Below are 56471 nucleotides of genomic sequence, written 5' to 3' on the forward strand. Positions count from 1 at the left end.
CCCGCCCCCCCCCCCCCCCCCCCCCCCCGCCCCCCGCCCCCCCCCCCCCCCCCCCCCCCCCCCCCCCCCCCCCCCCCCCCCCCCCCCCCCGCGGCTCAGCGGACGAACACCCCCGCGTTCCCGGCCAGATCCAGGAAGTACTGCGGCGCCACGCCCAGCACCAGGGTCGCGGCCAGGCCGACGGCGATGGCCGTGACCGTGAACGCGCTCGGCACGGTCACCGCCGGGCCCTCGGGCCGCGGCTCGCTGAAGAACATCAGCACGATGACCCGGACGTAGAAGAACGCGGCGATGGCCGAGGCGATGACGCCGACGACGACCAGCGGCGTCGCGCCGCCCTCCGCCGCCGCCTTGAACACCGCGAACTTCCCGGCGAAGCCGCTGGTCAGCGGGATGCCCGCCATCGCCAGCAGGAACACCGCGAAAACCGCCGCGACCAGGGGCGAACGCCGGCCGAGCCCCGCCCACTTGGACAGGTGCGTCGCCTCGCCGCCCGCGTCCCGTACCAGCGTGATGACGGCGAACGCGCCGAGCGTCACGAAGGCGTACGCGGCCAGGTAGAACAGCACCGAGGAGATGCCCTCCTCGTTGGCCGCGGTGACACCCGCGAGGATGAACCCCGCGTGCGCGATGGAGGAGTACGCCAGCAGCCGCTTCACGTCGGTCTGGGTGATCGCGAGGATCGCGCCGATGACCATCGTGAGGATCGCGACGCCCCACATCACCGGCCGCCAGTCCCACTTCATGCCCGGCAGCACGACGTACAGCAGCCGCAGCAGCGCGCCGAACGCGGCGACCTTGGTGGCGGCGGCCATGAAGCCGGTGACGGGGGTGGGAGCGCCCTGGTAGACGTCCGGGGTCCACATGTGGAACGGCACCGCGCCGACCTTGAAGAGCAGGCCGAGCAGCACCATCGCGCCGCCGATGAGCAGCAGCGCGTCGTTGCCCATGGTGTCGGCGAGCGCCGGGGTCATCTTCTGCGGGTTGCCCGCGACGACGTCGGCGATCTCGGCGTAGCGCACGCTGCCCGCGTAGCCGTACAGCAGCGCGATGCCGAAGAGCAGGAACGCCGACGAGAAGGCGCCCAGCAGGAAGTACTTCACCGCCGCCTCCTGCGACATCAGCCGCTTGCGGCGGGCGACGGCGCAGAGCAGGTACAGCGGCAGGGAGAAGACCTCCAGCGCGATGAAGAGCGTCAGCAGGTCGTTCGCGGCGGGGAAGATGAGCATGCCGCCGGTCGCGAAGAGCAGCAGCGGGAACACCTCGGTGGTGGTGAACCCCGCCTTGACCGCGGCCTGCTCCGCCTTGCCTCCGGGTACGGCGGCGGCCTCGGCGGCGAAGGAGTCGACCTTGTTGCCGTGCGCGACCGGGTCCAGCCGGCGCTCGGCGAAGGTGAACACCCCGAGCACGCCGACCAGCAGGATGACGCCCTGCAGGAAGAGCGCCGGGCCGTCGACGGCCAGCGCGCCCATCGCGGCGGTCTGTGCCTCGTCGGTTCCCTTGCCGGTGGCGGCCAGGGCGATGACGGCGCCGAACGCACCGGCCATCGCGAGCGCGGCGAGCCCGACCTGCACGGCGTACCGGTGCCGCCGGGGAAGGAACGCCTCGATGGCGATGCCCACCACGGCCGCGCCGATGACGATCAGCGTCGGAGCCAGCAGGTCGTACTCGATGTGCGGTGCCTTGATCTTGTCGACACCGTCCTGCGCCATCCACAGGCTGTGGACACCCCTACTCATGCGTGGCCTCCACAGGGTTCACATCGGGCTCCGGGTCGGACTTCTGCACGTCGGACATGGTGTGCTCGACGGCCGGGTTGACGATCTCGGTGAGCGGCTTCGGGTACACCCCGAGGCCGATGAGCAGCGCGATCAGCGGCGCGACCACCAGCACCTCGCGCACCCGCAGATCGGGCAGCTTCGCGACCTTCTCGGTGACCGGCCCCGTCATCGTCCGCTGGTACAGCACGAGGACGTAGATCGCGGCCAGCACGATGCCCACGGTGGCGATGATGCCGACGGCCGGGTAGCGGCTGAACGTGCCCACCAGCACCAGGAACTCGCTGACGAACGGCGCGAGCCCCGGCAGCGACAGCGTGGCCATACCGCCGATCAGGAACGTGCCGGCCAGCACCGGCGCCACCTTCTGCACGCCGCCGTAGTCGGCGATGAGCCGCGAGCCGCGCCGGGTGATGAGGAACCCGGCCACCAGCATCAGGACGGCGGTGGAGATGCCGTGGTTGACCATGTACAGCGTCGCGCCGGTCTGGCCCTGGCTGGTCATCACGAAGATGCCCAGCACGATGAAGCCGAAGTGGGAGATCGAGGCGTACGCGATCAGCCGCTTGATGTCCCGCTGCCCGATCGCGAGCAGCGCGCCGTACAGGATGCTCACCAGCGCGAGCACCAGCACCACCGGCGTCGCCCAGTCGCTCGCCTCGGGGAAGAGCCCGAGGCAGAAGCGGAGCATGGCGAAGGTGCCGACCTTGTCGACCACCGCGGTGATGAGCACGGCGACCGGCGGGGTGGACTCGCCCATGGCGTTGGGCAGCCAGGTGTGCAGCGGCCACAGCGGCGCCTTCACCGCGAAGGCGAAGAAGAAGCCGAGGAAGAGCAGCCGCTCGGTGTTCGTCGACATCTCCAGGTCGCCGTCGGCGCGCGCCTGGAGGATCTCCTGCAGCGAGAACGTGCCCGCGCCGAGCTGGTCGTTGGTGACGACGAAGAGGCCGATGACCGCGGCCAGCATGATCAGGCCGCCGGCCAGGTTGTACAGCAGGAACTTCACGGCCGCGTACGAGCGCTGCCGCGCCGCCTCTTCCTCGCCGTGTTCGTGCGCCTTGTCCCCGAAGCCGCCGATGAGGAAGTACATCGGGATGAGCATGGCTTCGAAGAAGATGTAGAAGAGGAAGACGTCCGTGGCCAGGAAGCTGACGATCACCATCGCTTCGACGGCCAGGATCAGCGCGAAGAAGCCCTGGGTGGGGCGCCAGCGCGACGACTTCCCCGCGGCGGAGCCGCTGTCGGATGCAGTGACCGGGTCCGCGTCGTGCCAGCCCGCGAGGATGACGAACGGGATCAGCAGCGCCGTCAGCGCCACCAGCACGACGGCGATGCCGTCGACCCCCAGCTCGTATCTCACCCCGAAGTCGGCGATCCACGCCCGCGACTCGGTGAGCTGGAAGCGGTCGCCGTTCGGGTCGAACCGGACCGCGATCACCGCGGCCAGCACCAGCGTGGCCAGCGATACGCCCAGCGCGAGCCACTTGGCCAGCTCACGCTTGGCCGCGGGCACCGCGGCGGTGGCGATCGCGCCCACGGCCGGGACCGCCGCGGTGATCGTCAGCAGCGGGAACGTAGAAGAAGCAGCATCAGCCATGGATATTCAGACCGCCCTCATCAGCAGGGTGGCGGCGATGAGGACCACCGCGCCCCCGAACATCGAGACCGCGTAACTGCGGGCGTAGCCGTTCTGGATCCGCCGCATCCGGGCGGAGAGCCCGCCGAACGCCGCCGCGGTTCCGTTGACGATGCCGTCGACCAGCTTGTGGTCCAGGTAGACCAGGCCGCGGGTCAGGTACTCGCCGGGCTTGACCAGCGCCACGTGGTTGAAGTCGTCCTGCAGCAGGTCGCGCCGGGCGGCGCGGGTGAGCAGGGAGCCGCGCGGTGCGGCGGCGGGGACCGGACGGCGGCCGTACTGCAGCCAGGCCACCGCGACGCCGAGCACCATGCAGCCGACGGTGGCGCCGGTGACCATGGGGACGCTCAGGCCGTCCGGCAGGTGCCCGTGCTCGAAGCCGGTGACCGGCTCCAGCCAGTGCACGAACCGCTCGCCGATGTCGAAGAACGCGCCCGCGCCGACCGAGCCGATCGCCAGCACGATCATCGGGATCGTCATCGTCTTCGGCGACTCGTGCGGGTGCGGCATGTTGCCGTCCGCGTCCGCCTCCCAGCGCTTCTCGCCGAAGAACGTCATGAGCATCACGCGCGTCATGTAGTACGCGGTGATCGCCGCGCCCAGCAGCGCCACGCCGCCCAGGATCCAGCCCTGCGTACCGCCCTTGGCGAACGCGGCCTCGATGATGAGGTCCTTGGAGAAGAAGCCGGAGAGCCCCGGGAAGCCGATGATCGCCAGATAGCCGAGGCCGAAGGTGACGAACGTGACCGGCATGTACTTCCTGAGGCCGCCGTACTTGCGCATGTCGACTTCGTCGTTCATGCCGTGCATCACGGAGCCGGCGCCGAGGAAGAGCCCGGCCTTGAAGAAGCCGTGGGTCACCAGGTGCATGATCGCGAAGGCGTAGCCGATCGGGCCGAGCCCGGCGGCCAGGACCATGTAGCCGATCTGGGACATGGTCGAGCCGGCCAGCGCCTTCTTGATGTCGTCCTTCGCACAACCGACGATCGCACCGAAGAGCAGCGTGACCGCACCGACGATGGTGACGACGAGTTGCGCGTCCGGCGCCGCGTCGAAGATCGCGCCGGAGCGGACGATCAGGTAGACGCCCGCGGTCACCATCGTGGCGGCGTGGATCAGCGCGGAGACCGGGGTCGGGCCCTCCATCGCGTCGCCCAGCCAGGACTGCAGCGGCACCTGCGCCGACTTGCCGCACGCCGCGAGCAGCAGCATCAGCCCGATCGCCGTCAGCTTGCCCTCGCTGGTCTCGCCGACCGAGTTCATCACCGGCTCGAAGGCGAAGGTGCCGAAGGTGACGAACATCAGCATGATCGCGATGGACAGGCCGACGTCGCCGACGCGGTTGACGATGAACGCCTTCTTCGCCGCGGTCGCCGCGCTCGGCTTGTGCTGCCAGAAGCCGATCAGCAGGTACGAGGCGAGGCCGACGCCCTCCCAGCCGACGTACAGCAGCAGGAAGTTGTCCGCGAGGACCAGCAGCAGCATCGCCGCGAGGAAGAGGTTCAGATAGCCGAAGAACCGGCGGCGGCGCTCGTCGTGCTCCATGTAGCCCACGGAGTACAGGTGGATGAGCGAGCCGACGCCGGTGATCAGCAGCACGAACGTCATCGAGAGCTGGTCGAGCTGGAACGCCGCTTCCGCCTGGAACCCCTCGACCGGAATCCAGGTGAAGAGGTGGCTGTGCAGCGCCCGCTCCTCGCCGTCCTTGCCGAGCATGTCGGCGAAGAGGACCAGGCCGAGGACGAAGGAGGTGAAGGCGAGGCCCGTACCGAGCCAGTGGCCCGTACGATCCAGCCTCCGCCCGCCGCAGAGCAGCACCGCCGCGCCGAGCAGCGGCGCAGCGACGAGCAATCCGATGAGTGACTCCACTGGTGCGTCCCCTTACAGCTTCATCAAAGCGGCGTCGTCGACCGAGGCCGAGTGGCGGGAGCGGTAGAACGACACGATGATCGCCAGGCCGACCACGACTTCCGCGGCGGCGACGACCATGGTGAAGAAGGCGACGATCTGGCCGTCGAGGTTCCCGTGCATCCGGGAGAACGTGACCAGCGCCAGGTTGCAGGCGTTCAGCATCAGCTCGATGCACATGAACACCACGATGGCGTTCCGCCTGATGAGCACCCCGGCCGCGCCGATGGTGAACAGCAGCGCGGAGAGATACAGATAGTTGACCGGGTTCACTCGCCCTCTCCCTTTCCGGCCTTACCGCCGGCGTTCGCGCTGACGGAGCCGTCCCCGCCGTCGTCGTCGCCGGTGTCCGGTTCCAGGGCCTTGCCCTGGTAGTCGGCGGTGCGCTGCTCTATGGCCGCGAGATCCGCCAGCGCCTGCGCGGAGACGTCCCGGATCTGGCCGCGGTCGCGCAGCGTGCGGTTGACGGTCAGCTCGGACGGCGTGCCGTCGGGCAGCAGGGCCGGGATGTCCACCGCGTTGTGGCGGGCGTAGACACCGGGCGCGGGCATCGGCGGCACCTGGACGTTGTCGCGTACGCGCTGCGCGGCCCGCTCGCGCTGGGTCGGGGTCCGCTCGGTCTTCTCGCGGTGGGTGAGGACCATGCCCGCCACCGCGGCGGTGATCAGCAGCGCGCCGGTCAGCTCGAAGGCGAAGACGAAGTCGCGGAAGATCAGCGCGGCCAGACCGTGGACGTTGCCGCCGGAGTTGGCGTCCTCCAGGCCCTCGAAGGTGTCGAGGCTCGCGTTGCCGATGCCGGCCATCAGCAGGATGCCGAAGCCGATGCCGCAGAGCATCGCCAGCCAGCGCTGGCCCTTGATGGTCTCCTTCAGCGAGTCCGCCGCGCTGATGCCGACGAGCATCAGCACGAAGAGGAAGAGCATCATGACCGCGCCGGTGTAGACGACGATCTGGACGACGCCGAGGAAGTAGGCGCCGTTGGCGAGGTAGAAGACCGCCAGGATCACCATCGTCCCGGCGAGGCAGAGCGCCGAGTGCACCGCCTTCTTCATCATCACGGTGCCCAGCGCACCGGCGACGGCGAAGACGGCCAGCACCCAGAACTGGGTCGCCTCCCCGGTGGACGTGGTGTAGCCGGCCTGGGCGAGGGCGTTCATGCCTGGACTCCTTCGGAGTGCGGCTCCGGCTCCGGCGCCGACTCGCCCTTGCTGACGGCGACCTGGCGCTCCGTGCCCGGGGCCGCCTCGGTGACGAGGCCGCTGTAGTAGTCCTTCTCCGTCATCCCCGGGTGGATGGCGTGCGGCGAGTCGACCATGCCCTCCTGCAGACCGGCGAGCAGCTCGTCCTTGGTGAAGATGAGCGACTCGCGGGTACGGTCGGCCAGTTCGTACTCGTTGGTCATGGTCAGCGCCCGGGTGGGGCACGCCTCGACGCACAGCCCGCACAGGATGCAGCGCAGGTAGTTGATCTGGTAGACGCGGCCGTAGCGCTCGCCCGGCGAGTAGCGCTCCTCCTCGGTGTTGTCCGCGCCCTCGACGTAGATCGCGTCCGCCGGACAGGCCCACGCGCACAGCTCGCAGCCGATGCACTTCTCCAGCCCGTCCGGGTGCCGGTTGAGCTGGTGGCGGCCGTGGAAGCGGGGCGCCGTCGGCTTCTTGTACTCGGGGTACTGCTCGGTCAGCCGCTTCTTGAACATGGCCTTGAAGGTCACGCCGAAGCCGGCCACCGGGTTGACGAACCCCTGCTTGTCCTTCTTCTCGTCAGCCATTGTCGGCCTCCTCAGTGTCGCCTCCGGGACCGTTCGTGCCCACCAGCTCGCGCTCGCGGCGCGAGGGGCGGCGGGGCACGGGCGGGAGGGTCTGACCGGGCAGCGGCGGTACGGGATAGCCGCCCGCCGTCGGGTCGAACTCCGGTGTGGGCTTGGCCGCCTCGCGGGCCGCCTCCTCCTTGTCCTTGCGGTCGCGGAAGATGTCCACGACGAAGGACAGCAGCAGGATCACCAGCAGCCCGCCGGCGATGTAGAGCACGATCTCGGTGAAGTCGACGTCCTCGTTGCGCAGCGCCCGGACGGTGGCGACCAGCATCAGCCAGACCATGGAGACCGGGATAAGGACCTTCCAGCCCAGCTTCATGAACTGGTCGTAGCGCACCCGTGGGAGCGAGCCGCGCAGCCAGACGAAGAGGAACAGGCAGACGATGACCTTGCCGGTGAACCAGAGCATCGGCCACCAGCCGGTGTTCGCGCCCTCCCAGACGGTGCTGATCGGCGCGGGCGCGCGCCAGCCGCCGAGGAAGAGCGTGACGGCCACGGCCGACAGGGTCACCATGTGCACGTACTCGGAGAGCATGAACATCGCGAACTTGATCGACGAGTACTCGGTGGAGTACCCGGAGACCAGGTCGCCCTCGGACTCCGGCATGTCGAACGGCAGCCGGTGCGCCTCGCCGACCATCGCGATGAGGTAGACGAGGAACGAGACCGGCAGCAGCACCGCGAACCAGCGGTCGTCCTGCGCCGCGACGATCTCCGAGGTCGACAGCGACCCGGAGTAGAGGAACACGGCGGCGAACGACAGGCCCATCGCGACCTCGTACGAGATCACCTGGGCCGTCGCGCGGACGCCGCCGAGCAGCGGGTACGTCGAGTTGGACGCCCAGCCGGCGAGGACGACGCCGTAGGCGGCGATGGAGGCGGTGGCCAGCACGTACAGCATGGCGACCGGGAGGTCGGTGAGCTGCAGCGCGGTGCGTTCGCCGAAGATCGACACCTGGTTGTCGGCCGGGCCGAAGGGGATGACCGCGATGGCCATGAAGGCGGGGATGGCGGCGAGGAGCGGCGCCAGGATGTAGACGAACTTGTCGGCACCCTTGACGATGATGTCCTCTTTGAGCATCAGCTTCACGCCGTCGGCGAGCGACTGCAGCAGGCCCCAGGGGCCGTGCCGGTTCGGGCCGATGCGCAGTTGCATCCAGCCCAGGACCTTGCGCTCGAAGACGATCGCGACGAGGACCGTCACCATCAGGAACGCGAAGCAGAAGACCGCCTTGAGGAGGATCAGCCACCAGGGGTCTCCCCCGAAGAAGCTGAGATCCTCGGCGGCGAGGACGCTCGCGCCGTGCGCCGCGGGTGCGCTTGCGATCACCGTCGTGCCTCCGTCGTGTACGCAGCTACGCAGGCCACCGGACCGCGACCCGGGTGCGCGCAGCGCTTCCGCCTCGCACTCACGCTTCGACCTCCTTGGATACGGCGGAGACCTGGACCAGGTCGCCGGGGTTCGCGCCCGTGGCCGCCGTCACTCCCGGGGACGTCGACTGCATCGGCAGCCACACGACCTGGTCGGGCAGTTCCGCGGTGACCCGCAGCGGGAGCGTCACCGTGCCGGCGGGCCCGGTGACCGCGAGCGGGTCGCCGTCGGCGACGCCGGTGGCCTCCGCGGTGGCGGGCGAGAGCCGGGCCGCCGCCTCGTGGCGGGTGCCGGTCAGGGCCTCGTCGCCCTCCTGCAGCCGGCCCTCGTCGAGCAGCAGCCGGTGGCCGGCGAGCACCGCCTCGCCGGCGCCGGGCTGCGGCAGCGGCGCGGCGCGCTCGTCCGGCGGCGTGGGGCGGGGGCCTTCGGTGCGGATGCCGAGGCGGGCCAGCTCGGCCCGTGCCGTACGGGCGTCGGGCAGGCCCAGGTGGACGTCGAGGGCGTCGGCGAGCATGTGCAGCACCCGCTGGTCCGCCGGCGCGAGCCGGCGGGTCATCTGGTCCGGCTTGAGCGCGGCCTCGAACGGCCGGGCGCGGCCTTCCCAGTTGAGATACGTGCCCTGCTTCTCGGCGACCGCGGCCACCGGGAAGACCACGTCGGCCCGCTCGGTGACCTCGCTGGGCCGCTGCTCCAGGCTGACCACGAACGCGGCCCGGTCCAGCGCCTCGCGGGCCTTCTCCGGGTCCGGCAGGTCGGTGACCTCGACGCCGCCGACGAGCAGCGCGCCGATGTCCCCGGCCGCCGCGGCGTCGAGGATCTCGCCGGTGTCGCGGCCCGCCCCGTGGGGCAGTTCGGCCAGACCCCACACGGCGGCGGTCTCGCTCCGGGCCTCGGTGTCGGTGCCGGGCCGGCCGCCGGGGAGCATCCCGGGCAGCGCGCCGGCCTCGATCGCACCGCGTTCGCCGGCGCGGCGCGGGATCCAGGCGAGGGTGGCACCGGTGGCCTCCGCGGTCCGTACCACGGCGGACAGCGCGCCCCGTACCCCCGCCAGCCGCTCGCCGACGAGGATCACCGCGCCCTCCTGGCGCAGCGCGTCGGAGGCGGCCTTGCCGTCCTCGCCGAGTCCGGCGCCGGAGCCGAGGGCGTCGAGCCAGCTCGGCTCGGTGCCGGGGGCGGCCGGCAGCAGCGTGCCGCCGGCCTTGGTCAGGCCGCGGGTGGCGAAGGGGGCGATCGAGTAGACCTTCAGGCCCGTCTTCCGCCACCCCTTGCGCAGCCGGAGGAAGACGCCGGGCGCCTCCTCCTCGGCCTCCAGGCCGGCGAGCAGCACCGCGGGCGCCTTCTCCAGCGCGCCGTAGGTGACGCCGCGGCCGCTGCCCGCGACCTGCGCGGCCAGGAAGCCGGTCTCCTCGGCGCTGTGCACCCGGGCGCGGAAGTCGATGTCGTTGGTGCCGAGCGCGGCGCGCGCGAACTTCGCGTACGCGTAGGAGTCCTCCAGCGTCAGCCGCCCGCCGGTGAGCACCCCCGCCCGTCCGCGGGCCGCCGCCAGGCCGGTGGCCGCGGCGCGCAGCGCCTCGGGCCAGCTCGCCGGCTGCAGCTCACCGTTGTCGTCGCGGACCAGCGGGTGGGTGAGCCGGTCGGGGAGCTGTGCGTAGCGGAAGCCGAAGCGGCCCTTGTCGCACATCCACTCCTCGTTGACCTCGGGGTCGTCGGCGGCGAGCCGCCGCATGACCTTGCCGCGGCGGTGGTCGGTACGGGTGGCGCAGCCGCCCGCACAGTGCTCGCAGACGGACGGCGAGGAGATCAGGTCGAAGGGGCGCGAGCGGAAGCGGTACATCTTCGAGGTGAGCGCGCCGACCGGGCAGATCTGGATGGTGTTGCCCGAGAAGTACGACTCGAAGGGGACACCCTCGCCCGTACCGACCTGCTGCAGCGCGCCGCGCTCCAGCAGCTCGATCATCGGGTCGCCCGCGATCTGGTTGGAGAACCGGGTGCAGCGCGCGCACAGCACGCAGCGCTCGCGGTCGAGCAGCACCTGCGTCGAGATCGGCACCGGCTTTTCGAAGGTGCGCTTCTGGCCGTCGAAGCGGGACTCGGCCTGCCCGGCGGACATCGCCTGGTTCTGCAGCGGGCACTCGCCGCCCTTGTCGCAGACCGGGCAGTCCAGCGGGTGGTTGATGAGCAGCAGTTCCATCACGCCGCGCTGCGACTTCTCGGCGACGGCGGAGGTGAGCTGGGTCCTGACCACCATCCCGTCGGTGCAGGTGATGGTGCAGGACGCCGACGGCTTGCGCTGGCCCTCGATCTCGACGATGCACTGGCGGCAGGCGCCGACCGGGTCGAGCAGCGGGTGGTCGCAGAACCGCGGGACCTCGATGCCGAGTTGCTCGGCGGCCCGGATGACCAGGGTGCCCTTGGGCACGCTGACCTCGGCGCCGTCGATGGTCAGCGTGACCATGTTCTCCGGCGCGGCAGGCTTCTCCGGTGCCTTCTCCGGCTCCGTGACGGTCACGCGGTCACCTCCTGGTGGGTCGTGGAGCCGGGGGTGTCGGCCCAGGCGGTGGATCTGGCCGGATCGAACGGGCAGCCGCCGCCGGTGATGTGCTGCTCGTACTCCTCGCGGAAGTACTGCAGCGAGGAGAAGATCGGTGCGGCGGCGCCGTCGCCGAGGGCGCAGAAGGACTTGCCGTTGATGTTGTCGGCGATGTCGTTGAGCTTGTCGAGGTCGGTGAGGGAGCCCTTGCCGGCCTCGATGTCGCGGAGCAACTGGACGAGCCAGTACGTGCCCTCGCGGCAGGGCGTGCACTTGCCGCAGGACTCGTGCTCGTAGAACTCGGTCCAGCGGGTGACGGCCCGCACCACGCAGGTCGTCTCGTCGAAGCACTGCAGCGCCTTGGTGCCGAGCATGGAGCCGGCGCCGCCTACGCCCTCGTAGTCGAGGGGGACGTCCAGGTGTTCGTCGGTGAGCATCGGGGTGGACGAGCCGCCGGGGGTCCAGAACTTCAGCCGGTGGCCGGGGCGCATGCCGCCGCCCATGTCGAGCAGTTGGCGCAGGGTGATGCCGAGCGGCGCCTCGTACTGGCCGGGGCGGGCGACGTGGCCGGAGAGCGAGTACAGCGTGAAGCCCGGGGACTTCTCGCTGCCCATCGTGCGGAACCACTCCTTGCCCTTGTTCATGATCGCGGGAACAGAGGCGATGGACTCGACGTTGTTCACCACAGTGGGGCAGGCGTACAGGCCCTCGACGGCAGGGAAGGGGGGGCGCAGCCGGGGCTGTCCGCGGCGGCCCTCCAGCGAGTCGAGCAGCGCGGTCTCCTCACCGCAGATGTACGCGCCGGCGCCGGCGTGCACCGTGACGTCCAGGTCGAGCCCGGAGCCGAGGACGTTCTCGCCGAGGAAGCCCGCGGCGTACGCCTCGCGGACCGCTTCGTGCAGCCTGCGCAGCACCGGCACGACCTCGCCGCGCAGGTAGATGAACGCGTGGTTGGAGCGGAACGCGTAACAGGCGATGACGATGCCCTCGATGAGGGAGTGCGGGTTGGCGAAGAGCAGCGGGATGTCCTTGCAGGTGCCCGGCTCCGACTCGTCGGCGTTGACGACGAGGTAGTGCGGCTTGCCGTCACCCTGCGGGATGAACTGCCACTTCATGCCGGTCGGGAAGCCGGCGCCGCCGCGGCCGCGCAGGCCGGAGTCCTTGACGTACGCGATGACGTCGTCGGGCGACATCGCCAGGGCCTTGCGCAGGCCCTGGTAGCCCTCGTTGCGCCGGTACGTGTCCAGGGTCCAGGACTCGGGGTGGTCCCAGAAGGCGGAGAGCACCGGGGTCAGCAGCTTCTCCGGCGAGTCGACGGTCATCACGCGCCCTCCTCCTCGGTGGGCTCATCCGCGGACGCGGTGGGCGGGTGCGCCGGGTCGGACGCGGAGGTCTGCTGCGGCGCGTCGTGCGAACTGGGGTGGCCGGCGGGCGGCTGGTCCTCCAGCGCGTCCGCCGGCGGGTTCTCCGGGTGCGGCTGGGCGCGCTGGCTGACCACGCGCGCGGCGGGCTCCTCGCCCTTGGCCATGCGCAGCCCGATCAGCGAGGCGGGACCCGCGCCGCCGGACTCGGCGACGGCGCCCGGGCGCTCGTCGGGGAAGCCGGCCAGTATGCGGGCGGTCTCCTTGAACGTGCACAGCTTCGCGCCGCGGGTGGGCTGCACCTCGGCGCCGGCGCGCAGGTCGTCCACGAGCCGCTTGGCGGACTCGGGCGTCTGGTTGTCGAAGAACTCCCAGTTGACCATCACCACGGGGGCGAAGTCGCAGGCGGCGTTGCACTCGATGTGCTCCAGGGTGACCTTGCCGTCCTCGGTGGTCTCCTGGTTGCCGACGCCCAGGTGCTCCTTCAGCTCGTCGAAGATGGCGTCGCCGCCCATGACCGCGCAGAGCGTGTTGGTGCAGACCCCGACCTGGTAGTCGCCGGAGGGCTTGCGCCGGTACATGGTGTAGAAGGTGGCGACCGCGGTCACCTCGGCGGCGGTCAGGTCCAGCGTCTCCGCGCAGAACTGCATGCCGGTGCGGGTGACGTGCCCCTCCTCCGACTGCACCAGGTGCAGCATCGGCAGCAGCGCCGACCGGCTGTCCGGATAGCGGGCGATGATCTCCCTGGCGTCCGCGGCGAGCCGCTCGCGCACCTCGGCCGGGTAGTGGGGGGCCGGCAGCTGGGGCATGCCCAGCGAGACGGCCGCCTGGCTGCTCAGGTCAGGTTCCGCTGTCGTCATCGGTCGACGCCTCCCAGCACGGGGTCGAGGGACGCGATCGCCACGATCACGTCGGCCACCTGGCCGCCCTCGGTCATGGCCGCGATGGCCCCCAGGTTCACGAATGACGGCTCCCGGAAGTGCACCCGGAACGGGCGGGTGGCGCCGTCGCTGACGGCGTGCACGCCCAGTTCGCCCTTGGGCGACTCCAATGCCACGTACGCCTGCCCCGGCGGCACCCGGAAGCCCTCGGTGACCAGCTTGAAGTGGTGGATCAGGGCCTCCATCGAGGTGCCCATGATGTTCTTGATGTGGTCCAGCGAGTTGCCGAGGCCGTCGGGCCCCAGCGCGAGCTGCGCGGGCCAGGCGATCTTCTTGTCGGCGACCATCACCGGGCCCGGCTCCAGCCGGTCCACGCACTGCTCGACGATCCGCAGCGACTGGCGCATCTCCTCCAGCCGGATGAGGAAACGGCCGTAGGCGTCGGCGGTGTCGGCGGTGGGGACGTCGAAGTCGTACGTCTCGTAGCCGCAGTACGGGTCCGTCTTGCGCAGGTCGTGCGGCAGCCCGGTGGCGCGCAGCACCGGTCCCGTGACGCCCAGGGACATGCAGCCGGCCAGGTCCAGATGCGCGATGTCCTGCATCCGGGCCTTGAACGCCGGGTTGTTGGTGGCGAGCTTGTCGTACTCCGGGAAGTTCTTGCGGAGGGTCTTGATCGTCTCGCGGATGGAGTCGACCGCGCCGGGGGGCAGGTCCTGGGCGAGGCCGCCGGGGCGGATGAACGCGTGGTTCATGCGCAGGCCGGTGATCAGCTCGAACAGGTCGAGGACCATCTCGCGGTCGCGGAAGCCGTAGATCATGACCGTGGTGGCGCCCAGCTCCATGCCGCCGGTGGCGATGGCCACCAGGTGGGAGGAGATCCGGTTCAGCTCCATCAGCAGCACCCGGATGACCGTGGCCCGGTCGGGCACCTCGTCGGTGATGCCGAGCAGCTTCTCCACCGCCATGCAGTACCCGGCCTCGTTGAAGAACGAGGTCAGGTAGTCCATGCGGGTCACGAAGGTGGAGCCCTGGGTCCAGGTGCGGTATTCGAGGTTCTTCTCGATGCCGGTGTGCAGGTAGCCGATCCCGCAGCGGCACTCCGTCACCGTCTCGCCGTCGATCTCCAGGATGAGCCGCAGCACGCCGTGGGTGGAGGGGTGCTGGGGGCCCATGTTGACGACGATCCGCTCGTCGTCGGCCCGGTGGACCGACTCGACGACCTCGTCCCAGTCGCCGCCGGTGACGGTGTAGACGGTGCCCTCGGTGGTCTCCCGGGCCGCCCCGGTCGCGTGGGTGGTGCTCATCGGTACGACCTCCGCTGGTCGGGAGCCGGGATCTGGGCGCCCTTGTACTCGACGGGGATGCCGCCGAGGGGGTAGTCCTTGCGCTGCGGATGGCCCTGCCAGTCGTCCGGCATGAAGATCCGGGTCAGCGCCGGGTGGCCGTCGAAGACGATGCCGAAGAAGTCGTACGCCTCGCGCTCGTGCCAGTCGTTGGTCGGGTAGACCTCCACGACGGACGGGATGTGCGGGTCGTCGTCGGGCGCGCTGACCTCGACCCGGAGCAGCCGGTTGTGGGTGAGGGAGCGCAGGTGGTACACGGCGTGCAGCTCGCGGCCCTTGTCGCCGGGGTAGTGCACGCCGGAGACGCCGGTACACAGCTCGAAGCGCAGCGCCGGGTCGTCGCGCAGGGTCCGCATCACGCGCAGCAGGTGCTTGCGGTCGATGTGGAAGGTCAGCTCGCCGCGGTCGACGACCGTCTTCTCGATCGCGTTCTCGGGGACGAGCCCCTGCTCTTCGAGGGCGCCCTCCAGCTCGTCGGCGGCCTCGTCGAACCAGCCGCCGTACGGGCGCACGGACTCGCCGGGCAGCCGGACGCCGCGCACCAGCCCGCCGTAGCCGGAGGTGTCGCCGCCGCCCTCGGAGCCGAACATGCCGCGCTGGACGCGGATGGTCTCGCCGTGATCGCCACGCCGGCCCGGCAGGTTCTCGGCGTTCACGTCCTGGTCGGGGTTCACCCCGTCCGTGTTCTCCTGGCTCACCGGAGAAGACCCTTCATCTCGATCGTCGGCAGCGCCTTCATCGCGGCCTCCTCGGCCTCCCGGGCCGCCTCCTCGCGGTTCACGCCGAGCTTCTCCTCGCGGATCTTCTCGTGCAGCTTGAGGATCGCGTCCATGAGCATCTCGGGGCGCGGCGGGCAGCCGGGCAGGTAGATGTCGACCGGCACGACGTGGTCGACGCCCTGCACGATCGCGTAGTTGTTGAACATGCCGCCGGACGAGGCGCAGACGCCCATGGAGATGACCCACTTGGGGTTCGGCATCTGGTCGTAGACCTGGCGCAGCACCGGCGCCATCTTCTGGCTCACCCGGCCGGCGACGATCATCAGGTCGGCCTGGCGGGGTGAGCCGCGGAAGACCTCCATGCCGAAGCGTGCCAGGTCGTAGCGGCCGGCGCCGGCGGTCATCATCTCGAACGCGCAGCAGGCCAGCCCGAACGTCGCCGGGAAGACCGACGACTTGCGGGCGAGTCCGGCGGCCTGCTCGACCGTGCTCAGGATGAACCCGCTCGGGAGCTTTTCCTCAAGTCCCATTCGTGGTGCCCCCTAGTCCCATTCCAGTCCGCCGCGCCGCCACACGTAGGCGTACGCGACGAAGACGGTGAGCACGAAGAGCAGCATCTCCACGAGCCCGAAGATCCCCAGGGCGTCGAAGGAGACGGCCCAGGGGTAGAGGAAGACGATCTCGATGTCGAAGATGATGAACAACATCGCCGTCAGGTAGTACTTGACCGGGAAGCGACCCCCGCCGGGCGGCATCGGCGTCGGCTCGATGCCGCACTCGTACGCCTCGAGCTTGGCCCGGTTGTAGCGCTTCGGACCCACGAGCGCCGCCGCGACCACGGAGAACACCGCGAAGGCCGCCGCAATGGCTCCGAGCACGAGGATCGGCGTGTATACGTTCACCGCTGCCCCGCTCCTCTCCAGTCGACGATGACTGCCTGCCAGTCCACACCGGACTCGCGTTCTTGCCCCACCAAGATCGCTCACATGTGAGGCAGTTCACAAGCCCTACTGATGGGCATCTTATGCCCACCGCTCTGTGATCTGTGACACGGGGGTCCCCTACGGCTTTGTGATCTTAACCACCCGGCGATCGAGCGGACGAGCGAATGCCCGCCGGGCAGGTCACGCGGTGCGAAGGAACGATCACCGGATCTCCGCCACCGGCGGGCAGCCGCAGGTCAGCGAGGTGGGGGCGGCCGGGTTCCGGACGCGGGCGATTTCACGGCGGGGCGGCCGCGGGCGAATTCGAGCGCCTGCGCGCTCAATTGATATTCGGGCGTCCGGGCGCTTGCGCGCACGCTCTCAAGCGCCTCTGCGGACGGCGGGGGCGCGGAAACGGATCCGCGTGATGTGGGCCACAGTACGACTTCCGGAGCAACCGCCCTTGCTTGGTTTGCGGCGGGAGAAGTGATAACCGTCCGGCAACGTTCGACGGGCGGCTCAAATGCCGTGCGTATCAGGCGGGTAACGACGCACGGGCGGCCGGACACCGGAGCGCACCTGGGGAACAGACCGCCTAAATCTCCCATTTCGCAGACCCGGCCGCCAAGTGTGGCGCATCCCACGACTGTTGAAACGCGGCCCTTCCCCCTGATAGCGCTGGTGTCCATGTCCCGTAAACCGCACATACCCAGCCACCGGAAACCCCGGCGCCGGCAGACCCCCGCGTGGGTCGTCCGCACCGGAGTCGCCGGTGGCGCCCTCGGCACCATGGTCGCGACGGCGGCGGCCGCTCCCGCCCTCGCAGACACCAGCAAGACGACCGGCTCGACGGCCACGGAGTCGACCGCCGCACTCCCCACCGTGGACGTGAGCACGGCCCTCACCACCGGCGTCGAGCAGAGCGCCGATGCCACCCAGACCGCCGCCCTGCGCCTCGAACTGCGTACGCAGGCGCAGGAGGCCGCCGAGGACGCCCGTAAGGCGGCCGCGAAGGCCAAGAAGAAGGCGGAGGCCCGCGAGGCCGCCGAGGAGCGCGCCCGGGAGCGGGCAGCGGCCCGCGCGGCCGAGCGCGAGGAGCTGGCCACGGCCTCGGCCTCCTCGTCCGGGTCCGCCGACTCCGCTCCCGCCGCCGAGACCCCCGCGGCGGCCCCGGCCGCGTCGGGCAGCGTCGGCACGGTGCTGGACTTCCTCAACGCCCAGGTCGGCAAGGCGTACGTCCTGGGCGCCACGGGCCCGTCGTCGTACGACTGCTCGGGCCTGACCCAGGCCGCGTTCCGCACCGTCGGCGTGGAGCTCCCCCGCACCGCCGCGGAGCAGTCCACGGTCGGCACCCCGGTCGCGGTCTCCGACGTCCAGCCCGGCGACCTGGTCTTCTGGGGCGGCACCGGCTCGGCGTACCACGTGGCCGTCTACATCGGCGACGGCAAGTACCTGGACGCGGCCAACCCGTCGAAGGGCGTGGTCATCCAGGAGATGTCGTACTACATGCCGACTTCGGCCGTCAGGGTCCTCTGAGGCACCGCACACCCGCCACGCGAGAGCCCCCCGCCGGTCCGGCGGGGGGCTCTCGCGTGGGTGCCTCAGGCGCGTGTGCGCGAATTCTCAAGCACCTGAAGTGGCCTCGTCGGGAGCGGCTCGCAGCGCAGCACGACGATCCGCCTCGATCGCGGTTGCCGCGGCTCTTCCGTTCCCCACCACTGGTGGATCAAGCCCGTCACGGGCCCCGAGGTGCGCGCAGGGCGCGCTAACCCCTCGTCGACCGTTCGGCCGGCATCGGCGAGATGCTACGCACGGGGGGCGACCTTGGTCAGGCCGTTGATGATGCGGTCCATGGCGTCGCCGCCCTGGGGGTCCGTGAGGTTCGCCAGCAGCTTGAGCGTGAAGCGCATCAGGACCGGGTGGGTGAGGCCGCGTTCGGTGGCGAGCTTCATGACCTTCGGGTTGCCGATGAGGCGCACGAACGCGCGGCCGAGCTGGTAGTAGCCGCCGTAGGTGTCCTTGAGGACCTTCGGGTAGCGGTGCAGGGCCAGCTCGCGCTGGGCGTACGTCGCACGGCCATGGGCCTGGACGACGACGTCCGCGACGATCTGGCCGGACTCCATCGCGTACGCGATGCCCTCGCCGTTGAACGGGTTGACCATGCCGCCGGCGTCGCCGACGAGGAGCAGGCCGCGGTCGTAGTGCGGCTGGCGGTTGAAGGCCATCGGCAGGGCGGCGCCGCGGATGGGACCCGTCATGTTGTCCGGGGTGTAGCCCCACTCCTCCGGCATCGAGGCACACCACGCCTTGAGCACGTCCCGCCAGTCCAGCTCCTTGAAGGCGGACGAGGAGTTGAGGATGCCGAGGCCGACGTTGGACGTGCCGTCGCCCATGCCGAACACCCAGCCGTACCCGGGCAGCAGCCGGTCCTCGGGGCCGCGCTTGTCCCACAGCTCCAGCCAGGACTCCAGATAGTCGTCCTCGTGCCGCGGGGAGGTGAAGTACGTCCGCACGGCCACACCCATCGGGCGCTTCTCGTTGCGGTGCAGGCCCATGGCCAGGGAGAGCCGCGAGGAGTTGCCGTCGGCGGCGATGACCAGCGGGGCGTGGAAGGTGACGGGGGTCTTCTCCTCGCCGAGCCTGGCGTGCACGCCGGTGATCCGGCCCGAGCGCTCGTCGATGACCGGCCGGCCGACGTTGCACCGCTCGTACAGCCGCGCGCCCGCCTTCTGCGCCTGCTGCGCGAGCTGCTGGTCGAAGTCGTCGCGCTTGCGCACCAGCCCGTAGTCCGGGTAGGCGGCCAGCTCCGGCCAGTCGAGCTGGAGCCTGTTGCCCCCGGCGATGATGCGCAGGCCCTTGTTCCGCAGCCAGCCGGCCTCTTCCGAGACGTCGATGCCCATGGCGATGAGCTGCTTCGTCGCCCGCGGGGTGAGCCCGTCGCCGCAGACCTTCTCGCGGGGGAACGCCGTCTTCTCCAGAAGCAGGACGTCGAGCCCGGCCTTCGCGAGGTAGTAGGCGGTCGTCGAGCCGGCCGGTCCGGCCCCGACGACGATCACATCGGCAGTGCGGGTGGACTCAGAGGCGTCGGTCACGGCGGCTCCCAGGAACGCAGGTCGTTCCCCGCATTCTAGGTGCCGCCCCCGACGCCCTCACGTCCGCCCCGGGCCCGGCGGGGCTCAGCTCGGGGCGTACGCGCGGTGGAGGGCGACGACGCCGCCGCTGAGGTTGCGCCAGGCGGGGCGGGTCCAGCCGGCGGCGCCGAGTTCGGCGGCCAGCGCGGGCTGGTCCGGCCAGGCGCGGATGGACTCCGCGAGGTAGACGTACGCGTCCGGGCTGCTGCTCACGCGCTCCGCGATCGGCGGCAGCGCGCGCATCAGGTACTCCGTGTAGACCGTCCGGAACGGCGCCCACGTCGGGTGCGAGAACTCGCAGATCACCAGCCGGCCGCCCGGCCGCGTCACCCGCCGCATCTCGCGCAGCGCCGCGGCGGTCTCCTGGACGTTGCGCAGCCCGAAGGAGATCGTCACCGCGTCGAACACCCCGTCCGCGAACGGCAGCCGTGTCGCGTCCCCGGCGGTCAGCGGCAGCCGCGGGTGGCGCCGCTTGCCCTCGCGCAGCATGCCCAGCGAGAAGTCGCAGGGCACCACGTACGCGCCCGCCGCCGTGAACGGCAGCGACGACGTGCCCGTACCCGCCGCCAGGTCCAGCACCCGCTGCCCCGGCCGGGCGTCGACCGCGCGGGCGACCGCCTTGCGCCACAGCCGCGCCTGGCCGAGGGAGAGGACGTCGTTGGTGAGGTCGTAGTTCGCGGCGACGTCGTCGAACATCGCCGCCACCTCGTGCGGCTGCTTCTCCAGGGTCGCGCGCGTCACCGGTCGGCCTCCACCAGCGTCAGTTCCGGGTGCGCCGTACCACCGTCGAGGGCGGTGGACGACAGGTGCGAGACGACACGGTCGTCCACGGGGTCGTCCGCCGGGTCGTCGTGCACCACGAGATGCTCGTATGTTGTCGCACGCTGCGCGGGCACCCGGTCGGCGCCGCGGATCATCTCGATGATCTCGCGCAGGTTCGAGCGGTGCCGCGCCCCGGCGGAGGACACCACGTTCTCCTCCAGCATCACCGAGCCGAGGTCGTCCGCGCCGTAGTGCAGCGTCAACTGGCCGGCGTCCTTGCCGGTGGTCAGCCAGGAGCCCTGGATGTGCGCCACGTTGTCGAGGAAGATCCGCGCGATGGCGATCATCCGCAGATACTCCAGCGTGGTCGCCTGCGTGCGGCCCTTCAGCTTGTTGTTCTCCGGCTGGTAGGTGTACGGGATGAACGCCCGGAACCCGCCGGTGCGGTCCTGTACGTCCCGGATCATCCGCAGGTGCTCGATCCGCTCCGCGTTCGTCTCGCCCGTGCCCATCAGCATCGTGGACGTCGACTCCACACCCAGCCCGTGCGCCGTCTCCATGATCTCCAGCCACCGCTCGCCGCTCTCCTTCAGCGGCGCGATGGCCTGCCGCGGCCGGGCCGGCAGCAGTTCGGCGCCGGCGCCGGCGAAGGAGTCCAGGCCGGCGGCGTGGATCCGGCGGATGGCGTCCTCGGCGGTGGTGCCGGAGATGCGCGCCATGTGCTCGACCTCGGAGGCGCCGAGGGAGTGGATGACGAGCTGCGGGTACGCCTTCTTGATCGCAGAGAAGTGCTCTTCGTAGTACTCCACGCCGAAGTCGGGGTGGTGGCCGCCCTGGAACATGATCTGCGTGCCGCCGAGCTGCACGGTCTCCTCGCAGCGGCGCAGGATGTCGTCCAGGCCGCGGATCCAGCCCTTGTCCTTGGCGGTGGGCGGCGCGTAGAAGGCGCAGAACTTGCAGGCCGTGACGCAGACGTTGGTGTAGTTGATGTTCCGCTCGATGATGTACGTCGCGATGTGCTCGGTCCCGGCGTAGCGCCGGCGGCGCACGGCGTCGGCGGCGGCGCCCAGCGCGTGCAGCGGTGCGAAGCGGTACAGGTCGAGGGCCTCGCCGGGGGTGACGCGGCCGCCCGCGGCGGCGCGGTCCAGGACTGCCTGCAGATCGGTGGTCACGGTGACCGGCCCCTTCCGCGAGTGGTGCGTACGAGCGGACCCCAGCCTACGCGGAGCAGGTCGCCGGCTCGGGCCGGGCCTCTCCCTCAGCCCGAGCCCTTCGACAGCGTCGAGCGCGGGTTGCCCGAGGCTTCCGCGTCGGAGCGGTACTCGACCGTCTCGCCGCCCTTGTGGGTGAGCGTCACCGTCGCCTCGCCGGGAGCGCAGAGGCCCTCGGTGTTCTCCCTGGCCGGGTCGTCCTCCTCGTGGAGGGTGAGGGTCGTGTCGGTGGCGGCGGTGAGCTTGGCACGGCTGTAGCAGTGCGCGACGTCGTAGACGGAGTAGTCGAAGTACGCGACGTACTCGCCCTTCCCGCCCTCCTTGATCTCCACGCTGACGCTGCCGTTCGGCACCCCGTCCTCCTGGACGATCTCGCCCTTCCAGCCGCCGGCGAACTTCTCCGGTACGCCGTCGACCGCCGCCGCCGTCGGCTCCCTGGAAGGGCTCTCCGTCCCCGTGTCGGAGCCGCCGGTACCGCCGGTGGTCTCCTCGTTGCCGTTGCCGTTGCCGCCGCTGTCGGCAGCGCCTCCGGTGGGGGTGTCCCCGGCCTGCGAGTTCTCCCCGCCGCCGTCCAGCAGTCCCGGTATGAAGAACAGGCCGAGCATCAGCGCCGCCAGGGCGCCGGCGACGGAGAGCACCAGGGTGCAGCTGAACCGGCGCGAGCGCAGGCCGACTTCCGCACGCCGCTCGGGCGGCGTCGCGGCGACGGCGCCGAGGGCCGCGCCCGCGGCCCCCGCACCGGGCCCGCCCGGCGGCGTCGCCCCCGCCGCGGCCACCCCGGCGTCCGGGGCGCCCGGCGCCCCGGACCCCGCCGCCGCCGTGGCGTCCAGCACCGGCGGCGGCCCGAACGCCCCCGGCCCGTACTCCGCCTGCTGCAGCGGCACAGGACCCGACGGCAGCCCGTCGTCCCGCCGCTCCGACGCCGCCGGCGGCTGCGCCTCCATCGCCAGCAGCTCCACCGCACGCCGGCTGATCTGCTCCGTGACCGGCGGCGGCAGCCAGCCGGGCCGTACGAGATGCGCCGCCTCGCCGCCCGCCGTCAGCCGGCCCACCAGCTCCGCCGGCTCCGGCCGCGCCGCCGGGTCCTTCGACAGGCACGCGAGGGCCAGCTCCGCCAGCTCGCCGGTCAGACCGTGCAGTTGCGGCACCTCGTGCACCACCAGGTACAGCAGCGTCGGCGCGCTGTCGCCCGGGAACGGCGACCGCCCGGTGGCCGCGAAGACCAGCACGGCGCCGAGGCTGAACACGTCGCCGGCACCGGTGACGGGCCGGCCGAGGATCTGCTCGGGCGACATGTAGCCGGGCGAGCCGACCGAGGCGCCGGAGGCGGTCAGCGAGGCGGTGCCGTCGGTGGCGCGGGCGATGCCGAAGTCGATGAGCCGGGGGCCGTCGAGGGTCAGCAGCACGTTGGAGGGTTTGACGTCCCGGTGGACGAGCCCGAGCCCGTGCACCGCCGCCAGCGCCTCGGCGAGCCCGGCGCCCATGGGGCGCAGGGTCTCCTCGGGCAGCGGCCCGTGCTCGGCGACCGCGTCGCTGAGGCTGGGGCCGGCGACGTACCCGGTGGCGACCCACGGCACGTCGTCGTCGGGACCGGCGTCGAGCACGGGCGCGGTCCACGCGCCGCCGACGCGGCGGGCGGCCTCGACCTCGCGGCCAAAGCGGGTGCGGAACTCGTCGTCGTGCGCGAAGTGCGGGTGGACGACCTTGACGGCCACGGTGGCGCCGCCCGGGCTGCGGCCCAGGAAGACCCGGCCCATGCCGCCCGAGCCGAGTCTGCCCAGCACCCGGTACGGTCCGACGACCTCGGGATCACCGCTCTGAACTGGCTGCATGGACTCCCCCCGGACCCGCCTCTCCCACGGCCCCCCGTACGCCCCCTGGCCGCCCCAGCTTAGGGCGCCCCGACCTCAGCCGCCCCCGCCGGCAGCAGCCGTACCCGTGCCTCGTCCGGGAAACCCGCGCGGCGGGCGAACTCGTCGATGCCCTCCAGCTGCTCGGCGCCCAGCCTGAAGTCCAGCGTGCGGAAGTACCGCTCCAGCAGCGGCGGGTCGAACGACTCCCACCGCGCCGCCTGCTCCGCGACCTTGTCGACCTCGGCCAGCGACAGGTCGCGGGAGTCGAGGAACGCCCGGTGCACGTTCGCCACCAGCTCGGGCTCGCGGGCCAGGAAGTCGCGGCGTACGGCCCACACGGCGAAGACGAACGGCAGCCCGGTCCACTCCTTCCACATCTGCCCGAGGTCGTGCACGTGCAGTCCGAGCCGCGGGGCGTCGTGCAGCGAGGCGCGCAGCGCGGCGTCCCCGATGAGCACGCCGGCCTGCGCCTCGCGCATCATCAGGGAGAGGTCGGGCGGGCACGAGTAGTAGTCGGGCGTGATGTCGTACTGCTCGTCGATCAGCAGCTCGGCCAGGCGCACGGAGGTGCGGGAGGTGGAACCGAGCGCCACGCGCTCCCGGTCCAGATCCGCCAGCGGCCGCTGCGAGACGATCACACAGGACATCACGGGCCCGTCGCAGCCGACGGCGATGTCGGACAGGGCGACCAGGTCGTCGGCGTGTCGCAGGTACTCCACGAGGGTGACGGGGGCGATGTCCAGCTCCCCGTCGACGAGCTGCTCGCTGAGCCGTTCCGGGGTGTCCTTCGAAAGCTCCAGGTCGAGCAGGGTGCCCGTACGGGCGAGGCCCCAGTAGAGGGGGACGCAGTTCAGGAACTGGATGTGGCCGACTCGTGGCCGGCGCCTAGCTCCTGCGTCGGGAGGTGGTGCTGTCACGGCTCCGAGGCTAGCCCCAGCCCGACCGCACGCGGGTACGGGGGCTCACCGGAGGGTGATCTTTTCTCTACCGGGGCGGGCTCGCGCGTGCTAGGCTCAACCGCAAGTTGCAGTTTGGTTTCCTTGCAGTACCGTGCCTGCGGAGATTGTGACGCCGCGGGCATGTGTCGTTTTCAGGCTTCTTCGAGGCTCTGGGGCAGGGCGACCCTTTGGCCCAAGGAGGGCTCATGGCTACCGGAACCGTCAAGTGGTTCAACGCTGAAAAGGGCTTCGGCTTCATCGCCCAGGACGGCGGCGGTCCCGATGTCTTCGTCCACTACACCGCTATCAACGCCCAAGGCTTCCGCTCGCTCGAAGAGAACCAGCAGGTGACCTTCGACGTGCAGCAGGGCCCGAAGGGTCCGCAGGCGGCGAACGTCTCCCCGTCGTGACGCTAGCCCCACGCTGACCTGAGTGACCCCCGTCCGCCTGGCGGGGGTTTTCTCATGCCCGGGTGCGGACGACCGGCTCTTCAGCCTTCGGCCGCGTACAGCTCGTCGATGACGTGCCCGAAGTCCCGTACGATCGCCGCCCGCTTGAGCTTCATCGACGGCGTCACATACCCGCCCTCCTCCGTGAAGTCCGCCGGCAGCACCGCGAACCGGCGGATCGACTCCGCGCGCGAGACCAGCTCGTTCGCCCCGTCCACCGCCCGCTGCAGGTCGGCGCGGAGCAGCGGGTCGCGTACCAGGTCGGCGGCCGGGACGTACTCACGCTTGCGCATCATCCGCCAGTGCTGCAGCCCCTCGGGGTCGAGGGTGAGGAGCGCCGCGACGTACGGGCGGTCGTCGCCGACGACGAGGCACTGGCTGACCAGCGGGTGCGCGCGCAGCCGGTCCTCCAGGGGCGCGGGCGCGAGGTTCTTGCCGGAGGCGGTGACGATGAGGTCCTTCTTGCGGCCGGTGATCGTCAGGTAGCCGTCCGCGTCCAGCTCGCCGAGGTCGCCGGTGGCGAACCAGCCGTCGTGGGTGTCGAGCCGGGTGACGCCGGCCTCGGCGTCCCAGTAGCCGGAGAACAGATGGCCGCCGCGGACCAGCACCTCGCCGTCGTGCGCGATACGTATCCCGGTGCCGGGAAGCGGCCAGCCGACCGTGCCGAAGCGGGGCTTCAGCGGCGGGGTGACGGTGGCGGCGGCGGTGGTCTCGGTGAGCCCGTACCCCTCGAAGACCACGATGTCGGCGCCCGCGTAGAAGGCGGCGAGGCGGCGGCCGAGCGGGGAGCCGCCGCAGATCGCGTACGTGACGCGACCGCCGAGCGCGGCCCGGATGCGGCGGTAGACGAGGACGTCGTACAGCTTGCGCAGCGCTCTGAGCCGCGCCGAGGGCCCGGGGCCCTCGCCGTGCAGCTCGGCCTCCAGGGCCTCGGCGTAGCGGACGGCGACCTTCGCGGCACGGTCGAAGGAGGCGGCGCGGCCGATGCCTTCCGCGGTGGCGCGGCCGGTGTTGTAGACCTTTTCGAGGACGTACGGGATGCCGACGAAGAACGTCGGGCGGAAGGCGGCGAGGTCGCGCAGCAGGTCCTCGGTCTTGATGCTGGGCGCGTGGCCGAGCTTGACGCGGGCGCGGAGGCAGCCGATGGCGGTCATACGGCCGAGGACGTGGGAGAGGGGGAGGAAGAGGAGGGTGGCGGGCGGGTCTTCGCTGACGGCGGTGAAGAGGGGGTAGAGCAGCTCGATGGCGTTGTCGACCTCGGCGAGGAAGTTGCCGTGGGTGAGGACGCAGCCCTTGGGCAGGCCGGTGGTGCCGGAGGTGTAGATGACGGTGGCGACGCTGGCCGGGCCGAGGCCGGCGCGGCGCTGGCGGACGAGGGTGTCGGGGACGTCGCGGCCGGCGGCGGCGAGCTGACCGAGGATGCCGGTGTCGAGCTGCCAGAGGTGGGCGAGGTGCGGGAGGTCCTGGCGCCGGCCGCTGATCAGCCGGGCCTGCTCGACGCTCTCGACGGCGCAGGCGAGGGCGCCGGAGTCGTGCAGGATGTGGCGGGCCTGGATGGCGGAGGACGTGGGGTAGACGGGGACGGTGATGAGTCCTGCGGCCCAGGCGGCGAAGTCCAGCAGGGTCCACTCGTACGTCGTACGCGACATGATCGCGAGCCGGTCGCCGGGGCGCAGCCCGTAGACGATGAGGCCCTTGGCGACGGCGAGGACGTGCTCGGCGAACTCGGCGGCGGTGACGTCGGCCCAGGTCCCGTCGGCGCGGGGGCGGGCGAAGGCGGGTTCGTCGGGGGCGTGGGCGGCGTTGTCGAAGGGGATGTCGGCGAGGGAGCCCTGCTGGGCGTGCGGGACGGCGGGCGGCACTTCCGCTTCGCGGACGCCGCGGGCGTCGGCGCGGAGCGCGGGGGGCAGCAGCGGGGGGACGGTGGTGCCCGGGAGGAGTCTGGAGTTGATCTCCTTGAGGTACTGCGACGGCGGTGCGGGCGCCGGGTGTTGCTGCTGTCGTGCGGATTGCGTCATGGGTGGCTCCGTGACGTTCGCGTCGGCTTCGTACGGCTCGCCGGGCGGCAACGGACGCCGCATTCTCGCGAAAGGCCGGCCGCCCCGCCAGAGGACGCCGCACCCGGCGCTCCCGGTTCCGCCTGCGCCGCCCCGCCCCGCCCGCCCCGCTGCGCGCCCTCTCAGCGGACGACGACGAAGGCCCCCTGCGCCGCGTCGGGCTCCCCGCGCAGGGCACCGACGGCGACGGCGACCAGTGCGGAGCCGACGAAGGTCCCCATGAGGATCAGCGCGACCCCGACGGCGAAGAGCCCGGAGTTGTCGTCCGACCAGTCGTAGTACGAGGCGAAGGTCAGCCCGGCGGTCGACCCGAGCACGGCGGGCACGAAGTGCCGTACGTACGCGACGACGACCACGGCGACGAGCAGCGTCAGCACCAGCCCGCCGACCTGCCACGCCTCGTACGGCCCGGTCTCGGTGTCACCGGTCGGCTCGCGCTCCTGGTCCCAGCCGAGCCACGCGGCCCAGGCCCCGGCGGCGGTGCCGGCCAGGAGCACGAGGGAGAGCAGTTGAAACAGAAGAATCCGCAGCACACGACGCATACCCCCACCCTCACGGCCGGCCCGTGGCCCAACCAGAGCGCAGGTACTCACCCCCGTCTGAGTACGAACCCGGGCCCCTTACTCCCCCGGGTCCTCCACGACGCGCCGGAACACCTGCCGCGAACCGCCCTCGGGCCCGGGCGGGGCGGCCTCGGCGGGCCTGAACCCCAGCCGCTCGTAGAAGACCCGCGCCCCGCTGGCGACGGCCCCGGGATGATCGGCCCCGAACGTCACCACCTCGACGCACCCGGCGCCCCGCCCCCGCACGAACCGCCGCTCCGCCTCCTCCATCAGCGCCTGCCCGACACCGCGCCCCCGTACGTCCTCCGAAACGACCAGCCAGTGCACCTGAAAAACGGGCGCCACACCTCCGAACAGCAACCCCCCGACGACCTCGCCCCCGGACACGGCAACGAGCGCATCCCCCCGCCGGATGTGCCCTCGCACGGCCTCGTGGAACCCGGGCTCGCCGACCATGGCCCCGAACCACTGCTCCACCCCGCCCGCAAGCCGGAGAAACCCGTCGAAGTCCCGCTCCCCCGCACGTCTGACGATCACCACCGCAGTCTGCCAGAGCCGCCCGCGGGCGGCTCTGGCCTGCTGGTCCGGTGGGTCAGGCGGGCAGCCATGAGGGCCACCAGGGAGGGATGTTGCTCACCGGGCAGAGACCGGAGTCGCCGGGGTATCCGCCTGGTGTGCCCAGCACCGCGAACGCCGCCCATCCGACGAGCAGGGCGACCCCCAGCGCGACAGGCACCACGGCGAAGACGGCCGCCCTCCAGGAACCGGGCCGGACCAGGCACCACAGAACTCCCGAGGCGATCACGGAGGCGAGCGCACTCACGAAGAGGAGGCCCGGGAGTTCGAAGAGGATGAGGCCCAAACGGTGCCCGGGCTCGTTCGCGGCATCGCAGTAGTCCCGCGAGCGCAGGATGAGCAGGGCGGCGGGGATCCCGCACGCCACTCCGGTCAGCGGTGCCAGCCAGAAGGCAGGCAGAAAGCGACTCGACGGCCGCTCGACGTCACCCACGCCCGTACGACGCCCCCATCCGGGCCGGCGGTTGCGCACCCGGTGCCCCGCCGTGCCGCCTGGGCCGTCGGTCCCGCACATCAAGGAGTGAGTCCCGCATCGTCCCAGTACAGCCGCGCCTCGCAGGTTGCCGTGTCCGTGCGCCGCGCGGTGACCTCGATGTTCTCGACTTCACGGGGAAGGGAATCGGCCAGATGCTGCAAGTCTTGGGACACGAGGGTGCCGTTCACCACACGGCGTTTGCCGGCGATGACGTCCCACTCCACCGTCACGTCGCAGTCCGCCTTCACTCGCAATCCTCCGGCCAGTGCCCGGTCCGTTCCGGCGCCGTCCAGCCTCAGCGTCGTCCGTATCTCCTCGGAGGCGGGGATGCTCCATCTCCACCCTGCTGCTGCGCAGCCCCCGCCGGACTGAGGGGGCCGGCACACCTCGTGGCTTTCGGTGGGCTTGTCTCCGGTCGAGTAGTCCAGACCCGGCGTGGGGTCGCCCTCTGGGCGGGTAAAGAAGTAGACGCCCGGCACACTCACGACGAGCGCGTCCGAGGCGGCACGCGCCGCGTGCCGTACGGTGCAGACGACTTCGTCGACGTTCTCGGGGTCGGGGACGACCCGGCAATGGCTGTTCTCGGGTAGTGACCAGGAGGAGGCCGACATCAGTACCGAGGACAACGCCTTGAGGTTGTTGTCCACGGTCGGCAGATAGTCCAGGTACGTGTGGCGGCTGACGCCGATGAGCACGGCCTGCGACTTGTCCGGGTCGGGAAAGAGCACTTCCCGCTACCTCTGAGTGAGAGCCCGGGTCAAGACGGCGACGGTCTCCGGGTCGGCATCGTTGATCGTCACCGTGGCGCCGTCGTACTCGACCGTGACCGTGGGCCGGGGCGGGCGTCCGTGCGCACGTCGGCGTCAGACCGCGGTGGCGTCCGGGGTCTTTCTGCAGGGTAGGGGGACACAGGGCCCGGGTCGTCGAGGTCGAAGCTGGTGGCGTTGCCGTACATGTCGCGGTCGGCTTCGCCCGAGTTCAGGGGCGAGGGGCCTCATGGCGCCCACGGTAGGGCACGGATCGGAAAGCCTTGCCGCGGTACAGCAGTCAGCGCAGATCTGGAACTCTAGGATGGGACACTTGACAGAGTGCGCCCCACAGGGTCACGGCACTGCGCGAGTTCGACGAGGAGCGTCCATGCGACCACCTGTGATTGAGGCGATCAAGATTGAGAACTATCGTGTCCTGCAGAACGTCGAGATCAAAAAACTGAAACCATTCACTGTTCTGGTGGGCCCCAACGGAAGCGGAAAATCCACGCTATTCGACGTATTCGCATTTCTGGAGACGTGCTTCACCCTCGGGGTGCGTAACGCGTGGGACCAACGGGGGGGGCAACGTCAGCTTCGCTCTCGGGGCGCTGACGGCCCTATCGCCATCCAAATCTCGTATCGGGAACAGCCCGGAACAAGGCTCCTCACCTACCGCCTGGAGATTGAAGAGGAGAAGGGGCGTCCCGTGGTGAGCCGAGAATGGCTACGGTGGACCGTCGCACCCGCGCAGGGTCGACCTCAGCATATCCTCGACTTCCACCACGGATCAGGATACGTGGTGGACGAGACCACAGGAAAGAAAACATCCGAGCAGTTGGACGGTTCGGACAAGCTGGCCGTCAACGCATTGGGGCAGTTCCGGACACATCCGCGCGTTGCGGCGCTTCGCCGGTTTATCTCTGGGTGGTATCTCTCATATCTTTCCGTCGCAGAAGAACGAAAGTCACCAACTGCTGGGCCCCAAGAGCAGCTATCCCGATCCGGCGACAACCTGAGCAACGTCCTCCAATACCTAAAAGAGAATCACCCGAAACGCCTGCAAGCAGTCATAGAGGCACTTCAAGAAACCGTTCCCGCACTTGAGCGCGTGGACTACGACACGTCACCTGACGGGCGACTCGTCCTCTTCATCAAGGATGCGCCATTCGACGAGGGCGTATTGGCCAGCAACGCCTCTGACGGGACTCTGAAACTTCTCTCCTACCTCACCCTACTGTATGATCCCGACCCGGCACCCTTTATCGGGATCGAAGAACCGGAGAATCATCTGTACCCCACGGTGCTATCCGGACTTGCCCATCAGTGCCGAAATTCCAGTGAACTGTCCCAGGTGCTGGTGACAACCCATTCACACGATTTCGTGAACTCATGTAGGCCCGATGAAGTGATCGCTCTGTACCGAGACGCTCACGGGTACACTCGGATTGTCCGCCCGAACTCCATCCCACTCGTGATGGATATGCTTGAGCAGGGAGCACTGCTGGGCACGCTGTGGCAGGAACACTATTTTGAAGAAGTCCCCGTACCGACCACTCCCGTTGCCGATCTCGGGGAGTGAGCCGTGGCCAGCAAGGGAAAAAGGGAAAAACCCAAGGCACATCCGACCCCCATCCGTCTGGAAGTTCTAGTGGAGGAAGAGTCCGCAGGCGTGGCTCTCCGCCATCTACTCGCCAAGATCCTTGAAGGTCACAATGTTCGCATCGGGATCCGCCAGTTCCAAGGAAAGCCGGATCTCCTGAAAAAACTTCCTGATCGACTACAAGGTTATGCGGCCTCCCGCAGGAGGGGCGAGGATTTCCGAGTAGCCGTTGATCACTCGGCAGCCTCTTCTCCGGTACCACCTCTGGCATATGGGTAAGCGCGCCGACGCGGACGACTGCCCGCGACGCCCAAGCAGCATCTGACGCCATGCCGGTACCAGCCTCCTGGTCGCGCGCGATCAGGAGGCGCACGTATGTGTGTGGCCAACCCCCACCCACCCGGGAATGACACCGACCTACCCAGGAACCGCAGGCTGACGAGGGTGCGCATGCGGACGCCCGCAGCCCCGGGACTGCGGGGTGCGGGCGTCGCGTGGGGAGCGGTGGCGGTCAGGCCGCGGCTGTGACCGGGGTCTTGGACGGGGTGGAGTCCACCGGGTCCGGGTCGTCGAGGTCGAAGCTGGTGGCGTTGTCGTACATGTCGCGGTCCAGGATCTTCTCCTGCGACGCGACCAGCACCGGGATCACCGCCTGACCCGCGACGTTCGTCGCCGTGCGGGCCATGTCCAGGATCGGGTCGATCGCCAGCAGCAGGCCCACGCCCTCCAGGGGGAGGCCCAGGGTGGAGAGGGTCAGGGTGGTCATGATGGTGGCGCCCGTGAGGCCCGCGGTGGCGGCGGAGCCGATGACCGAGACGAAGGCGATCAGGACGTAGTCCTGGAGGCCCAGGCTGACGTCGAAGATCTCGGCGATGAAGATGGCCGCCAGGGCCGGGTAGATCGCGGCGCAGCCGTCCATCTTCGTCGTCGCGCCGAAGGGGACCGCGAAGGAGGTGTACTCCTGGGGGACGCCGAGGCGTTCGGTGACCTTCTTGGTGACCGGCATGGTGCCGACCGAGGAGCGGGAGACGAAGGCGAGCTGGATCGCGGGCCAGGCGCCGCGGAAGAACTGCAGGGGGTTGACCTTGGCGACCGTGGCCAGCAGGAGCGGGTAGACGCCGAAGAGGACCAGGGCGCAGCCGATGTAGACGTCGGCGGTGAAGGTCGCGTACTTGCTGATCAGGTTCCAGCCGTAGTCGGCGATCGCGAAGCCGATGAGGCCCACGGTGCCGACGGGGGCGAGGCGGATGACCCACCACAGCGCCTTCTGCAGCAGCTCCAGAATCGTTTCGCTCAGCGCGATGATCGGCTGGGCCTTCTCGCCGAGCTTCAGGGCGGCGACACCGAGGGCCGCGGCCATGAAGACGATCTGCAGCACGTTCAGTTCGGTGAAGGGCGTGATGATGTCGGTCGGGATGATTCCGGTGAGGAAGTCGATCCACGAGCCGCTGTCCTCGGGGGCCGCGCCGTCCTTCGGGGACAGGTCGGTGCCGGCGCCGGGGTTGGTGATCAGGCCGATGGTCAGGCCGATGGCGACCGCGATCAGGGAGGTGGCGAAGAACCACAGCAGGGTACGGGTCGCGAGGCGGGCGGCGTTGTTGACGTTCCGCAGGTTGGTGATCGACACCAGGATGGCGAAGAACACCAGCGGGGCGACCGCCAGCTTGAGCAGTTGGACGAAGATGGTGCCGATCTGGTCCAGGGTGTCCTTGAGCCAGGCGATGTCGCCGGTACGGGCGGCCCAGCCGAGGAGCACGCCGAGGACGAGGCCGGCGAGGATCTGGGCCCAGAAGGGCACCTTGGGTATCCGGAAGCCGCTGCGCGGCTGCGCGGTGGGGGCGGGGGTGGATGTGGACACGGGCGTCTCCGTGACTGGGCGCGCCGGGCCGCCTCCGGGCACGGCGGTGCCGGGCACGGGACGACGGGCGCGCGTCTGCTACTTGGGGAATGTGGTGCGTGACCGGTCAGAGCGCGGGGGACTGGCTGCTCTGACATGCCGCGGACAGGCAGCGGCACAGATCGACGTGCAGGCGCGCCACGAGCAGAGGGCTCGTTGGCATGCGAAGCGCAGCTACCGTCGTCGTCATGACGAGAAGACTAACACTCCTGCTTTGACATTCCCATAGTGCGGCTTTGGGGGTGACGGTGACACCCCTCACGTCGGTCTACGCCGTGCCGCGCGCCTCGTCGTCCGCCTCGTCCTCGCGGCTGCGGTTCGCCGCCAGCCGCTCCTTCGACTGCTGTACCCGGCCCACGATCTGCTCCGACATCTCATTCCGCTGCCGGCGCAGCAGGATGAAGCTCAGCGGTGCGGAGACGACGATCGCCAGCAGCATGACCCACAGATAGTTCGAGTCGCCCAGGCCCGCCGGGAGCGCGCCGACCCGGACCAGGACGGCCAGGATCACGAACGACGCGGCGAAGACGCCGAGGCGCATGGCGGTGTAGCGGACGGCGGGGTTCGGTTTGGGGGTCACGGCTGACAACTTCTCTCTGCTCTCTGCTCCGTCGTCGGTCAGGGTCACGCTGCGTGCGGGGTGGCACCGGCGTGCGGGGTGGTGCGGGGTACGGCGCGCGGGGTGCGCGGGTGGTTCGTCTCAAGTATGCAGCGGCAGCCACATCGTGATGTCGTCGCGGTAGTCGTCGTCCGCGACGCGTATCGCGTCGGGTACGCGGCCGACCTCCTTGTAGCCGCAGGAGGCGTAGAACCTGTCGACCCCCGTCCCGCCCCGGCACGTCAGCCGGATCCCCCGCATCCCCGGCAGGCCGCGCGCCGCGTCCGCCGCGGCGGCCATGAGGCGGCGGCCCTCGCCCGTGCCCTGGCGGTCGGGGTGGACCATGACGGTGTAGAGCCAGCACCAGTGCCGCATCAGGCGGTGGGTGTTGAGCGTCAGAAAGGCGGTGGCCGCCGGGCGGCCCGCCGCGTCGAGGGCGGCGATCAGGTGGGTGCGGCCCTCCGCCATGGCCGCGAGGTGCCTGACCAGCTCCGGGCGGATGTCCGCGGGGGTCACCGGGGGGACGAAGCCCACGGCGCCGCCCGCGTTGCTGACGTCGGCCCAGAGCATGCATATGCCGTCGCGCAGGGCAGGGGTGACCGCCGGGTCCAGCTCGTAGCGCAGGGTCATGGCGTCCTCAGAAGCGCATCGGCTGCGGCGCCTCACGCCGCTCCGGGTCCGGCCCCGCGTGCTCGCGGACGGCGGCGTAGTGCGCGTCGCGCTCGACCGGGTGCAGGCCCGCGTCCTGGATCAGCTCGACGAGTTCGCCGACGGCCAGGGTGTCGGCCGCGCCGGGCGCCGGGGCGAAGTCGTCCGCGCCGTGCTGCAGCGCGAGCTGCGCCGTCTGCGTGCCGTACGCGGTCCACGCGGCCCGTACGTGCGGCACGTTGTCCAGCAGCAGCCGGGCCACCGCGAACGTCTTCAGCGCCTCCGCACCCGTGACCCGCCCCGCCGCCAGCGGCACGACGGCCAGCAGGCCCGCGCCGGCGTCCTGCCGGTCGCGCAGGGCCAGCAGCGCGTCGACGGTCTGCTCCACGCCCTCGCCGTACGTCACCGTCGCCGCGGCCTCGGCCTCGGCCGACGCGTCCGCCGCGAAGTACCCGCGCTCCCCGTGCCGCCGCGTCCGCGCCTCGTGGGCGAGCCCGCCCAGCCACGCCAGGTCACCGCTCCCGTACAGCGCGACGCCGTCCGCCCGGCTCAGCCGCGCGTCCGCGCGCGCCTTCTCCGCCAGCTCGCGCCTGAGCCCTGCGTCCACGCGCCGCCTCCCAGCCCGTAAGTCACGTTCCTGCGCATCTGCGCGTATCCGAGCCTACGCGGCCTACTCCTCCGCGATCTCCCCCACCCTGCTCTCCCACATCGTGGACAGCACCACCGTCGTCGCCGTGCGCGAGACGCCCGTGATCCGCGACATCCGCCGGACCGTCTTCCCCAGCCCGTCCACGTCCGGCGCCCGCACCTTGAGCATGAACGAGTCCGCCCCGGCGATGAAGAAGCAGTCCTCGATCTCCGGCAGGTCCCGCAGCCGGTCCGCGACGTCGTCGTGGTCCACCGCCTCGGAGAGCGAGATCCCGACGAGCGCCGTGACGCCGCGGCCCAGCAGGGCGGCGTCGACGGTGGCGCGGTAGCCGGTGATCACCCCGGCGGCCTCCAGGCGGTTGATCCGGTCCGTGACGCTGGGTCCTGAGAGCCCCACGAGCCGGCCCAGCTCGGCGTACGAGGCCCGGCCGTTCTCCCGCAGGGCCTGGATGAGCTGCCTGTCGACGGCGTCCATGTGCGATCTCAAGCCTTCCGTGCTGCTGTGTCGGCTGCCGGCTGTCGGCTGTGTCAGCGGTGCGCCCGCCGTGTCAGCGCTGCCGGCCGTGTCAGCGGGAGCGCCCCAGCTCCCCTTCCCATCTGCGATAGAGCTTGTGGGCCACGCCCGCGGCGTCGAGGGCGCGGCCGGCGACGAAGTCCACGAGGTCCTGGATGCCGGTGGCCCCGGCGTAGAAGGCGGGTGCGGCCGGGAGCACCACGGCGCCCGCCTCGTCCAGGGCGACCATCTGCCGCAGCGTCGGCCCGGGCAGCGGCGTCTCCCGTACGACGACGACCAGCGGCCGGCCCTCCTTCAGCGTCACGCTCGCCGCGCGCTGCAGCAGGTCCTTGGAGAGCCCGAGCGCGATGCCGGCCACCGCGGCCGTCGAGGCCGGCACGACGATCATGCCCTTCGCGGCGTACGAACCGGAGGAGGGCCCGGCGGCCAGATCGCCGGCCGCCCAGTGCCGTACGCCGGACAGGTCCGTCGCCTCGAAGGCGTCCGGCCGGCCGTCGGCGCCGGTGGCGAGCCAGCGCCGCAGGTCGTCGCGCCAGTGCGCATCGCGGAACGGGCCGCCCGTCTCGTCCAGCACCGTCAGCCGCGCGGCCCGGCTGACGACGAGGTCGACGCTCTCCCCGGCGTGCAGCAGCGCGCGCAGCACGGCGGCGGCGTACGGGGTGCCGGAGGCGCCGGAGACGCCGACGACCCAGGGCCGGCGTCGGCCCCGGCCGGGCTCCCCGGCGTACGGCTCCTCGTACGGCGGCCCGTCCGGGTCCTCGTACGGCGTCTGGTGCGGCGGCTCCACGCGGCGAGCCTATCCGGCGCCGGGAACCGCGGCGCAGGCCGCCTGCGTTTCCCTCAGGAAGGACACACCGGTCCGAAGGGGGCTTGAGTGATGTACGAACCTTACGGGCGCGGCACCCCCGCCGCGCGGCCCGGACGGGCGCCGCGGGCGCCGCGCGGGCGAATATACGTGAAGCGCGCCGCGGTGGTGATGCTCGCGTGGGTGGCGCTGCTGTGGGTGCTGGAGGCGGTCGACCAGGCCGGCGACAACAAGCTGGACACCTACGCGATCACGCCGCGCGACTTCGGCGAGCTGCGGGACGTGATCCCGGCGTCGTTCATGCACTTCGGCTGGGACCACCTGTCGGCGAACACAGGGCCGCTGCTGGTGCTGGGCTTCATAGCGGCGATGCGGGGGATCGGGCGGTTCGTGGGCGTGGTCGCGGCGATCATGCTGGTGAGCGGGCTCGGGGTGTGGCTGATCTCGCCCGCGGGCACGGACACGGCGGGGGCGTCGGGCGTCGTCTTCGGGCTCTTCGGCTACGTGGTGGTGCGCGGCTTCGTCGACCGGCGGATGGCCGACGTACTCATCGGCATCGTGGTCGCCCTGGTGTACGGCTCGATGGTGTGGGGAGCCCTGCCGACGGACCAGGTCGTGGAGCAGTCGATCTCCTGGCAGAGCCACCTCTTCGGCCTCCTGGGCGGCGTGCTGGCCGCGTTCTACTTCAGCGACCGCAGGCGGGCCGCTCTTCAGGCGACCTGAGCCGAGTGCATCTTCTGTACAGTTGATGCATGAGTGAGACACTGCCCATCGCCCAGGCACGCAGCCAGTTCGGCGCGCTCGTCCGCCGCGCCGCCCTCGGCCGCGAGCGCACCATCATCACCGACCACGGTGAGCCGGCCGCGATGATCGTCGGCATAGCGGACATCGAGGACCTGGAAGACGCCCTCGCCGTTGCGCAGTACGAAGCCCGCAAGGCCCGCGGCGAGGACACGTACGTGCCGCACGACGAGGTACGCAGGCGACTGGGACTCGACGCGTGAGTCACGAGGTCGTCTGGGAGACCGATGCCGTGAACGCGGCCGCCGGCTTCCTCGCCGACGACCCCGCCGGGCTGCGGGCGCTCATCGACGGCATCGACGCGCTCGCCACGGAGCAGCGCCCGAAGAACTCGGCCCCCTGGGGCACCGACCAGCGCCGCCTGCGGGTCGGCCGCTACCGGGCGATCTACCGGATCGACGACGGCAGGGTCACCGTGCTGGTACTCCACGTCGGCCGCGGGGCGGCGTGAGCGCGGGGGTCAGAGGCTCAGGTCGCGGACGAAGAGGTCTGCCGCCGCGCAGCAGAAGAGGACGATGCCGATCACGCCGTTGAGCGTGAAGAACGCGCGGTTCAGACGGCTCAGGTCGTCCGGGCGGACGATGCTGTGCTCGTACGCGAACACGCCCGCCACCACCGCCAGGCCCGCCCAGAACAGCGCGCCCGCGTCCGTCGCCAGGGCGTACCAGACGAAGAGCGCCATCGTCACCACGTGCGCCGCCCGCGCCCCGTACAGCGCACCCGCGATGCCGAAGCGGGCCGGGACCGAGCGGATGCCCTGGGCGCGGTCGGTGTCGACGTCCTGGCAGGCGTAGATCAGGTCGAAGCCGCCGATCCACACGCCCACCGCGAGCCCCAGCAGCACCGCCGGCCACGACCACTCCCCCGTGACCGCCAGCCACGCGCCGATCGGGCCGATCGCCTGGGCGAGGCCGAGGATCGCGTGCGGGTACGTGGTGAACCGCTTGCCGTACGGATAGACCACCATCGGCACCGCCGCGACCGGCGCCAGCACCAGGCACAGCGGGTTCAGCAGCGCCGCGGCGCCCAGGAAGATCGCCAGCGCGATCAGCGCGCCCGTCCACGCCGAGCGCACGGAGACCGCGCCGGTGACCAGTTCGCGGTGGGCGGTGCGCGGGTTGCGGCCGTCGATCTCGCGGTCGATGATCCGGTTCGCGGCCATCGCGAACGTCCGCAGCGCCACCATCGCGACGGTGACGAGCAGCAGCGTCCCCCACTCGATCGCCCCGTCGCCGTCGACCAGCATGGCCGTCAGCGCGGCGATGTACGCGAAGGGCAGCGCGAAGATCGAGTGCTCGATCATCACCAGCCGCAGGAACGCCCGCACCCCGCTGCCGGACCGGGCGGGGCCAGGCCCGACGACGCTCCCCGCGGCCGTCACAGGTTTCCTCCGAGAACGCTCCGGTCTTCCGGCCGGGGAGAAATCGGACTCCGGTGGGGCAGGGCAGAGGTGGCTGAACCCCCGCCAGGGCGATCCAGGGTCCGCCCTTTCTGCTGGTGAGGGGCACGGTAAAGGTCGATGAGGCTCAACTGTCAGTCCTCCCGGATAGGTTGGGATACATGACGGCGGCGGCGAAGGCGGGGGATTGCGGGTATGCCCGGTATACCTACCGTCTTCGCGTGTCCGCCGGTGCGGAGCGGCTGCTCCTGGCCGAGTGGGACCGATGTCGTTGGACGTGGAACGAGTGCGTGGCGAAGTCCAAGGGGATCCACGAATGGAACAAGAACCATCCCGGGGGAGCCGCAAGGCGCACTTGCGGCCTGTCCCAGCTCGACAAAATGCTGACGGCAGCCAGGAAGAGCACGCCGTGGCTGGCCGAGGGCGCCAGCGTTCCGCAGCAGCAGATCATCCAGGATTTCGGGAAGGCGAGAGCGAAGGCCGGCAAGGACATCCGTGAGCGGCTGCCGATGTCCCGTCGGGCCGGAATGCCCCGATGGAAGAAGAAGGATCAGGCCCGGCCGTCGCTGAACTACACCAAGCGCGGCTTCCGTCTCCAGAACGGGCGCCTGCGCCTGGCAGGCGGTATCGCGCTGGTCGTGGTGTGGTCGCGCGGACTTCCCGCCGAGCCCTCGTCGGTGCGGGTGTATCGGGATTGTCTGGGCCATTGGTACTGCTCGTTCGTTGTGCCGGCCCAGCTTGAGTCGCTGCCGGAGTGCGGCCGGGCGATCGGTGTGGACTGGGGCGTGCGGGAGACCGCGACCACCACCAGCAGCGCACACGACCTTCCGCATGCTCAGCACGGCAAGACGAATGCTGCGAAGCTGGCTCGCTACCAGAGGGTCATAAGACGGCGGGAACGGCCGAAGGGCAAGCCGCAAAGCCGTGGCTACCGCAAGGCCAGGTCGCGGGTCGCGAAGCTGCACAAGAAGGTCGCCCGGCAACGGCAGGACACCGGCCGCAAGTGGGCCAAGACCGTCGTCCGTGACCACGACCGCATCGCAGTGGAGGACTTCCGGCCGAAGTTCCTTGCGAAGTCGCCAATGGCCCGTAAGGCTGCCGACGGAGCCATCTCCGCCACCAAGCAGGCACTGATCGAGATGGGCCGCAAGCACGGGCGGACCGTCCGCCTGGTACATCCCGCGCACACCACGATGGACTGCGCGCACTGCGGGGCGAGAGCCAAGCACCGCATGCCGCTGAGTGAGCGCACCTACACCTGCACACACTGCAAAACCTCCTCTCCCAGGGACAAGAACTCTGCGGCTGTGATGCTCGTCCGGGCAGGTTGGAACCCGGCAGGTGCTGAGGGCATAGGACCGCCCGAGCCGCAGGCTCGGGCGGCGGCCTGAGCCTGGAATCCCCCGCCCTTCAGGCGGAGGAGCCTTCAAAGGCCGTACTCCCGCCACCGGGCGTCGACCTTCGCCGCCGTGTCCGGATCGGAGACGACCATCTCCGGCCAGCCGCGCGTGTAGCCCTCCTCGGGCAGCTTCGCGGTGGCGTCGATGCCGGCCTTGCCGCCCCAGAACTGCTGGTACGACGCGTGGTCGAGGTGGTCGACCGGGCCCTCGACGACGGACAGATCGCGGGTGTAGTCGGTGTTGCCCAGCGCCCGCCAGGCGACCTCGTGCAGGTCGTGCACGTCGCAGTCGGCGTCCACCACGATGATCAGCTTGGTCAGCGACATCATGTGCGCGCCCCAGATCGCGGACATGACCTTCTGCGCGTGCTTCGGATACTTCTTCTCGATCGAGACGATCGCGCAGTTGTGGAAGCCCCCCGCCTCCGGCAGGTGGTAGTCCACGATGTCCGGCACGATCACCTTCAGCAGCGGCAGGAAGAACCGCTCGGTGGCCCGGCCCAGCGGCCCGTCCTCGGTCGGCGGGCGGCCGACGACGATGGACTGCAGCAGCGGGCGGCGGCGCATCGTGACGGCGTCGACGGTCAGCGCGGGGAACGGCTCCTGCGGCGTGTAGAAGCCGGTGTGGTCGCCGAACGGGCCCTCGGGCAGCTCCTTGCCGGGCTCCAGCCAGCCTTCGAGCACCACCTCGGCGTGCGCGGGGACCTGGAGCGGCACGGTCTTGCAGTCGACCATCTCGACGCGCTTGCCGCCGATGAAGCCGGCGAGCATGTACTCGTCCATGTCGCCGGGCAGCGGCGCGGTCGCCGCGTACGTCACGGCCGGCGGGCAGCCGAACGCGATGGCCACCGGCAGCTTCTCGCCCCGGCGGGCGGCGACCTGGTAGTGGTTGCGGCTGTCCTTGTGGATCTGCCAGTGCATGCCGATGGTGCGGCGGTCGTGGCGCTGGAGGCGGTAGAGGCCGAGGTTGCGGACGCCGGTCTCGGGGTCCTTGGTGTGGGTGAGGCCCAGGTTGTAGAAGGACCCGCCGTCCTGGGGCCAGGTGAAGAGCGCGGGGATCGTGTCGAGGTCGACCTCGTCGCCGGTGAGCACGACCTCCTGGACCGGCCCGTCCTTCGCCTTCCGCGGCGGTACGTGCGCCATGGTGCCGAGCTTGCCGAACGCCTCGCGTACGCCCGTGAAGCCCTGCGGCAGTTCGGGCTTGAGCAGTCCGCCGATGCGCTCGCCGATCTCCGCGTACGAGCCGAGGCCGAGGGCTTTGAGGAGCCGGCGGTCGGTGCCGTAGACGTTCATCGCCAGCGGCATGGCGGAGCCCTTGACGTTCTCGAAGAGCAGGGCGGGGCCGCCGGCTTTGTTCACGCGGTCGGTGATCTCGCCGACTTCGAGGTACGGATCGACCTCGGCCGTGATGCGCTTGAGGTCGCCGTCGCGCTCCAGGGCCCGCAGCAGCGAGCGGAGATCGTCGTAAGCCATGCGCCCCAGTATCCGCCAGGCGCCGGGCGCGGTCCGCGAAGGGGGTACGGGGGCGGGGCGCGGGCGGGGTCGCGGGGGCGTTTCCGCCACGGCTTACCCTGGACGGACCGCGGGGTCCGTACGGGAGCCGCACCGAACCCGGCGCGGGAGACCGCCGCACTGCCGCACCACCGCACGTCGAAGGGCCGCACATGCTCAGGTATCTGCCGTTTCTCCTGGTCCTGGCGGTGTGGATCTATGCGTTCATCGACTGCCTCAACACCCCGGAGAAGGACGTACGAAACCTGCCCAAGCTGGTCTGGGTGGCGATCATCGTCCTCTTCGGCTCGGTGCTCTTCGGCCCGCTGGCGTGGTTCATCGGCGGCCGGCCGCGGGGCCGCCCGGTGATCGCCGGCGAGGGCGCGGGCGGCCGCGGACGCCGGCCGGGCCGGGGCGGGTGGGTGGCGCCCGACGACAACCCGGACTTCCTCCGCTCGCTGGAGGAGGACCGGCGCAAGGACGAGCCGCGGCAGGAGCCGGAGGACGAGCGCGGCCGCGAGCGGGACGAAGAGGGCCCCGAAGGACGCCAGGGGCCCGACGAGGACCGGCGCTGAGACGTTAACCTGACGCGGAGACGAGTGGGGGCCGAGGCCGTAGCCCCGCGACATTCAGGGGGTTTGCCGCGTGCTCCGCTACCTGCCGTTGATGATCCTTCTCGGCGTGGTGATCTACGCGCTGATCGACTGCGCGACCACGAAGAAGGAAGACGCCAAGCACCTCCCCAAGATCGCCTGGCTCATCCTCATCGTCCTGTTCCCGCTGCTCGGTTCGATCGGCTGGCTGCTCGCCGGCCGGAACCGCCGCCGCCCGGCGGGCGGCGGCTCGGGCGGGGGCGGGGGAGCCGGCGGGGGGCGGCGTACGACGTGGGTGGCGCCTGACGACAACCCGGAGTTCCTGAAGAAGCTCGGCGACGAGAACAACACCAAGGGCGACGAGAACGGGGACGACGGGGACGACGAGGGCGACGACGACGGCAAGCGGGACGGCGACCCGCGCACGAAGTGACCCCGCCTCCGCCGGGGCGCCGAGCGCCCGCTCACGCCCCGCACGAGAGCACTCCCCCGGCCCGTACGGCAAGCGTGACGCGGCTCACACCCGTCCCTGTCACGTAGCGCCCCGGTCGTCTGTCCCATGGTCGCCCCCGCACCTCGCGGGACGCGGACCGAACGGACCACCGGAGGCCCCCAGATGACCACCCAGCACCGCGGCCACCGCATCGTCGTCGTAGGAGCCGGCTACACCGGCATGTTCGCCGCCGTACGCACCGCCCGCCGCACCCGCCGCCTCGGCGCCCGGATCACCCTCGTGAACCCCTCGCCGCGGTTCACCGAGCGGCTGCGCATGCACCAGGTCGCCGCGGGCGGCCGGCTCGCCGACCACCGCATCGCGGACCTGCTCGCCGGCACCGGCGTCGAGTTCGTGCAGGGCCGCGCCGTGGCGATCGACCCGCAGGCGCGGCGGGTGACGGTCGAACGGACCGCCGCGGGCGGCTCCGGCGCAGGACCGGACGCACGGCACGGGGTCACCGACCTGCCGTACGACACCCTCGTCTACGCCCTCGGCAGCCGCACCGACACCACGCGCGTCCCGGGCGCCGACCACCACGCCGTGACCCTCGACGACCCGCGCGCGGCCCACGAGTTCGGCGCCCGCCTCGCCGCCCTGGCCGCCACCGGCGGCCGGGTCACCGTCAGCGGCGGCGGCCTCACCGGCGTCGAGGCCGCGGCCGAACTCGCCGAGAGCCACCCGGGTCTTGAGGTCACGCTCCTCAGCCGCGGCGTGCCCGGCGCCATGATGGGCGACCGGGCGCGCGCGCATCTGGACCGCGCGCTGGCGCGCCTGGGCGTGACGGTACGCGCCGGGGCCGATGTCACGAAGGTGCTGCCCGGCGCCGTCGAACTGGCCGGCGGCGCGCAGGTGCCGTCCGATCTGACGCTGTGGACCGCGGGCGTACGGGTGCCGGACCTCGCGGCCCGCGCCGGCATCGAGACGGACGCGCGCGGGCTGGTCGTGGTGGACGACCGGCTGCGGTCGGTGTCGCACCCGGAGGTGTACGCGATCGGGGACGCGGCGGCCGTACGGCAGGCGTGGGGGCAGGTGCACGGCACCTGCCAGAGCGGTCTGCCCACGGCGCAGCACGTCGCGGACACGATCGCACGGACGCTGCGGGGGCGGGCGGTGCGGCGGTTCCGGTTCGGGTACTTCCACCAGCCGGTGAGCCTGGGGCGGCGGGACGCGGTGATCCAGTTCACGTACGCGGACGACGCGCCGCGGCGGGCGTACCTGCGGGGACGGTGGGCGGTGGCGTACAAGGAGTTCGTCAGCGCCGGCCCGGTGGTGATGTACCGGCTGAGCAGGCGGATGAACGTGACCGCGGTGCTGTCGCGGGGCGGGCGGGCCACGCGGAGCGCGGCGGGTGGCGGCGGGCGGGCCGTTATGCCGTTGCCGCGGGGGCGGCGGGCGGAGAACATGGGGCGATGACCGGCAAGGAGCGGGAGCCGGGGGCCTCGACCCCGCCGGGGGAGGCACCTCCGGCAGGGGATGCCCCGGGTGACGCCTGCCCCGACGGCCTCTCCCCCGGCGACCCCTTCTCCGACCACCGCCGGCTCCTCTTCGGCACCGCGTACCGCCTCCTCGGCAGCGTCGCCGACACCGAGGACGTCCTCCAGGACGCCTGGCTGGCCTGGCACCGGACCGAGCGGGCCGCCGTCCGCAACCCGCGCGCGTACCTCGTCCGCACCGTCACCAACCTCGCGCTCAACCGGCTCCGCTCCGCCCGCGCCACCCGCGAGCGCTACGTCGGGCCCTGGCTCCCCGAGCCGCTGCTCACCACCCCCGACGTCGCCGACGACGCCGAACTGGCGGACACCGTCTCGATCGCGATGCTCGTCGTGCTGGAGACGCTTTCGCCCGTCGAGCGCGCGGTGTTCGTGCTCCGCGAGGCGTTCGGCTTCTCGCACGCCGAGATCGCCGGGTTCCTCGACCGGCCCGAGCCGACCGTCCGCCAGATCGCCCGCCGCGCCCGCGCGCACGTGGACGCCCGGCGCCCCCGCTTCGACGCCGACGCCGATCGCCGTACCGAGGTCACCACCCGCTTCCTGGCCGCCGCCGCGGGCGGCGACCTCAACGCGGTCATGGAACTCCTCGCCCCCGACGTCACCGCCTGGACCGACGGCGGCGGCGTGGTCACCGCGGCCCGCCGCCCGCTGCACGGCGCGGACCACGTGGCCCGCTGGGCGCTCGGCGCGCTGCGCAAGCCGATCTCCGCGGGGGTACGGCTGCGCCCCGCGACGATCAACGCCGCGCCGGGCATCATCCTCATCGACCAGGCCGGCACGGTGCTCGGTTCGATGTCGTACGACCTCACCGACGGCCTCGTACGCCACCTCCACGTCCAGCTCAACCCCGCCAAACTCCGCGGCCTGCACGCCCCGGCGCCCGAAGCGTGAGCGGCGTCGGCCCCGGCTCTCGGTGGTGACCGTCCAGAGGTGGCCGTCCAGGGCGGCGAGCATCGGGGGTCCTACCTCGGATCGGCTTCCGTGTCTCTGCGGACGGAGCGCGGGCCCGCGGACTCATCGGTCGTGCGGGCTTGCAGCCGGTACCCGGGTACAGGTCTACCGTCGGGGGTGCCCCCGCCCGCGGGGGCGCGACGACGGGAGTGAGCGCCATGAGTGACCTTGCGTGGGTGCCCCGGTCCTGCACGCTGCCCACCGCCGAGCGGCCCCTGCGGGTAGCCGAGTGGGACGCGCTGTTCGCGGAGCGGCAGGTCTCGCTGTCCCGGCCGGAGCCGCTGCGGCTGCGGCTGGTGCCGGCGGGCGGGCCGGGGGCGGAGGAGCGGGTGCGGGAGCCGGCGGAGCGGGAGAGCGGCTGCTGCGCGTTCTTCACCTTCGCTTCCGGCCGCGTCACCGATGGTGTCACCGGCAGCGTCACCGGCCGCGGTGGGGACCGTACGGGAGGCCGGCTGTGGCTGGACATCGCCGTCGACCGCGCGCACGAAGCGGTCCTCGACGCCCTCGCCGCGCGGATCGACGCCCTGGCGGAGCGGTGAGCGGGATCCTGCGCAGCGGGCAGGTCGCGGCGGCGGCCGGCGTACACGTACAGACGCTGCGCTACTACGAGCGCCGCGGCCTGCTCCCCGCGCCCGCCCGCAGCAACGGCGGACACCGGCTGTACGGCGAGGACACGGTGACCGCGCTCCGCGTGATCAAAGCAGCCCAGCGGCTCGGGTTCACGCCGGCGGAGGTCGCCGACCTGCTGGCGGCCGGGCGGCACCGCCACGGCCGGCCCGTCGCCGGGCCCGGGGACCGGACGGCGGCGAAGCTCGCGGAGGTCGAGGCGAAGATCGCGGACCTGACCACGATCCGTACGACCCTGACCGCGGCCGTCGAAGCCGGCTGCGACGACCTCGCCACCTGCGCCTCCCACCCGCACTGTCCCCTCCCCTTCGCCGCCCTCGACGTCGCCGGGGACCGCTGAAGCGCCCCGGTACGGCGCCGGGTCCGGCGCCGCGGACAATGGCGGCGGCAGGTTCGGGCGGCGAAGGGCGGATGATGGGCGCGGGTCGGGAACCGGTCTGGCCGGTGGACGCCTCCGTGGCGCACAACGCACGGGTGTGGAACCACTGGCTCGGCGGCAGGGACAACTACGCCGTGGACCGGCAGGTGGGCGATCACGTGGCGGGCCTGTTCCCGGTGATACGCGAGGTGGCGCGCGCCGACCGGGAGTTCCTGGGACGCGCGGTGCGGTACCTCGCGGGCGAGGCGGGGATACGGCAGTTCCTCGACATCGGCACCGGGCTGCCGACCGCGGAGAACACCCACGAGGTCGCCCAGCAGATGGAGCCGGCGTCCCGGATCGTCTACGTCGACAACGACCCCCTCGTCCTCACCCACGCCCGCGCCCTGCTCACCAGCACCCGGGAGGGCACCACCGCGTACGTCGCCGCCGACGCCCACGACCCGGAGGCGATCCTGCTCGGCGCCAAGCGCACCCTGGACTTCGAGGAGCCGGTGGCCGTCATGATGCTGGGCATCCTCAACTTCGTCCTCGACGGCGACGACGCGCGCCGGGTCGTCCGCCGGCTGATGGACGCCGTACCGCCCGGCAGCTACCTCGCCCTCACGCACCCCACGGCGGAGCTGGGCGGCGAGGGCAACGTAGCGGCGATGCGCTTCTGGAACGAGACCGCCACCCCGCCGATCACCGCCCGCAGCCGGGCGGAGGTCGCCCGCTTCCTCGACGACCTGGAACCCCTGCCCCCGGGCCTGGTCTCCTGCACCCGCTGGCGCCCGGCCCCGAACGAGGCCGAAGACCCCCCGGAGGTCCCGCAGTTCGGTGCGCTGGCCCGTAAACCCTGACCCCCGGGCAGGTCCCGCGTTCAGCCCTTCGTCGGTGCCGGCGCCGACGCGGGTGGGTCCATGGCCTTGTCCAGGTGGGTGATGGTCGCCGGTATGTCGTCGCTCTCCGTGCTGCGGATCAGTTGCAGTGCGGGCTGGGCGAGGCCGCCCGGGCGGGCGACCAGGCGGGCGAGTACGGCGGCGCGGATGTCGAGGCGGTCGATCGTGGCCGCACGCTGCTCGTCGTTCTGGGCGGCGAGGAGGACGGCGTTGTGCCAGGCCTCCTCGCGGGACTGGCGGACGCTGAAGTCGAGGATCTGCTCGTCCGTCCGGGCGCCGATCCGGTCCAGCAGCGACAGCAGCGGCGACAGGGCGCCGACCGAGTCCTCCACGGCCAGGACCACCCGCGCGAGGATGTCGTTGATCAGGAGGAAGTCGTGGCGGAGCGACCGGATGTCCTCGCCCGGGGAGGTCCGCGCGGCGGCGACGGCGAGGTCGAGGTTGATGTGCGCGTTCACCCCGAGGATCAGGTGCTGGACGATGATCGTGCGGTCGTCGTCGAGCGCCCCGAACGTCTCGCGCCAGCAGCGCGGGCCGCCGCGGTCGCGGCGCCAGGCGTCGTACGCCTCGAAGTAGCGGTTGCCGAAGAGCGTGTCGAACCGGTCCATCCGGGCCCCGTCGTCGAACCGCCCCTCGTGGATGGCCCTGCGGACCTCGACGGTCACCTGCCGGTACAACGCCGCGAAGTACCCGGCCCGGTCCCCGTCCCGCCGGGCGTCCCGCACGATCCCGGCCAGCCCGTCCACGACCTCGTCGATGTTCTCGGCCATCACACCCGACTCCCTCTCCCGCGCTCCTCGTCCGGCCGCCCCCGTCCTACCACCGGCCCCCGGGGAGGGGCCCCGGACCGCGGCGCCGTGCGCGGGGCGGTGGCCGGGGCGGTGGTCGGGCCCGGCTTGTCAGTGGAGCGACCGGAGGAGGTCCTCCGTGTACGCCGTTGACGACGACGACGGGGGCGGGCGCCGCGTCGAGGAGCGGGAGCAGGCGGTGGCTGAGCAGGTAGCGGCTCAGGTAGTAGAGGGCGACGGCGGCGTGCGGATGGCCGTCGCGTACCCGGTGCAAAGCACCCGTTGTCGGGATTCGATTGTGCGCAGCCGATCGAGGAGATCGCGCATGCATGTCCACCGTGGAAGGGGCCGGAGGCCCTTGCGACCCATGGGACGATTTTTCCGCACCGACGCCGAAGGGCCGGCATCACCGGACGAAGCGGGTCGCGGCCCACCCCTGTGGCCTGCGGAACCATGGTCGTGGGTCGCCCGTGCTAGGCTTGACGACAGTTGCAGTTGTGGTTCCCATGTACTTTGTGTGCGCCTGCTGGCTTTGACCTTCAGGCGCATTTCTGTTTTTCGGTGCTTTCCGGACCTGGTAATCATCGCGGCGACGCGGGATCGCGCACCGTGCGGATCTCCGGTACAGCCACCAAAGGAGAAAACAAGATGGCCACCGGCACCGTGAAGTGGTTCAACAGTGAAAAGGGCTTCGGCTTCATCGCCCAGGACGACGGCGGCGCCGACGTCTTCGCTCACCACTCCAACATCAACGCTCAGGGCTTCCGCGAGCTGACCGAGGGTCAGCGGGTGGAGTTCGACGCCACCCAGGGGCAGAAGGGCCTGCAGGCGGAGAACATCACCATCATCTGAACCCTGATCCGAGGACGTGGCGCAAGTCACGAGCACGGGCCGGCGCGGCGGTATCGCGCGGGCCCGTGCCCCGCGGCCGGAGCGCTCTGCGCACCGCGCCGCCGTTCGCCCATTCCCCGGCCCGTTCCTGCGGCTTCCGTGCGGCCCGTCTCCGCCGGGATCTCCTTGACACGCGCCGTGACAAGGAGGTTCCCATGAACCGCAGGACACGTCGTACCCCCGACAACCCGGCCCGTCGCCGTTCGCGCGGTCAGTCTCCGCGCCGGCCGGCCGGCCGGAAACCCGCCGCCGCGCAGGGTGAGTTCGCGGTGCCGGCGAATACCACCCCGGCGCTGCCCCCGGCCGCGTCGTTCGCCGACCTGGACATGCCGCGCGTGCTGCTGACGACGCTGCATCAGCAGGGGGTGAGCGTGCCGTTCCCCATCCAGGCGGCCACCCTTCCCGACTCCCTGGCCGGCCGGGACGTGCTCGGTCGCGGCCGTACCGGCTCGGGCAAGACCCTGGCCTTCGGCCTGGCCCTGCTGGCCCGTACCGCCGGCCGACGCGCGGCCCCCCGGCACCCGCTCGCGCTCATCCTGGTGCCCACCCGCGAACTGGCCCAGCAGGTCACCGAGGCCCTCACCCCCTACGCCCGGGCAGCGCAGCTGCGGCTCGCCACGGTGGTCGGCGGCACGTCCCTGACACGGCAGGCCGCCGCGCTGCGCGACGGCGCCGACGTGGTCGTGGCCACCCCGGGGCGGCTGCGGGATCTGATCGACCGCCGCGACTGCCACCTCGACGAGGTACGCATCACCGTGCTGGACGAAGCCGACCAGATGGCCGACATGGGCTTCCTGCCCCAGGTCACCGCCCTGCTGCGGCAGGTGCGGGCAGACGGCCAGCGGATGCTGTTCTCGGCAACGCTGGACCGCAACGTCGACCGGCTGGTACGGGGCTTCCTCACCGACCCGGTCGTCCACTCGGTCGACCCGTCGGCCGCCACCGTGACGACGATGGAGCACCACGTACTGCACGTCGCGGACGGCGACAAGCGGACGGCTGCGACCCACATCGCCGCCCGCGACGGCCGTGTGCTGCTGTTCCTGCACACCAAGCGCGGCGCCGACCGGCTGACCCGGCACCTGCTGGCCAACGGGGTGAAGGCCGCTGCGCTGCACGGCGGCAAGTCCCAGTCCCAGCGCACCCGCACGCTCGAACAGTTCAAGCGCGGAGACGTCACCGCGCTGGTCGCCACCAACGTCGCCGCCCGCGGCATCCACATCGACGACCTCGAACTGGTCGTCAACGTCGACCCCCCGGCCGACCACAAGGACTACCTCCACCGCAGTGGGCGCACCGCCCGCGCCGGCGGGTCGGGCCGGGTCGTGACCCTCGTCCTGCCCGACCAGCGCCGCGAGATGACCCGCCTGACCACGACCGCCGGCATCACCGCACACACGACCCGCATCCAGCCCGGCAGCGAAGAACTCGCCCGCATCACCGGCGCCCGCACCCCCTCCGGCGTCCCCGTCTCCCTCGCCGCGGCCGCCGCGAGCCCCGTCAAGCGCAAGGACACAGGAGGAGGACGCAGCCGCCGACGGGGCGGCCCCGCCCCGACCCAGCGCACGTCCTTCCGCACCCGCGTCCCGGAGAGGACGACGCAACGCAGGGCAGCCGCATAGCGCATGGTCTCCCCTGACAGCGGAACGGCGTTCCACCCCGGGAGCGTCACGACGGTCACCTCGTGGCAGCATCCCGCCGAGGTGTTCGGCGCTGTCCGCCGCGCCGCCGAGGAGGCGTCGGACGTTCTGCTGTTCCTCTCCATCGGCTCCGGTTCGCGCCACAGAGAGTTCGCCCTCACCCGCGCGGCTCCGGGATCGGAGAGCCTCGCCCCGCTGCGAACGGTTGCCGACATCGTGCGGAAAAGTGCGGCTGCCCGTCAGGTCGTCCTCCTCGACTGCGAGAACTTTGCGACCGCTGCGAACTATCTCACCCGCGACCCGGGCCCCGGCGGGGTCGGCACGTCGCGCACGTTGTCCGTGAGAGGAAAACCACCGCAAGGCGAACTGCTGCGGCTGGAGCGGTCGCAGGAACGTAGCGGCACGCAATCGCCGCGCGGCGGAGACTCGGGCCGCCCAGGGCGGAGGGTCACGATGCGTCGGTGCCGTTCTGCGGGGTACGGGTGCGGCGGCGTAGCCAGCGGCCGTGGGCGGCTTCGGCGTGGGTGACGACGTAGACGTCGATGTCGTCGCCCGAACCCTCGATAAGGAGTTCACCCAAGCCCCGGCTGACAAGTCGTTTGAGGCGGCTGCGCCGTGTGGCGCCGACGACGATCTGCGTGGCGTTGACCTTGCGGGCGAAGGCGAGGATGGCCTGGGCGGGGTCGTCGCTGGTGACGGTGTGGAAGGTGCCGCCGAGGTCTTCCGCCAGCTTGCGTTGGTGAGCCAGTAGGTGCGGGGAGGCGCTGGTGAGCCCGTCGCTCGGCTGGATGTGGACGGCCAGGAACTCGCCGCCTGCGCTGCGTGCGGCGATGCGTTTGGCCCGGCGGATGAGGGTGTCGCCTTCGGGCCCGCCGGAGAGGGCGACCAGGAGGCGTTCGCGGGTGTGCCAGGGCTTGTGGATGTCGTGGTCCTGGCGGTAGCGCTGCAGGGCTTCTTCGACGCGGTCGGCTGCCCAGAGCAGGGCGATCTCCCGGAGGGCGGTGAGGTTGCCGGCGCGGAAGTAGTGGGCGAGGGCGGCTTCGACCTTCTCGGGCGGGTAGATGTTGCCGTGGACCATGCGGCGCCGGAGCGCCTCGGCGGACATGTCGACGACCTCGATCTGGTCGGCGCGGCGGACGACGTCGTCGGGAACGGTCTCGCGCTGGCGGATGCCGGTGATCTGCTCGACGACGTCGTTGAGCGATTCGAGGTGCTGGATGTTGACGGTCGAGATGACGTCGATGCCCGCGTCGAGGAGGTCTTCGATGTCCTGCCACCGCTTCTCGTGACGGGATCCGGGGACGTTGGTGTGGGCGAGTTCGTCGACGAGGGCGACTTCGGGGCGTCGGGCCAGGACGGCGTCGGGGTCCATTTCCGTGAAGGTGGCGCCGCGGTATGTCATGGTCCTGCGGGGCACGGTCTCCAGCCCCTCGGCCATCTTCCGCGTGAGGGCCCGTCCGTAGTCCTCGACGAACCCGATGACCACGTCCGTGCCCCGGTCGGCCCGGCGTTGGCCTTCGGCGAGCATGTCGTACGTCTTGCCCACGCCCGGAGCCGCCCCGAGGTACACGCGCAGGATTCCGTGCGGCACGGTCGTCGTCACTCCTTCCGGGCGAGTCGCTCCAGGGCGAGGTTGAGTTCCAGGACGTTGACGCGTGACTCGCCGAGGAAGCCGAGGACTCTTCCGTCCACGTGGTCGTCCACAAGCTCACGGACCTGCCGGTCGGTCAGGCCCCGTGCGGTGGCCACCCCGGTCGCCTGCTGGCGGGCGTACGCCGGGGAGATGTGCGGGTCGAGGCCGCTGCCGGAGGCAGTGAGGGCGTCGGCCGGTACGCGCGAGGGGGTTGTCCCGTTCCGGGTGGCGGCTGCCGCCCGGCGTTGCCGGACCTGGGTCAGGAGTTCCCTGTTCCGCGGACCGAGGTGGGAGGCCCCGGAGGCCAGTGCGTCGTAGCCGCCTCCTGAGCCGGCCGCCGAGGGCCGGGAGTGGAACCATCGCCGGCCGGTGAAGTCCTGCCCGAGCAGCGAGGAGCCGACCGTACGGCCGTGAGCGGTGACCTTCGAGCCGTTGGCCTGCCCGGGGAAGGCGAGATGCGCGACGGCCCAGACGGCCAGCGGGTAGAGCGCGCCGACGACCACGGACAGGGCCAGCAGGACGCGCAGTCCTGCCACGGCCTGCCGGAGGAAGCTGGTGATCACTCGTGAGCCCCCTTCACAGGCCCGGGAGCTGTGAGACGACGAGGTCGATGAGCTTGATGCCGATGAACGGCGTGACGATGCCGCCGAGTCCGTACAGGCCGAGGTTGCGTCGCAGCATGGCCCCGGCGCTCGTCGGCTTGTAGCGGACGCCGCGCAGCGCGAGCGGGATCAGCGCGACGATGATCAGTGCGTTGAAGACGACCGCGGAGAGGATCGCGGATTCGGGGGTGGCCAGCCGCATGACGTTGATGTCGTCGAGCTGCGGGAAGGCGGCCGCGAACATCGCGGGGATGATCGCGAAGTACTTCGCGACGTCGTTGGCGATCGAGAAGGTCGTCAGCGCCCCGCGGGTGATGAGCAACTGCTTGCCGATCTCCACGATCTCGATGAGCTTCGTGGGGTTGGAGTCCAGGTCGACCATGTTCCCGGCCTCCTTGGCGGCCGTGGTGCCGGCGTTCATGGCGACGCCCACGTCCGCCTGGGCCAGCGCCGGGGCGTCGTTCGTGCCGTCGCCGGTCATCGCGACAAGCCGGCCGCCGGCCTGTTCGGACCTGATGAGGGCCAGCTTGTCCTCGGGCGTGGCCTCGGCGAGGAAGTCGTCCACGCCGGCCTCGCGCGCGATGGCCCTGGCGGTGGCCGGGTTGTCCCCGGTGATCATCACCGTGCGGATGCCGAGCGCGCGCAGTTCCTCGAACCGGTCGCGAAGCCCCGCCTTGACGATGTCCTTCAGGTGGATGATGCCCAGCACCCGCGCCCGTTCGCCGGGCGCATGTTCGGCGACGACGAGCGGGGTGCCGCCTTCGGCGCTGATCGCGTCCACGACTGCGCCGGCATCCGCCGCGGGATGGCCGCCGTTCTCGCGTACCCACCTCATCACCGCGGCTGCCGCGCCCTTGCGTACGCGGCGGCCGTCCAGGTCCACGCCGGACATGCGGGTCTGGGCGGAGAACGGCACGAAGCGGGCGTCCTGGAGGGCGCCCTCCTCGCGGGCCCGCAGGCCGTAGCGCTCCTTGGCCAGCACCACGACGGACCGGCCCTCCGGGGTCTCGTCGGCGAGACTGGCCAACTGGGCCGCGTCGGCCAGGTCCGTCCGCGAGATGCCCTCGACGGGCACGAAGGCGGCGGCCTCCCGGTTGCCGAGGGTGATGGTGCCGGTCTTGTCGAGCAGCAGGGTGTTCACGTCTCCGGCGGCTTCGATGGCGCGGCCGGACATGGCCACCACGTTGCGCTGGATGAGCCGGTCCATGCCCGCGATGCCGATGGCGGACAGCAGCGCGCCGATGGTGGTGGGGATCAGGCACACCAGCAGGGCGACGAGGACGACGATCGGCTGCTGGCGCCCCGAGTAGGCCGCGAGCGGCTGCAGCGTGGTCACGGCCAGCAGGAAGACGATCGTCAGCGAGGCCAGGAGGATGTTGAGGGCGATCTCGTTCGGCGTCTTCTGCCGGACCGCTCCCTCCACCAGGGCGATCATCCGGTCGATGAAACTCTCGCCGGGTTTGACGGCGATACGGACCACGATCCGGTCGGAGAGCACCTTGGTGCCTCCGGTGACCGCGGAACGATCGCCGCCGGACTCGCGGATGACGGGCGCCGACTCCCCGGTGATCGCCGACTCGTCGACGCTGGCGATGCCCTCGCTCACCTCGCCGTCACCGGGCACGATCTGGCCGGCCTCGACGACGACCAGGTCACCCACGCGCAACTGTGTCCCCGGCACCTCTTCCTCGGTGCCGTCTGCGCCGAGTCGTCGTGCGACCGTCTCCTGCTTGGCCTTCCGCAGCGTGGCCGCCTGCGCCCGCCCCCGGCCCTCGGCGACCGCCTCGGCGAGGTTGGCGAAGACCACCGTCGCCCACAGCCACACCGCGGTGGCCACCGAGAAGAAACCGGCGTGCCGGATGGCGAAGACCGTGGCGAGGATGGAGCCCACCCACACCACGAACATCACCGGGGCCCGCACCATGTGGCGTACGTCCAGCTTCCGGAACGCGTCCGGCAGGGAGATCAGCAACTGCCTCGGGTTGAAGAGCCCGGCCGAGACCCGGCGCACCTCCCCGGGCGGGGGCGTCGCCGGGGTCACGCCAGCCCCTCCACGAGCGGGCCCAGCGCGAGCGCCGGGAAGAAGGACAGGCCGGCCACGATGGTCACGACGCCGACCAGCAGGACGACGAAGAGCGGCCGGTGGGTCGGCAGGGTGCCCTCGTCGACGGGGACCGGGCGCTGCCGCGCCAGGGAGCCGGCAAGCGCGAGCGCGAAGACGATCGGCAGAAACCGGCCGACGAGCATCGCCAGCCCCAGCGCCGCGTTGTAGAAGTCGGTACCGGAGCTCAGCCCGGCGAAGGCGCTGCCGTTGTTGTTCCCGGACGAAGCGAAGGCGTACAGCACCTCGGACAGCCCGTGCGGTCCGGGGTTGAGGATGCTCTCGCGCGGCTCGGAGAAGCCGAGGGCGAGTCCGGTGCCCAGCAGGACGGCGAGCGGCATCGCCAGCACGTACAGCGCGACGTAGGTGATCTCGCGCCCGCGGATCTTCTTGCCCAGGTACTCGGGCGTGCGCCCCACCATGAGCCCCGCCAGGAAGACGGCGAGCACGGCCATGATCAGTATTCCGTACAGACCCGATCCCGCTCCGCCGGGCGACACCTCCCCCAGCAGCATGTTCAGCACCAGCACCCCGCCGCCCAGAGCGGTGTAGCTGTCGTGGGCCGAGTCCACCGCCCCGGTGGAGGTCATGGTCGTCGCGTTGGCGAACAGCGCCGAGTTCCAGACGCCGAAGCGCTGTTCCTTGCCCTCCAGGGAGGCGCCCACGGCCTGGGGCACGGTGCCCGGATGCGCGGCCTCGACGGCGGTCACCGCCGCCAGGCCGCCCGCCCACAGGACCGCCATCGCGGCCAGGATCGCCCACCCCTGGCGGGTGCTGCCGGCCATCCGCCCGAAGGTACGGGGCAGCGCGCTCGGGATGAGCAGCAGGAGGAAGATCTCGAAGAGGTTGGTGAAGGGGTTCGGGTTCTCGAAGGGGTGGGCCGAGTTGGCGTTGAAGAACCCGCCCCCGTTCGTGCCCAGCTCCTTGACCGACTCTTGTGAGGCGACCGGGCCCCCGACGAGCGCCTGTGTCCCTCCGCCCGGCGTACGCACGTCCTCGGGGCCGGCGAAGTTCTGCACCACACCGCCCGCTACCAGCACGATCGCCGCCACGAAGGCCAACGGCAGCAGGATGCGCACCGTGCCGCGCACCAGGTCGACCCAGAAGTTGCCGAGCTGGTCGGTTCGCGCCCGGGTCAGCCCGCGTACGAGCGCCACCGCCACCGCCAGGCCGACCGCCGCCGACAGGAAGTTCTGCACCGCCAGCCCGGCCATCTGCACCAGATGCCCCAGCGTGGCTTCGCCGACGTACCACTGCCAGTTCGTGTTCGTCACGAACGACACGGCGGTGTTGAACGCCCCGGCGGGCGGGACCCCGCCGAAACCCAGCGACAGCGGGAGCACGCCCTGCACCCGCAGAAAGGCGTAGAGGAAGAGCACCGAGACGGCGGAGAACCCCAGCAGCGACAGCGCGTACGCGGTCCACCGCTGTTCGCTGTCCGGGGCCACCCGCACGACCCGGTACAGCAACCGTTCGACGGCCAGGTGCCGCCGGCTCGTGTACACCCGCGCCATGTACTCACCCAGCGGCACATGCGCCGCCGCCAGCGCGGCCACCAGCACACCGATCGCCATCAGCCCCGCAGCGGCGTCGCTCATCAGAACCGGTCCGGAAAGAGCAGGGCGAGCACGAGGTAGAGCAGCAGGCCGACCGAGACGATCAGCCCGACCGTGTTCTCCGCGCTCACCGGCGCTCGGCCCCCTTCACCACCAGGACCATCACACCGAAGAACGCGACGGTCACGGCAACGAAGACCACATCGGCCATCGACGATCTCCTGAGGGGCGGTTCCGGCATGTGTCGTCCGGCACACGCCGACGACCACGCCCAGCGGTACCACGCCCCGGCCGCGCCCCGTCGCGGACTTCTCCGGCGCGCCGGGCATGATCACCGGCAAGGCGTACCGTCTGCGCGCACGCAGCCGAACGGCTCCGTGCCTGCTGAGCGGCAACGGTGCGCCAGGAGTGCGCGCGGTGGCGTCAGGACGCGTCAGGGGTGACGGCCTGGGGGCTCTCGGTTGCTTAGTGTGAACATCTGCACGCGGTCACCGCGCCGGCCGCCGGTTCCCGACGGCATCGTGCTGCGGCGGCTGCAGCCCTCGGACACGCAGGCCCTCGCCGGGCCGGGCCCGCGGCTGGCGTGGATCGGCGACACCTGGGGCGGCCCGCGGGCGCTGGCCGCCTCCGGCCACGGGTGGGGGGCGTTCGCCGGGCCACGGCTGCTGTCCCTGGCTGTCTCGTACATACGCGGCGAGCGCTTCGAGGACCTCGCCGTGGTGACGGTTCCCGAGCACCGGCGCCGCGGGCCGGCCCACGCCTGTCTGGCCATGCTGTGCGCTGAGGTACGGGACCGGAGCCGCCGCCCCACCTGGACCTGTTCCCGTGGCATGAACCCCGGTCCGGCACCTGTCTGGACGGCCGGTGTCCAACTGGCCCGCACCTACGTGCACTACGCCGTCGGCGTCCCCGCCCTGCCGCTGCCGGCGGCCGGCTCGAACCGATAGCTCAGGCGCCGGGCGTTGACAAGGCGCCACGCGTTGTACGTCACGTAGTGGCCTGGTCGGGCAGC

General features: G+C 71.2%; 56 protein-coding genes (1 of these 56 running past the window's edge). 17 read left to right on the top strand and 39 right to left on the bottom strand.

What is annotated here, in order from left to right; all coding sequences use genetic code 11:
- Positions 1–95: 95 nt before the first annotated feature.
- From nuoN to ABGA99_RS27720, 14 genes are all read right to left on the bottom strand, one after another.
- Positions 96–1739: an NADH-quinone oxidoreductase subunit NuoN gene (gene nuoN / locus ABGA99_RS27655; protein WP_347583662.1), complete on the bottom strand. Its 1644-nt coding sequence runs from the start codon at positions 1737–1739 to the stop codon at positions 96–98.
- Positions 1732–3375 carry an NADH-quinone oxidoreductase subunit M gene (locus ABGA99_RS27660; protein ID WP_347580118.1) on the bottom strand — a complete coding sequence of 548 codons (1644 nt, stop codon included), beginning with the start codon at positions 3373–3375 and terminating at the stop codon, positions 1732–1734. Before ABGA99_RS27660 ends, nuoN begins: the two co-directional genes overlap by 8 nt.
- A 6-nt stretch (positions 3376–3381) precedes the next feature.
- Positions 3382–5283: an NADH-quinone oxidoreductase subunit L gene (nuoL, locus tag ABGA99_RS27665; protein ID WP_347580119.1), complete on the bottom strand. Its 1902-nt coding sequence runs from the start codon at positions 5281–5283 to the stop codon at positions 3382–3384.
- 12 nt (positions 5284–5295) lie between these two features.
- Positions 5296–5595: an NADH-quinone oxidoreductase subunit NuoK gene (gene nuoK / locus ABGA99_RS27670; RefSeq protein ID WP_047017481.1), complete on the bottom strand. Its 300-nt coding sequence runs from the start codon at positions 5593–5595 to the stop codon at positions 5296–5298.
- The gene (locus tag ABGA99_RS27675; protein ID WP_347580121.1) at positions 5592–6479 is read right to left on the bottom strand and encodes an NADH-quinone oxidoreductase subunit J; all 888 of its coding nucleotides are present in this window, start codon (positions 6477–6479) and stop codon (positions 5592–5594) included. Before ABGA99_RS27675 ends, nuoK begins: the two co-directional genes overlap by 4 nt.
- Positions 6476–7090 (bottom strand): NADH-quinone oxidoreductase subunit NuoI, encoded by a 615-nt coding sequence (gene nuoI, locus ABGA99_RS27680; protein WP_347580122.1) that lies wholly within the window; start codon positions 7088–7090, stop codon positions 6476–6478. The genes ABGA99_RS27675 and nuoI overlap by 4 nt, the downstream gene beginning before the upstream one ends.
- Positions 7083–8465 carry an NADH-quinone oxidoreductase subunit NuoH gene (gene nuoH, locus ABGA99_RS27685; protein ID WP_347580123.1) on the bottom strand — a complete coding sequence of 461 codons (1383 nt, stop codon included), beginning with the start codon at positions 8463–8465 and terminating at the stop codon, positions 7083–7085. Before nuoH ends, nuoI begins: the two co-directional genes overlap by 8 nt.
- Positions 8466–8544: 79 nt before the next feature.
- Complete coding sequence (locus tag ABGA99_RS27690) at positions 8545–11016, bottom strand: NADH-quinone oxidoreductase subunit G (RefSeq protein ID WP_347580124.1); 2472 nt, start codon at positions 11014–11016, stop codon at positions 8545–8547.
- Complete coding sequence (nuoF, locus tag ABGA99_RS27695) at positions 11013–12359, bottom strand: NADH-quinone oxidoreductase subunit NuoF (RefSeq protein ID WP_347580125.1); 1347 nt, start codon at positions 12357–12359, stop codon at positions 11013–11015. The genes ABGA99_RS27690 and nuoF overlap by 4 nt, the downstream gene beginning before the upstream one ends.
- A complete protein-coding gene (nuoE, locus tag ABGA99_RS27700) occupies positions 12359–13258 on the bottom strand; it encodes an NADH-quinone oxidoreductase subunit NuoE (protein ID WP_347583663.1) in 900 nt (299 codons plus the stop codon). The genes nuoF and nuoE overlap by 1 nt, the downstream gene beginning before the upstream one ends.
- A complete protein-coding gene (locus ABGA99_RS27705) occupies positions 13255–14583 on the bottom strand; it encodes an NADH-quinone oxidoreductase subunit D (RefSeq protein ID WP_347580127.1) in 1329 nt (442 codons plus the stop codon). Before ABGA99_RS27705 ends, nuoE begins: the two co-directional genes overlap by 4 nt.
- Positions 14580–15320, bottom strand: a complete 741-nt coding sequence (locus ABGA99_RS27710; protein WP_347580128.1) for an NADH-quinone oxidoreductase subunit C — start codon at positions 15318–15320, stop codon at positions 14580–14582. Before ABGA99_RS27710 ends, ABGA99_RS27705 begins: the two co-directional genes overlap by 4 nt.
- Positions 15317–15871, bottom strand: a complete 555-nt coding sequence (locus tag ABGA99_RS27715) for an NADH-quinone oxidoreductase subunit B family protein (RefSeq protein WP_347580129.1) — start codon at positions 15869–15871, stop codon at positions 15317–15319. The genes ABGA99_RS27710 and ABGA99_RS27715 overlap by 4 nt, the downstream gene beginning before the upstream one ends.
- 12 nt (positions 15872–15883) lie before the next feature.
- Positions 15884–16243 carry an NADH-quinone oxidoreductase subunit A gene (locus ABGA99_RS27720; RefSeq protein WP_018840719.1) on the bottom strand — a complete coding sequence of 120 codons (360 nt, stop codon included), beginning with the start codon at positions 16241–16243 and terminating at the stop codon, positions 15884–15886.
- An 810-nt stretch (positions 16244–17053) separates the two neighbouring features.
- Here ABGA99_RS27720 and ABGA99_RS27725 point away from each other — a divergent pair.
- Positions 17054–17800: a C40 family peptidase gene (locus ABGA99_RS27725; protein ID WP_347580218.1), complete on the top strand. Its 747-nt coding sequence runs from the start codon at positions 17054–17056 to the stop codon at positions 17798–17800.
- A 269-nt stretch (positions 17801–18069) separates the two neighbouring features.
- Here ABGA99_RS27725 and ABGA99_RS27730 read toward each other — a convergent pair whose 3' ends face one another.
- From ABGA99_RS27730 to ABGA99_RS27750, 5 genes are all read right to left on the bottom strand, one after another.
- On the bottom strand, positions 18070–19356 hold the full coding sequence (locus tag ABGA99_RS27730; RefSeq protein ID WP_347580130.1) for a geranylgeranyl reductase family protein: 1287 nt from the start codon (positions 19354–19356) through the stop codon (positions 18070–18072).
- 84 nt (positions 19357–19440) lie between these two features.
- Positions 19441–20136 (bottom strand): demethylmenaquinone methyltransferase, encoded by a 696-nt coding sequence (locus tag ABGA99_RS27735; RefSeq protein ID WP_347580131.1) that lies wholly within the window; start codon positions 20134–20136, stop codon positions 19441–19443.
- Positions 20133–21329 (bottom strand): cyclic dehypoxanthinyl futalosine synthase, encoded by a 1197-nt coding sequence (mqnC, locus tag ABGA99_RS27740; RefSeq protein WP_347580132.1) that lies wholly within the window; start codon positions 21327–21329, stop codon positions 20133–20135. The genes ABGA99_RS27735 and mqnC overlap by 4 nt, the downstream gene beginning before the upstream one ends.
- A gap of 86 nt (positions 21330–21415) precedes the next feature.
- A complete protein-coding gene (locus ABGA99_RS27745) occupies positions 21416–23200 on the bottom strand; it encodes a serine/threonine-protein kinase (protein ID WP_347580133.1) in 1785 nt (594 codons plus the stop codon).
- A gap of 59 nt (positions 23201–23259) precedes the next feature.
- Positions 23260–24138 carry a menaquinone biosynthesis protein gene (locus ABGA99_RS27750; RefSeq protein ID WP_347580134.1) on the bottom strand — a complete coding sequence of 293 codons (879 nt, stop codon included), beginning with the start codon at positions 24136–24138 and terminating at the stop codon, positions 23260–23262.
- Positions 24139–24365: 227 nt separating this feature from the next.
- Here ABGA99_RS27750 and ABGA99_RS27755 point away from each other — a divergent pair, with 227 nt between their 5' ends.
- Positions 24366–24569: a cold-shock protein gene (locus ABGA99_RS27755; RefSeq protein ID WP_018840208.1), complete on the top strand. Its 204-nt coding sequence runs from the start codon at positions 24366–24368 to the stop codon at positions 24567–24569.
- Between the two features lie 80 nt (positions 24570–24649).
- Here ABGA99_RS27755 and ABGA99_RS27760 read toward each other — a convergent pair whose 3' ends face one another.
- The 5 genes from ABGA99_RS27760 to ABGA99_RS27780 all read right to left on the bottom strand — a co-directional run bounded on the left by ABGA99_RS27760 (position 24650) and on the right by ABGA99_RS27780 (position 29007).
- Positions 24650–26626, bottom strand: coding sequence for an AMP-dependent synthetase/ligase (locus tag ABGA99_RS27760; RefSeq protein ID WP_347580135.1), 1977 nt, complete (start codon positions 26624–26626; stop codon positions 24650–24652).
- A 161-nt stretch (positions 26627–26787) separates the two neighbouring features.
- Positions 26788–27207 carry a hypothetical protein gene (locus ABGA99_RS27765; protein WP_347583664.1) on the bottom strand — a complete coding sequence of 140 codons (420 nt, stop codon included), beginning with the start codon at positions 27205–27207 and terminating at the stop codon, positions 26788–26790.
- Between the two features lie 78 nt (positions 27208–27285).
- Positions 27286–27765, bottom strand: coding sequence for a GNAT family N-acetyltransferase (locus ABGA99_RS27770; RefSeq protein ID WP_347580137.1), 480 nt, complete (start codon positions 27763–27765; stop codon positions 27286–27288).
- Between the two features lie 55 nt (positions 27766–27820).
- Complete coding sequence (locus ABGA99_RS27775; RefSeq protein WP_347580138.1) at positions 27821–28237, bottom strand: hypothetical protein; 417 nt, start codon at positions 28235–28237, stop codon at positions 27821–27823.
- Between the two features lie 80 nt (positions 28238–28317).
- Entirely contained in the window at positions 28318–29007 is a 690-nt protein-coding gene (locus ABGA99_RS27780; protein ID WP_347583665.1) for a hypothetical protein, read from the bottom strand.
- A gap of 409 nt (positions 29008–29416) precedes the next feature.
- On the opposite strand from ABGA99_RS27780, the gene ABGA99_RS27785 reads away from it, so the two are divergent.
- Complete coding sequence (locus ABGA99_RS27785; protein ID WP_347580140.1) at positions 29417–30610, top strand: AAA family ATPase; 1194 nt, start codon at positions 29417–29419, stop codon at positions 30608–30610.
- 532 nt (positions 30611–31142) lie between these two features.
- On the opposite strand, the gene ABGA99_RS27790 is transcribed toward ABGA99_RS27785, so the two are convergent.
- The 6 genes from ABGA99_RS27790 to ABGA99_RS27815 form a co-directional block, all read right to left on the bottom strand.
- Complete coding sequence (locus ABGA99_RS27790; protein ID WP_347580141.1) at positions 31143–32489, bottom strand: dicarboxylate/amino acid:cation symporter; 1347 nt, start codon at positions 32487–32489, stop codon at positions 31143–31145.
- Between the two features lie 307 nt (positions 32490–32796).
- Positions 32797–33108: a DUF4229 domain-containing protein gene (locus ABGA99_RS27795; RefSeq protein WP_347580142.1), complete on the bottom strand. Its 312-nt coding sequence runs from the start codon at positions 33106–33108 to the stop codon at positions 32797–32799.
- 120 nt (positions 33109–33228) lie between these two features.
- Positions 33229–33756: a GNAT family N-acetyltransferase gene (locus ABGA99_RS27800; protein WP_347583666.1), complete on the bottom strand. Its 528-nt coding sequence runs from the start codon at positions 33754–33756 to the stop codon at positions 33229–33231.
- A 7-nt stretch (positions 33757–33763) separates the two neighbouring features.
- Complete coding sequence (locus tag ABGA99_RS27805) at positions 33764–34381, bottom strand: hypothetical protein (protein WP_347583667.1); 618 nt, start codon at positions 34379–34381, stop codon at positions 33764–33766.
- A gap of 63 nt (positions 34382–34444) precedes the next feature.
- A complete protein-coding gene (locus ABGA99_RS27810) occupies positions 34445–34897 on the bottom strand; it encodes an Lrp/AsnC family transcriptional regulator (RefSeq protein WP_347580145.1) in 453 nt (150 codons plus the stop codon).
- A gap of 91 nt (positions 34898–34988) precedes the next feature.
- A complete protein-coding gene (locus ABGA99_RS27815; protein ID WP_347580146.1) occupies positions 34989–35723 on the bottom strand; it encodes a UbiX family flavin prenyltransferase in 735 nt (244 codons plus the stop codon).
- 168 nt (positions 35724–35891) lie between these two features.
- Between ABGA99_RS27815 and ABGA99_RS27820 the strand changes: the two genes are divergently transcribed.
- The 3 genes from ABGA99_RS27820 to ABGA99_RS27830 are packed head-to-tail and all read left to right on the top strand — an operon-like array spanning position 35892 to position 36993.
- Complete coding sequence (locus tag ABGA99_RS27820; RefSeq protein ID WP_347580147.1) at positions 35892–36464, top strand: rhomboid family intramembrane serine protease; 573 nt, start codon at positions 35892–35894, stop codon at positions 36462–36464.
- A 29-nt stretch (positions 36465–36493) separates the two neighbouring features.
- Positions 36494–36745 (top strand): type II toxin-antitoxin system Phd/YefM family antitoxin, encoded by a 252-nt coding sequence (locus tag ABGA99_RS27825; protein ID WP_125936562.1) that lies wholly within the window; start codon positions 36494–36496, stop codon positions 36743–36745.
- On the top strand, positions 36742–36993 hold the full coding sequence (locus tag ABGA99_RS27830; RefSeq protein WP_347580149.1) for a type II toxin-antitoxin system RelE/ParE family toxin: 252 nt from the start codon (positions 36742–36744) through the stop codon (positions 36991–36993). The genes ABGA99_RS27825 and ABGA99_RS27830 overlap by 4 nt, the downstream gene beginning before the upstream one ends.
- A 9-nt stretch (positions 36994–37002) precedes the next feature.
- Here ABGA99_RS27830 and mqnP read toward each other — a convergent pair whose 3' ends face one another.
- Complete coding sequence (mqnP, locus tag ABGA99_RS27835; RefSeq protein WP_347580150.1) at positions 37003–37923, bottom strand: menaquinone biosynthesis prenyltransferase MqnP; 921 nt, start codon at positions 37921–37923, stop codon at positions 37003–37005.
- 179 nt (positions 37924–38102) lie between these two features.
- On the opposite strand from mqnP, the gene ABGA99_RS27840 reads away from it, so the two are divergent.
- Positions 38103–39332: a transposase gene (locus ABGA99_RS27840; RefSeq protein WP_347583668.1), complete on the top strand. Its 1230-nt coding sequence runs from the start codon at positions 38103–38105 to the stop codon at positions 39330–39332.
- A gap of 35 nt (positions 39333–39367) precedes the next feature.
- Here ABGA99_RS27840 and ABGA99_RS27845 read toward each other — a convergent pair whose 3' ends face one another.
- A complete protein-coding gene (locus ABGA99_RS27845) occupies positions 39368–40813 on the bottom strand; it encodes a menaquinone biosynthesis decarboxylase (RefSeq protein WP_347580152.1) in 1446 nt (481 codons plus the stop codon).
- A gap of 191 nt (positions 40814–41004) precedes the next feature.
- Between ABGA99_RS27845 and ABGA99_RS27850 the strand changes: the two genes are divergently transcribed.
- From ABGA99_RS27850 to ABGA99_RS27880, 7 genes are all read left to right on the top strand, one after another.
- Positions 41005–41406, top strand: a complete 402-nt coding sequence (locus tag ABGA99_RS27850; protein ID WP_347580153.1) for a PLD nuclease N-terminal domain-containing protein — start codon at positions 41005–41007, stop codon at positions 41404–41406.
- Between the two features lie 70 nt (positions 41407–41476).
- Entirely contained in the window at positions 41477–41857 is a 381-nt protein-coding gene (locus ABGA99_RS27855) for a PLD nuclease N-terminal domain-containing protein (RefSeq protein WP_347583669.1), read from the top strand.
- Positions 41858–42040: 183 nt separating this feature from the next.
- Positions 42041–43333, top strand: coding sequence for an FAD-dependent oxidoreductase (locus ABGA99_RS27860; RefSeq protein WP_347583670.1), 1293 nt, complete (start codon positions 42041–42043; stop codon positions 43331–43333).
- Positions 43330–44301 carry an RNA polymerase sigma factor SigJ gene (sigJ, locus tag ABGA99_RS27865; RefSeq protein WP_347583671.1) on the top strand — a complete coding sequence of 324 codons (972 nt, stop codon included), beginning with the start codon at positions 43330–43332 and terminating at the stop codon, positions 44299–44301. The genes ABGA99_RS27860 and sigJ overlap by 4 nt, the downstream gene beginning before the upstream one ends.
- A gap of 218 nt (positions 44302–44519) precedes the next feature.
- Positions 44520–44900, top strand: a complete 381-nt coding sequence (locus ABGA99_RS27870; RefSeq protein ID WP_347580157.1) for a hypothetical protein — start codon at positions 44520–44522, stop codon at positions 44898–44900.
- Complete coding sequence (locus tag ABGA99_RS27875) at positions 44897–45328, top strand: MerR family transcriptional regulator (protein ID WP_347583672.1); 432 nt, start codon at positions 44897–44899, stop codon at positions 45326–45328. Before ABGA99_RS27870 ends, ABGA99_RS27875 begins: the two co-directional genes overlap by 4 nt.
- 71 nt (positions 45329–45399) lie before the next feature.
- Positions 45400–46209 (top strand): SAM-dependent methyltransferase, encoded by an 810-nt coding sequence (locus tag ABGA99_RS27880; RefSeq protein WP_347580159.1) that lies wholly within the window; start codon positions 45400–45402, stop codon positions 46207–46209.
- Positions 46210–46229: 20 nt separating this feature from the next.
- Here the strand turns inward: ABGA99_RS27880 and ABGA99_RS27885 are convergent, their stop codons facing one another.
- Positions 46230–47018, bottom strand: a complete 789-nt coding sequence (locus ABGA99_RS27885; protein ID WP_347583673.1) for a DUF5995 family protein — start codon at positions 47016–47018, stop codon at positions 46230–46232.
- Between the two features lie 666 nt (positions 47019–47684).
- Between ABGA99_RS27885 and ABGA99_RS27890 the strand changes: the two genes are divergently transcribed.
- Both ABGA99_RS27890 and ABGA99_RS27895 read left to right on the top strand, forming a co-directional pair.
- On the top strand, positions 47685–47888 hold the full coding sequence (locus tag ABGA99_RS27890) for a cold-shock protein (protein WP_027771175.1): 204 nt from the start codon (positions 47685–47687) through the stop codon (positions 47886–47888).
- Positions 47889–48082: 194 nt separating this feature from the next.
- Complete coding sequence (locus tag ABGA99_RS27895; protein ID WP_347580161.1) at positions 48083–49549, top strand: DEAD/DEAH box helicase; 1467 nt, start codon at positions 48083–48085, stop codon at positions 49547–49549.
- 466 nt (positions 49550–50015) lie between these two features.
- Here ABGA99_RS27895 and ABGA99_RS27900 read toward each other — a convergent pair whose 3' ends face one another.
- From ABGA99_RS27900 to kdpF, 5 genes are read right to left on the bottom strand one after another with little or no spacing between them, the layout of a single operon-like run.
- Positions 50016–51158 (bottom strand): universal stress protein, encoded by a 1143-nt coding sequence (locus ABGA99_RS27900; RefSeq protein ID WP_347583674.1) that lies wholly within the window; start codon positions 51156–51158, stop codon positions 50016–50018.
- A gap of 8 nt (positions 51159–51166) precedes the next feature.
- On the bottom strand, positions 51167–51760 hold the full coding sequence (gene kdpC / locus ABGA99_RS27905; protein ID WP_347580219.1) for a potassium-transporting ATPase subunit KdpC: 594 nt from the start codon (positions 51758–51760) through the stop codon (positions 51167–51169).
- 16 nt (positions 51761–51776) lie between these two features.
- Positions 51777–53843, bottom strand: coding sequence for a potassium-transporting ATPase subunit KdpB (gene kdpB, locus ABGA99_RS27910; RefSeq protein ID WP_347583675.1), 2067 nt, complete (start codon positions 53841–53843; stop codon positions 51777–51779).
- Positions 53840–55501, bottom strand: a complete 1662-nt coding sequence (kdpA, locus tag ABGA99_RS27915) for a potassium-transporting ATPase subunit KdpA (RefSeq protein WP_347583676.1) — start codon at positions 55499–55501, stop codon at positions 53840–53842. Before kdpA ends, kdpB begins: the two co-directional genes overlap by 4 nt.
- Positions 55501–55590 (bottom strand): K(+)-transporting ATPase subunit F, encoded by a 90-nt coding sequence (gene kdpF, locus ABGA99_RS27920; RefSeq protein WP_347580165.1) that lies wholly within the window; start codon positions 55588–55590, stop codon positions 55501–55503. Before kdpF ends, kdpA begins: the two co-directional genes overlap by 1 nt.
- Before the next feature lie 339 nt (positions 55591–55929).
- Between kdpF and ABGA99_RS27925 the strand changes: the two genes are divergently transcribed.
- Positions 55930–56406: a GNAT family N-acetyltransferase gene (locus ABGA99_RS27925; RefSeq protein WP_347580166.1), complete on the top strand. Its 477-nt coding sequence runs from the start codon at positions 55930–55932 to the stop codon at positions 56404–56406.
- Between the two features lie 40 nt (positions 56407–56446).
- Here ABGA99_RS27925 and ABGA99_RS27930 read toward each other — a convergent pair whose 3' ends face one another.
- Positions 56447–56471, bottom strand: partial view of a sensor histidine kinase KdpD gene (locus tag ABGA99_RS27930; protein WP_347583677.1) — the 3' portion only. 2525 nt of this gene lie beyond the right edge of the window; 25 of the gene's 2550 nt are visible here — the last part of the coding sequence; its start codon lies beyond the right edge, outside the window; the stop codon is at positions 56447–56449.

The sequence above is a fragment of the Streptomyces sp. B5E4 genome (genome assembly GCF_039871555.1).
Taxonomy (GTDB): Bacteria; Actinomycetota; Actinomycetes; order Streptomycetales; family Streptomycetaceae; genus Streptomyces.

What these genes read in the sequence shown, in the direction of transcription:
- nuoN (WP_347583662.1), bottom strand. Translation starts at nt 1,739, where the DNA reads ATGAGTAGGGGTGTCCACAGCCTGTGGATGGCGCAGGACGGTGTCGAC.
- ABGA99_RS27660 (WP_347580118.1), bottom strand. Translation starts at nt 3,375, where the DNA reads ATGGCTGATGCTGCTTCTTCTACGTTCCCGCTGCTGACGATCACCGCG.
- ABGA99_RS27675 (WP_347580121.1), bottom strand. Translation starts at nt 6,479, where the DNA reads ATGAACGCCCTCGCCCAGGCCGGCTACACCACGTCCACCGGGGAGGCG.
- nuoI (WP_347580122.1), bottom strand. Translation starts at nt 7,090, where the DNA reads ATGGCTGACGAGAAGAAGGACAAGCAGGGGTTCGTCAACCCGGTGGCC.
- nuoF (WP_347580125.1), bottom strand. Translation starts at nt 12,359, where the DNA reads ATGACCGTCGACTCGCCGGAGAAGCTGCTGACCCCGGTGCTCTCCGCC.
- nuoE (WP_347583663.1), bottom strand. Translation starts at nt 13,258, where the DNA reads ATGACGACAGCGGAACCTGACCTGAGCAGCCAGGCGGCCGTCTCGCTG.
- ABGA99_RS27705 (WP_347580127.1), bottom strand. Translation starts at nt 14,583, where the DNA reads ATGAGCACCACCCACGCGACCGGGGCGGCCCGGGAGACCACCGAGGGC.
- ABGA99_RS27715 (WP_347580129.1), bottom strand. Translation starts at nt 15,871, where the DNA reads ATGGGACTTGAGGAAAAGCTCCCGAGCGGGTTCATCCTGAGCACGGTC.
- ABGA99_RS27725 (WP_347580218.1), top strand. Translation starts at nt 17,054, where the DNA reads ATGGTCGCGACGGCGGCGGCCGCTCCCGCCCTCGCAGACACCAGCAAG.
- ABGA99_RS27745 (WP_347580133.1), bottom strand. Translation starts at nt 23,200, where the DNA reads ATGCAGCCAGTTCAGAGCGGTGATCCCGAGGTCGTCGGACCGTACCGG.
- ABGA99_RS27755 (WP_018840208.1), top strand. Translation starts at nt 24,366, where the DNA reads ATGGCTACCGGAACCGTCAAGTGGTTCAACGCTGAAAAGGGCTTCGGC.
- ABGA99_RS27760 (WP_347580135.1), bottom strand. Translation starts at nt 26,626, where the DNA reads ATGACGCAATCCGCACGACAGCAGCAACACCCGGCGCCCGCACCGCCG.
- ABGA99_RS27765 (WP_347583664.1), bottom strand. Translation starts at nt 27,207, where the DNA reads ATGCGTCGTGTGCTGCGGATTCTTCTGTTTCAACTGCTCTCCCTCGTG.
- ABGA99_RS27785 (WP_347580140.1), top strand. Translation starts at nt 29,417, where the DNA reads ATGCGACCACCTGTGATTGAGGCGATCAAGATTGAGAACTATCGTGTC.
- ABGA99_RS27800 (WP_347583666.1), bottom strand. Translation starts at nt 33,756, where the DNA reads ATGACCCTGCGCTACGAGCTGGACCCGGCGGTCACCCCTGCCCTGCGC.
- ABGA99_RS27810 (WP_347580145.1), bottom strand. Translation starts at nt 34,897, where the DNA reads ATGGACGCCGTCGACAGGCAGCTCATCCAGGCCCTGCGGGAGAACGGC.
- ABGA99_RS27825 (WP_125936562.1), top strand. Translation starts at nt 36,494, where the DNA reads ATGAGTGAGACACTGCCCATCGCCCAGGCACGCAGCCAGTTCGGCGCG.
- ABGA99_RS27840 (WP_347583668.1), top strand. Translation starts at nt 38,103, where the DNA reads ATGACGGCGGCGGCGAAGGCGGGGGATTGCGGGTATGCCCGGTATACC.
- ABGA99_RS27845 (WP_347580152.1), bottom strand. Translation starts at nt 40,813, where the DNA reads ATGGCTTACGACGATCTCCGCTCGCTGCTGCGGGCCCTGGAGCGCGAC.
- ABGA99_RS27850 (WP_347580153.1), top strand. Translation starts at nt 41,005, where the DNA reads ATGCTCAGGTATCTGCCGTTTCTCCTGGTCCTGGCGGTGTGGATCTAT.
- ABGA99_RS27860 (WP_347583670.1), top strand. Translation starts at nt 42,041, where the DNA reads ATGACCACCCAGCACCGCGGCCACCGCATCGTCGTCGTAGGAGCCGGC.
- sigJ (WP_347583671.1), top strand. Translation starts at nt 43,330, where the DNA reads ATGACCGGCAAGGAGCGGGAGCCGGGGGCCTCGACCCCGCCGGGGGAG.
- ABGA99_RS27870 (WP_347580157.1), top strand. Translation starts at nt 44,520, where the DNA reads ATGAGTGACCTTGCGTGGGTGCCCCGGTCCTGCACGCTGCCCACCGCC.
- ABGA99_RS27880 (WP_347580159.1), top strand. Translation starts at nt 45,400, where the DNA reads ATGATGGGCGCGGGTCGGGAACCGGTCTGGCCGGTGGACGCCTCCGTG.
- ABGA99_RS27885 (WP_347583673.1), bottom strand. Translation starts at nt 47,018, where the DNA reads ATGGCCGAGAACATCGACGAGGTCGTGGACGGGCTGGCCGGGATCGTG.
- ABGA99_RS27890 (WP_027771175.1), top strand. Translation starts at nt 47,685, where the DNA reads ATGGCCACCGGCACCGTGAAGTGGTTCAACAGTGAAAAGGGCTTCGGC.
- ABGA99_RS27895 (WP_347580161.1), top strand. Translation starts at nt 48,083, where the DNA reads ATGAACCGCAGGACACGTCGTACCCCCGACAACCCGGCCCGTCGCCGT.
- kdpA (WP_347583676.1), bottom strand. Translation starts at nt 55,501, where the DNA reads ATGAGCGACGCCGCTGCGGGGCTGATGGCGATCGGTGTGCTGGTGGCC.